At 61.5% G+C, this 56,857-nt stretch carries 56 protein-coding genes and 1 pseudogene (2 of these 57 only partly in view); 23 read left to right on the top strand and 34 right to left on the bottom strand.

Annotated features, from left to right (window positions below; genetic code table 11):
• Positions 1–381, bottom strand: partial view of an AAA family ATPase gene (locus P3T20_RS28975; protein WP_429288575.1) — the start only. The gene continues 3,621 nt to the left of window position 1, outside the view; 381 of the gene's 4,002 nt are visible here — the first part of the coding sequence; its start codon is at positions 379–381; the stop codon falls past the left edge of the window.
• Between the two features lie 298 nt (positions 382–679).
• Between P3T20_RS28975 and P3T20_RS28970 the strand changes: the two genes are divergently transcribed.
• The gene (locus P3T20_RS28970; protein WP_429288574.1) at positions 680–1,720 is read left to right on the top strand and encodes a LuxR C-terminal-related transcriptional regulator; all 1,041 of its coding nucleotides are present in this window, start codon (positions 680–682) and stop codon (positions 1,718–1,720) included.
• A gap of 401 nt (positions 1,721–2,121) precedes the next feature.
• On the opposite strand, the gene P3T20_RS28965 is transcribed toward P3T20_RS28970, so the two are convergent.
• Complete coding sequence (locus P3T20_RS28965) at positions 2,122–2,445, bottom strand: hypothetical protein (RefSeq protein ID WP_429288573.1); 324 nt, start codon at positions 2,443–2,445, stop codon at positions 2,122–2,124.
• A 217-nt stretch (positions 2,446–2,662) separates the two neighbouring features.
• Between P3T20_RS28965 and P3T20_RS28960 the strand changes: the two genes are divergently transcribed.
• Positions 2,663–4,003: a hypothetical protein gene (locus P3T20_RS28960; protein ID WP_429288572.1), complete on the top strand. Its 1,341-nt coding sequence runs from the start codon at positions 2,663–2,665 to the stop codon at positions 4,001–4,003.
• Positions 4,004–4,028: 25 nt separating this feature from the next.
• On the opposite strand, the gene P3T20_RS28955 is transcribed toward P3T20_RS28960, so the two are convergent.
• The 3 genes from P3T20_RS28955 to P3T20_RS28945 all read right to left on the bottom strand — a co-directional run bounded on the left by P3T20_RS28955 (position 4,029) and on the right by P3T20_RS28945 (position 6,433).
• On the bottom strand, positions 4,029–5,159 hold the full coding sequence (locus P3T20_RS28955) for a DSD1 family PLP-dependent enzyme (RefSeq protein WP_429288571.1): 1,131 nt from the start codon (positions 5,157–5,159) through the stop codon (positions 4,029–4,031).
• Positions 5,160–5,201: 42 nt separating this feature from the next.
• Positions 5,202–5,462 (bottom strand): hypothetical protein, encoded by a 261-nt coding sequence (locus tag P3T20_RS28950; RefSeq protein ID WP_429288570.1) that lies wholly within the window; start codon positions 5,460–5,462, stop codon positions 5,202–5,204.
• A 95-nt stretch (positions 5,463–5,557) separates the two neighbouring features.
• Positions 5,558–6,433: a LysR family transcriptional regulator gene (locus P3T20_RS28945; RefSeq protein WP_074268018.1), complete on the bottom strand. Its 876-nt coding sequence runs from the start codon at positions 6,431–6,433 to the stop codon at positions 5,558–5,560.
• A gap of 117 nt (positions 6,434–6,550) precedes the next feature.
• On the opposite strand from P3T20_RS28945, the gene P3T20_RS28940 reads away from it, so the two are divergent.
• The 5 genes from P3T20_RS28940 to P3T20_RS28920 all read left to right on the top strand — a co-directional run bounded on the left by P3T20_RS28940 (position 6,551) and on the right by P3T20_RS28920 (position 11,016).
• A complete protein-coding gene (locus tag P3T20_RS28940) occupies positions 6,551–6,985 on the top strand; it encodes a VOC family protein (RefSeq protein ID WP_074268017.1) in 435 nt (144 codons plus the stop codon).
• Between the two features lie 86 nt (positions 6,986–7,071).
• Positions 7,072–7,845 carry a 5-oxoprolinase subunit PxpB gene (gene pxpB / locus P3T20_RS28935; protein ID WP_429288569.1) on the top strand — a complete coding sequence of 258 codons (774 nt, stop codon included), beginning with the start codon at positions 7,072–7,074 and terminating at the stop codon, positions 7,843–7,845.
• The gene (locus P3T20_RS28930) at positions 7,842–8,816 is read left to right on the top strand and encodes a biotin-dependent carboxyltransferase family protein (RefSeq protein ID WP_429288568.1); all 975 of its coding nucleotides are present in this window, start codon (positions 7,842–7,844) and stop codon (positions 8,814–8,816) included. Before pxpB ends, P3T20_RS28930 begins: the two co-directional genes overlap by 4 nt.
• A 27-nt stretch (positions 8,817–8,843) precedes the next feature.
• Positions 8,844–10,166, top strand: a complete 1,323-nt coding sequence (locus P3T20_RS28925) for an MFS transporter (protein WP_429288567.1) — start codon at positions 8,844–8,846, stop codon at positions 10,164–10,166.
• Between the two features lie 25 nt (positions 10,167–10,191).
• On the top strand, positions 10,192–11,016 hold the full coding sequence (locus tag P3T20_RS28920; RefSeq protein ID WP_074268015.1) for a putative hydro-lyase: 825 nt from the start codon (positions 10,192–10,194) through the stop codon (positions 11,014–11,016).
• Here the strand turns inward: P3T20_RS28920 and P3T20_RS28915 are convergent.
• From P3T20_RS28915 to P3T20_RS28905, 3 genes are read right to left on the bottom strand one after another with little or no spacing between them, the layout of a single operon-like run.
• Complete coding sequence (locus P3T20_RS28915) at positions 11,013–12,506, bottom strand: NAD(P)-binding domain-containing protein (RefSeq protein ID WP_429288566.1); 1,494 nt, start codon at positions 12,504–12,506, stop codon at positions 11,013–11,015. The two genes, P3T20_RS28920 and P3T20_RS28915, sit on opposite strands and share 4 nt — an antisense overlap.
• A complete protein-coding gene (locus tag P3T20_RS28910) occupies positions 12,499–13,623 on the bottom strand; it encodes a CMD domain-containing protein (RefSeq protein ID WP_074268013.1) in 1,125 nt (374 codons plus the stop codon). The genes P3T20_RS28915 and P3T20_RS28910 overlap by 8 nt, the downstream gene beginning before the upstream one ends.
• 48 nt (positions 13,624–13,671) lie before the next feature.
• A complete protein-coding gene (locus P3T20_RS28905; protein ID WP_429288565.1) occupies positions 13,672–14,988 on the bottom strand; it encodes an MFS transporter in 1,317 nt (438 codons plus the stop codon).
• Positions 14,989–15,208: 220 nt separating this feature from the next.
• Between P3T20_RS28905 and P3T20_RS28900 the strand changes: the two genes are divergently transcribed.
• Positions 15,209–15,865, top strand: coding sequence for a GntR family transcriptional regulator (locus P3T20_RS28900; RefSeq protein WP_074268011.1), 657 nt, complete (start codon positions 15,209–15,211; stop codon positions 15,863–15,865).
• 70 nt (positions 15,866–15,935) lie between these two features.
• On the opposite strand, the gene P3T20_RS28895 is transcribed toward P3T20_RS28900, so the two are convergent.
• From P3T20_RS28895 to P3T20_RS28880, 4 genes are all read right to left on the bottom strand, one after another.
• A complete protein-coding gene (locus P3T20_RS28895; RefSeq protein ID WP_429288564.1) occupies positions 15,936–16,673 on the bottom strand; it encodes an amino acid ABC transporter ATP-binding protein in 738 nt (245 codons plus the stop codon).
• The gene (locus P3T20_RS28890; RefSeq protein ID WP_254369002.1) at positions 16,651–17,343 is read right to left on the bottom strand and encodes an amino acid ABC transporter permease; all 693 of its coding nucleotides are present in this window, start codon (positions 17,341–17,343) and stop codon (positions 16,651–16,653) included. The genes P3T20_RS28895 and P3T20_RS28890 overlap by 23 nt, the downstream gene beginning before the upstream one ends.
• Positions 17,343–18,011 (bottom strand): amino acid ABC transporter permease, encoded by a 669-nt coding sequence (locus P3T20_RS28885; protein WP_074268009.1) that lies wholly within the window; start codon positions 18,009–18,011, stop codon positions 17,343–17,345. The genes P3T20_RS28890 and P3T20_RS28885 overlap by 1 nt, the downstream gene beginning before the upstream one ends.
• Before the next feature lie 85 nt (positions 18,012–18,096).
• Complete coding sequence (locus tag P3T20_RS28880) at positions 18,097–18,924, bottom strand: transporter substrate-binding domain-containing protein (RefSeq protein WP_074268008.1); 828 nt, start codon at positions 18,922–18,924, stop codon at positions 18,097–18,099.
• A 151-nt stretch (positions 18,925–19,075) separates the two neighbouring features.
• On the opposite strand from P3T20_RS28880, the gene P3T20_RS28875 reads away from it, so the two are divergent.
• The 5 genes from P3T20_RS28875 to hydA are packed head-to-tail and all read left to right on the top strand — an operon-like array spanning position 19,076 to position 24,344.
• A complete protein-coding gene (locus tag P3T20_RS28875) occupies positions 19,076–19,381 on the top strand; it encodes a (2Fe-2S)-binding protein (protein ID WP_429288563.1) in 306 nt (101 codons plus the stop codon).
• On the top strand, positions 19,374–20,798 hold the full coding sequence (locus P3T20_RS28870) for an FAD-dependent oxidoreductase (protein ID WP_429288562.1): 1,425 nt from the start codon (positions 19,374–19,376) through the stop codon (positions 20,796–20,798). Before P3T20_RS28875 ends, P3T20_RS28870 begins: the two co-directional genes overlap by 8 nt.
• A complete protein-coding gene (locus tag P3T20_RS28865; RefSeq protein WP_429288561.1) occupies positions 20,795–21,967 on the top strand; it encodes an NAD(P)/FAD-dependent oxidoreductase in 1,173 nt (390 codons plus the stop codon). The genes P3T20_RS28870 and P3T20_RS28865 overlap by 4 nt, the downstream gene beginning before the upstream one ends.
• Positions 21,964–22,920, top strand: coding sequence for a dihydrodipicolinate synthase family protein (locus P3T20_RS28860; RefSeq protein ID WP_429288560.1), 957 nt, complete (start codon positions 21,964–21,966; stop codon positions 22,918–22,920). The genes P3T20_RS28865 and P3T20_RS28860 overlap by 4 nt, the downstream gene beginning before the upstream one ends.
• Positions 22,917–24,344, top strand: coding sequence for a dihydropyrimidinase (gene hydA, locus P3T20_RS28855; RefSeq protein ID WP_429288559.1), 1,428 nt, complete (start codon positions 22,917–22,919; stop codon positions 24,342–24,344). The genes P3T20_RS28860 and hydA overlap by 4 nt, the downstream gene beginning before the upstream one ends.
• 5 nt (positions 24,345–24,349) lie before the next feature.
• Here the strand turns inward: hydA and P3T20_RS28850 are convergent, their stop codons facing one another.
• On the bottom strand, positions 24,350–25,900 hold the full coding sequence (locus tag P3T20_RS28850; protein ID WP_074268003.1) for a methyl-accepting chemotaxis protein: 1,551 nt from the start codon (positions 25,898–25,900) through the stop codon (positions 24,350–24,352).
• Between the two features lie 210 nt (positions 25,901–26,110).
• On the bottom strand, positions 26,111–26,995 hold the full coding sequence (locus P3T20_RS28845; RefSeq protein WP_074268002.1) for a LysR family transcriptional regulator: 885 nt from the start codon (positions 26,993–26,995) through the stop codon (positions 26,111–26,113).
• Between the two features lie 125 nt (positions 26,996–27,120).
• Here P3T20_RS28845 and P3T20_RS28840 point away from each other — a divergent pair, with 125 nt between their 5' ends.
• The 9 genes and pseudogenes from P3T20_RS28840 to P3T20_RS28800 all read left to right on the top strand — a co-directional run bounded on the left by P3T20_RS28840 (position 27,121) and on the right by P3T20_RS28800 (position 37,641).
• Positions 27,121–27,969 (top strand): transporter substrate-binding domain-containing protein, encoded by an 849-nt coding sequence (locus P3T20_RS28840; protein ID WP_074268001.1) that lies wholly within the window; start codon positions 27,121–27,123, stop codon positions 27,967–27,969.
• A 13-nt stretch (positions 27,970–27,982) separates the two neighbouring features.
• Complete coding sequence (locus P3T20_RS28835) at positions 27,983–28,666, top strand: amino acid ABC transporter permease (RefSeq protein ID WP_074268000.1); 684 nt, start codon at positions 27,983–27,985, stop codon at positions 28,664–28,666.
• Positions 28,656–29,318, top strand: a complete 663-nt coding sequence (locus P3T20_RS28830) for an amino acid ABC transporter permease (protein ID WP_074267999.1) — start codon at positions 28,656–28,658, stop codon at positions 29,316–29,318. Before P3T20_RS28835 ends, P3T20_RS28830 begins: the two co-directional genes overlap by 11 nt.
• A gap of 53 nt (positions 29,319–29,371) precedes the next feature.
• Positions 29,372–30,337, top strand: coding sequence for an agmatinase (locus tag P3T20_RS28825; RefSeq protein WP_074269374.1), 966 nt, complete (start codon positions 29,372–29,374; stop codon positions 30,335–30,337).
• A gap of 31 nt (positions 30,338–30,368) precedes the next feature.
• Positions 30,369–30,776: a RidA family protein gene (locus tag P3T20_RS28820; protein ID WP_217272857.1), complete on the top strand. Its 408-nt coding sequence runs from the start codon at positions 30,369–30,371 to the stop codon at positions 30,774–30,776.
• Positions 30,777–31,031: 255 nt separating this feature from the next.
• Complete coding sequence (locus tag P3T20_RS28815) at positions 31,032–31,961, top strand: ABC transporter substrate-binding protein (RefSeq protein ID WP_083611679.1); 930 nt, start codon at positions 31,032–31,034, stop codon at positions 31,959–31,961.
• On the top strand, positions 31,961–33,577 hold the full coding sequence (locus P3T20_RS28810) for an amino acid ABC transporter permease/ATP-binding protein (RefSeq protein ID WP_074267997.1): 1,617 nt from the start codon (positions 31,961–31,963) through the stop codon (positions 33,575–33,577). The genes P3T20_RS28815 and P3T20_RS28810 overlap by 1 nt, the downstream gene beginning before the upstream one ends.
• A 130-nt stretch (positions 33,578–33,707) precedes the next feature.
• Positions 33,708–34,940: pseudogene (locus tag P3T20_RS28805) on the top strand (acetamidase/formamidase family protein); the annotation flags it as partial.
• A gap of 289 nt (positions 34,941–35,229) precedes the next feature.
• Positions 35,230–37,641, top strand: coding sequence for an acetamidase/formamidase family protein (locus P3T20_RS28800; protein WP_074269371.1), 2,412 nt, complete (start codon positions 35,230–35,232; stop codon positions 37,639–37,641).
• 27 nt (positions 37,642–37,668) lie between these two features.
• Here P3T20_RS28800 and P3T20_RS28795 read toward each other — a convergent pair whose 3' ends face one another.
• The 20 genes from P3T20_RS28795 to P3T20_RS28700 form a co-directional block, all read right to left on the bottom strand.
• Positions 37,669–39,195: an amidase gene (locus P3T20_RS28795; protein ID WP_074267996.1), complete on the bottom strand. Its 1,527-nt coding sequence runs from the start codon at positions 39,193–39,195 to the stop codon at positions 37,669–37,671.
• Positions 39,196–39,229: 34 nt separating this feature from the next.
• Positions 39,230–39,874 carry a GntR family transcriptional regulator gene (locus tag P3T20_RS28790; RefSeq protein ID WP_254369000.1) on the bottom strand — a complete coding sequence of 215 codons (645 nt, stop codon included), beginning with the start codon at positions 39,872–39,874 and terminating at the stop codon, positions 39,230–39,232.
• Between the two features lie 40 nt (positions 39,875–39,914).
• Complete coding sequence (locus tag P3T20_RS28785; RefSeq protein WP_074267994.1) at positions 39,915–41,195, bottom strand: amidase; 1,281 nt, start codon at positions 41,193–41,195, stop codon at positions 39,915–39,917.
• Positions 41,192–42,214: an ABC transporter substrate-binding protein gene (locus P3T20_RS28780; RefSeq protein ID WP_367946973.1), complete on the bottom strand. Its 1,023-nt coding sequence runs from the start codon at positions 42,212–42,214 to the stop codon at positions 41,192–41,194. The genes P3T20_RS28785 and P3T20_RS28780 overlap by 4 nt, the downstream gene beginning before the upstream one ends.
• Complete coding sequence (locus tag P3T20_RS28775) at positions 42,211–43,029, bottom strand: ABC transporter permease (RefSeq protein ID WP_074267993.1); 819 nt, start codon at positions 43,027–43,029, stop codon at positions 42,211–42,213. Before P3T20_RS28775 ends, P3T20_RS28780 begins: the two co-directional genes overlap by 4 nt.
• Complete coding sequence (locus P3T20_RS28770; protein ID WP_083611678.1) at positions 43,026–43,895, bottom strand: ABC transporter ATP-binding protein; 870 nt, start codon at positions 43,893–43,895, stop codon at positions 43,026–43,028. Before P3T20_RS28770 ends, P3T20_RS28775 begins: the two co-directional genes overlap by 4 nt.
• Before the next feature lie 113 nt (positions 43,896–44,008).
• On the bottom strand, positions 44,009–44,809 hold the full coding sequence (locus P3T20_RS28765; protein ID WP_074267992.1) for a carboxymuconolactone decarboxylase family protein: 801 nt from the start codon (positions 44,807–44,809) through the stop codon (positions 44,009–44,011).
• A gap of 66 nt (positions 44,810–44,875) precedes the next feature.
• Positions 44,876–45,262: a cupin domain-containing protein gene (locus P3T20_RS28760; protein WP_074267991.1), complete on the bottom strand. Its 387-nt coding sequence runs from the start codon at positions 45,260–45,262 to the stop codon at positions 44,876–44,878.
• A gap of 17 nt (positions 45,263–45,279) precedes the next feature.
• Positions 45,280–46,185, bottom strand: a complete 906-nt coding sequence (locus P3T20_RS28755; protein ID WP_429288558.1) for an NAD(P)-dependent oxidoreductase — start codon at positions 46,183–46,185, stop codon at positions 45,280–45,282.
• Positions 46,186–46,217: 32 nt separating this feature from the next.
• A complete protein-coding gene (locus P3T20_RS28750) occupies positions 46,218–47,567 on the bottom strand; it encodes an MFS transporter (RefSeq protein WP_429288557.1) in 1,350 nt (449 codons plus the stop codon).
• Between the two features lie 32 nt (positions 47,568–47,599).
• Positions 47,600–47,995, bottom strand: a complete 396-nt coding sequence (locus P3T20_RS28745) for a carboxymuconolactone decarboxylase family protein (RefSeq protein ID WP_074267988.1) — start codon at positions 47,993–47,995, stop codon at positions 47,600–47,602.
• Between the two features lie 147 nt (positions 47,996–48,142).
• On the bottom strand, positions 48,143–49,573 hold the full coding sequence (locus P3T20_RS28740; protein WP_429288556.1) for an aldehyde dehydrogenase family protein: 1,431 nt from the start codon (positions 49,571–49,573) through the stop codon (positions 48,143–48,145).
• Positions 49,574–49,601: 28 nt separating this feature from the next.
• The gene (locus P3T20_RS28735) at positions 49,602–50,489 is read right to left on the bottom strand and encodes an NAD(P)-dependent oxidoreductase (protein ID WP_074267987.1); all 888 of its coding nucleotides are present in this window, start codon (positions 50,487–50,489) and stop codon (positions 49,602–49,604) included.
• Between the two features lie 12 nt (positions 50,490–50,501).
• Positions 50,502–50,828 carry an NIPSNAP family protein gene (locus P3T20_RS28730; RefSeq protein WP_074267986.1) on the bottom strand — a complete coding sequence of 109 codons (327 nt, stop codon included), beginning with the start codon at positions 50,826–50,828 and terminating at the stop codon, positions 50,502–50,504.
• Between the two features lie 67 nt (positions 50,829–50,895).
• Positions 50,896–51,849 carry an NAD(P)-dependent oxidoreductase gene (locus P3T20_RS28725; RefSeq protein ID WP_429288678.1) on the bottom strand — a complete coding sequence of 318 codons (954 nt, stop codon included), beginning with the start codon at positions 51,847–51,849 and terminating at the stop codon, positions 50,896–50,898.
• A 33-nt stretch (positions 51,850–51,882) separates the two neighbouring features.
• Positions 51,883–53,259 carry an MmgE/PrpD family protein gene (locus P3T20_RS28720; protein WP_429288677.1) on the bottom strand — a complete coding sequence of 459 codons (1,377 nt, stop codon included), beginning with the start codon at positions 53,257–53,259 and terminating at the stop codon, positions 51,883–51,885.
• A gap of 10 nt (positions 53,260–53,269) precedes the next feature.
• On the bottom strand, positions 53,270–54,055 hold the full coding sequence (locus tag P3T20_RS28715) for an SDR family oxidoreductase (RefSeq protein WP_429288555.1): 786 nt from the start codon (positions 54,053–54,055) through the stop codon (positions 53,270–53,272).
• A gap of 12 nt (positions 54,056–54,067) precedes the next feature.
• Entirely contained in the window at positions 54,068–54,868 is an 801-nt protein-coding gene (locus P3T20_RS28710; protein WP_074267982.1) for an N-acyl homoserine lactonase family protein, read from the bottom strand.
• 74 nt (positions 54,869–54,942) lie between these two features.
• Complete coding sequence (locus P3T20_RS28705; protein ID WP_074267981.1) at positions 54,943–56,343, bottom strand: MFS transporter; 1,401 nt, start codon at positions 56,341–56,343, stop codon at positions 54,943–54,945.
• Positions 56,344–56,429: 86 nt separating this feature from the next.
• Positions 56,430–56,723: an SDR family NAD(P)-dependent oxidoreductase gene (locus tag P3T20_RS28700; RefSeq protein ID WP_074267980.1), complete on the bottom strand. Its 294-nt coding sequence runs from the start codon at positions 56,721–56,723 to the stop codon at positions 56,430–56,432.
• An 89-nt stretch (positions 56,724–56,812) separates the two neighbouring features.
• Between P3T20_RS28700 and P3T20_RS28695 the strand changes: the two genes are divergently transcribed.
• A protein-coding gene (locus tag P3T20_RS28695) for a hypothetical protein (protein WP_143787681.1) crosses the window boundary here: on the top strand, positions 56,813–56,857 show its 5' end (the start). It continues 204 nt past the right edge of the window; 45 of the gene's 249 nt are visible here — the first part of the coding sequence; the start codon lies at positions 56,813–56,815; its stop codon lies off the right edge, out of view.

Genomic DNA, 56,857 nt, shown 5'->3' with positions numbered 1-56,857 from the left:
CGCGATGATTTCCGGTAACGCACGTTGCAGCTGCAGGCCACACTGCACGGCGAGCCGCGCGGTCGCATCCGGTGTCGCGTCGTATTCCCATATCACGCGGATGGCGTCGCCGACGAAATCCAGAACATCACCCCCGTGCGCGATCGAGATGCCGGTCATTCTTCCAAAGTAACGGTCAAGGATCGCCGACAAGCGTTCCGCACCCGCGACCCCTTCGCGCGCAAATGTTTCGGTGAGCTCGGTAAAGCCCGCGATGTCCACCATCATCGCCACACCCCGGAATTCACGCGCACTCGGGGTCTCACACGTTCCCGCCGTCAACAGATGTCGCGGTACGTAGCGTGAAAGCCCCGTCGGAATGAATGCGCTGGTCTCGCCCACCTCTCCCCTCCCGCAGACAATAAAATACCTACATTTACTTTACATGCAATGGTGGCATTGCGCTGGAAATCTGTATTCGCCCAGCGTTCGCGTTCGCGCGCCGCGAATAGCATGTCTCAGCCTCGTTACGGCCGGTTAATGGACGAATGCGAATTCGTTAAGTGTGTTGTATAACGAACACCGACGCGTCAATGGGCGCAGCAGGTTCTGTTTCTGTCTTAGTTCATACGAATACAGGTACGAGGCCCGCCAGGCGCAGACGCGGGTAAGGTTAACCGTTCCAAAAAAATCGAGGCTTATGCATATCATTTTCGTTGCGCCTGCCGGTCTGTTTCGCGAGGGCGTTGCGCGTCTGCTCGCCGAACTCGCGCCACGCACTGAAGTGACATGTGTGGACTACCGGACGGGCGCTTTCGACGGCGGCTCGAGCGCCGATCTGCTGGTACTGGATGGCGAGCACAAAAGCGAAGCGCTCGAAGCGCTCGACGCGTTGCGTCGCAACATTCCGCTTTTGCCTGCCCTCGCGCTGCTGAACGAGATTGGTCAGAAGACGATCGACACTTTCATTGCGGCCGGCGTGACAGGGTGTGTGAGCAAATCGGAATCCGCCGGTGCGCTGCTGGGCGCTCTGCGGATCGTGCTGGCCGGCGCCACGTACCTGCCGCCCGCGTTGCTCGCGTTCGCAAACAAGATCGTTTCGCCTACCGCTGCGCAGGCCGCGTCACGCGCCACCACGGCATCCGCCGCCAACGGCGCTGTGCTTACGCCGCGCCAGATCGAAGTGCTGGCGCTCGCGGCGCGCGGGGAGTCGAACAAGTCGATCGCGCGGCAGCTCAACATTGCGGAAGGAACCGTGAAAGTGCACCTGTACACGGTGTACAAGGCGTTGAAGGTCGGCAGCCGCGGCCAGGCCAGCATCGCGGCCGCACGGCTGGAAAAGGTTGGCGATGCACAGCTTCATCATGCGCTCGACGCTCAGCTCACCATCAAGCGGTTGCTCTCGCACCTGTCTCCCAGCCACTTCAGACGTGGCGACGTGCTGTTCCACAAGAACGCGCCGAGCGATGCGCTCTACTATATTGTGCGTGGGACAATCGGTCTTCAGGAGATCGGGGTCGAAGTGGGGGCTGGCACCATACTGGGAGAAATTGGGCTGTTTTCCCCGGACCATCGCCGCACCTGCACGGCTGTCTGCAAGAGCGACTGCGAACTGCTGATGGTGTCGGCGACCGACGCCATGCGGATGTACTACCAGGATCCGGAGTTTGCCACCTACCTGGTCCGCCTCATTACGCGCCGGCTGGAGGCCGACAAATCGCGTCCCAAGCTCACCAGCTGAACCGGTAGCCCACCTGCCCGAACTCGGTGCGCCGAGAGTCCCTGCCGATGTTGTCGGCGTACTGCAAATCCGCGTATAGCTCCGCGCGTCGTAATTGGAAATCTTTAGACACCGACGGTGGCGCTGGCGCGATTCGTATTGGACAGCATTCCCAGGTAGTCCTGCTTACTTTCCATGGATCACGATGTCGCGTGGGCCGACTGTCAAGCCACGACGCGACGGGTGTGATTTTCCCCATGAACGTCGATTCGGTCGACGAAGCAAAAGCGGAGCCGGACACGCTGCCGCCCGTGACAGGCGGCTTCGCGCAGTACGAATTCATCCCGGTCGGCCCGCTCGCGCCTCTGGGTCGGCAGATCCAGGGCAAACAGGCGTCTACACCGCCTTTACCCGGCAAGCGCTCAAGCCGCAGTCTGCTCGACTGCGTGCCGGTTCGATCTGCTTTCCTCGGTACGCAGCGGCGAAAAATCAGTGGCCTGGAGTTGAAGCGTGTCCGACCCCGCGATCGACCGTTTCGCAGTGGCTCGGGTCAGAATGCGGTTCAGGAATTGATAGAAAAGCTGGAGTTGTCTCGCGTCCGAAGCCCGCGGCTCGAGGTCGAATACATTCTCGAGCACCCGGCGCGACAGGTAGAAACGTTGAAGTCCATGGGCAATGCGAACCTGGAAGACGACGCCGTCGCCATTGTGCGGCACCGCTGCCCAACTGAGTACCTGGCTACTCATGGAGCCCCCCGTGGATCATGACCTTCAGATTAGAAGCTAGTTGATCCATACTCGCACACAGAAACGCCGGTGGATATTTTTTCAAAATTGTGACGCTGGACGTTTTGGCATTTTTACCACGGCTATGTGCTTCGACATGGCAAGCTGTCGATAACCGGAGTAAATCAGGCTGTCATCGATTCGGGAGATAAATGTGTCTACAACCCAGGCGCTTCATGTGAACGCACCTAGAGCGCAGGTGAATACGTTTGCGCGTGTGCCTTCGACGTTGCGCACGCTACGGGCCGGCATCGTCGCGCTTTGCCTGCTAGTGGCAGCCACTGGCTTCTTCACGTGGCACGCATTTCATTCCATCGTCCAGACAATCGGCTACGAATCGGAACCGTCGATCGTCGCAGCCGAGAATATCCGCGGTACGTTAAGCGATGCGCATACCGATTTCCTCAGGGCGTTTGTCAGCGCAGAAGGCACAAACGGCAAAAGCATTAGCGATTATCGTGCGGCAATCGAGCTGGCCAATGACTATCTCGTCGCCGCGTCACAGAATATTGCCTACGGCGACGCGGAACGTCAGCCGATCCTGCGCGCCCTCGACAACCTCTCCCTGTATCAGACGCTCGAAGGTTCGGCACTGGCGGATGGCGGCAATATTTACGACATACGTGCCGCCGACGACGTTATCCGGGAGCACATCATTCCAGCCGTGGATGATCTGGCGGCAGCAAATTTCGCTCATCTGGACAACGCCTACTCCGACGGCCGGACGGCCGCGCGGATATGGCTGATAGCGTTCTGCGCGGTCTCCATTGCCCTCCTGCTTCTGCTCCTCCATACGCAGCGGTATCTGCTTGCCACCTTCCGGCGCGTCATCAACCCGTGGATTGCCGCCGGTACGGTAGCGCTGGTTCTATGCGCGATTGCATTTGGCGCATGCGGAACGAATTTTCTGTCGAACATCCGGATCGCCAAGGAAGATGCGTTTGACTCGGTGTTTGCCCTGTCGCAGGCGAAAGCGTTGGCCTACAACGCCCACTCGCAGGAAAGTATCTACCTGCTCACGCGCGACAAGGACGAAAAGGCCGAACCGGCAGGCAATTTCCAGCGTTCAGCGACAATGCTGCTGACGCCGGAGCGCGCCGATATGAGCCAGTTGTCGCCCCGTGCACCCCGCCCTAAAAGCGTCGGACTGCTCAACGAGGAGCTGGACAATATCACCTTTGACGGCGAGGAACAGGCTGCACGCGCCACCGTTGCCGCATGGCTCGACTATGCCCGGATCGATAGCCGGATTCGGGATCTCGAGTCGTCCGGGCTACACAGCAACGCGGTTGCACTCGATCTGGGCACAACCGCGATGGAGTCCGAAGGCGCATTTGAGCGATTCGTGGCGACGTTAAATAAAACCACGGACATCAATCAGGATCAGTTCGACGCTGCAGTCGCGCGCGCCGCGAACGAGGCGCGCCTGCTGTGGATCCTTCTGATTCCGTTGCTGCTTGCGCCGCTTCTTGGATCGGTGGCCGGCATCCAGCAACGTCTCGCCGAGTTCCGGGAATGAACGACGTCGAAGATGAACGATCGGATCACCAACCGTAAAACCTCGGCCACTCCTCAACGTTCCCGTCCTCGACGAGCGCCTGATACACAGGATGCTGCGCGCCAGTGGCGCAGGCATGATTGGGCAGAATGCGCAGTCGCGTGCCAATCGGAAAGCGGCGGGCGATCTCGTGATCCGGCTGCCCCGTTCGAGAGATTATTCCGTGCTCCTGATTTGCTCCACTCATCAGATAGTCACCCAATACTTCACCGCTTTCCGCGCAGACAAGGCCGTAGCCAAAATCCCGCTTCTGCCGTTGGGTCCCGCGATCACGGCTCATGGCCATCCAGCCCGCGTCGACGATCGCCCAGCCTTTCTCTTCCTGATGGCCGATCACAGTCGTCAAGACACTCAGCGCAATCTCGGATGTTTCGTTGACGCCGACGTTATGCATGACCAGATCGAACAGGACATATACGCCAGCGCGGACTTCAGTCACGCCTGCGAGATTTTCAGCGGACAGCGCCGTGGGTGTCGATCCAATGCTCACCACCTCGCACGACATTTCGGCAGCGCGAAGCCGCTCAGCCGCGCGAACCGCTCCAGCACGCTCCTGTTCCGCGATACGCACGAGCGCGTCGTGCGTGTCGTATTCGTAGCTCGATCCGGCGTGGGCCATGACGCCACCAAGGCGCATACCGCTCTCAACCAGAGCTTTGCCGACGTTGATAAGCAGATCGTCGTCCGGAGCGATGCCCGAGCGATGACCGTCGACATCCACCTCGATCCATACCTCAAACGCTTCACCTTGCTCACGGCCGAATGCTCCGATGGCTTCGGCACACGTAACGCTGTCGGCAACGATCTTCAGATCGCAGCCCTTCCGGCGCAGTGCCAGCGCGCGGCCGAGTTTGTCCGGTGCCATGCCGACTGCGTACACGATGTCCCGAATGCCCGCCGCAAAGAACTGCTCCGCTTCCTTGAGCGTCGACACGGTGATGCCTCGTGCACCCGCGGCGATCTGTGCTTCAACCACCTGCAAGCACTTGGTAGTTTTGACGTGCGGCCTGAAACGCACACCGAGCGAATCCAGCCGTTGTTGCATCCGTTGGATGTTGCGTTGCATGCGTGCGACGTCGATCACTGCTGCCGGGGTATTCAGGGACTGCAGGTTCATCCGGGACTCCTTACGAAAGGCGATTCGAAACTCGCTGCCGGGCTAGCGATAGTTAATCACGTTGATGATGTCATTGAGGAACCACGGCAGAATCAGTTGCGTGTCGGGATAGCTCACGCCGACGCTGAGCCTCGGTGGCCTCGAGGTGGAGTCACCCGGCATCACACGGTCGGGCGTATGCAAAATGTAGCTATCCGTGTCGGCCGGACCCGGCTGGGCGGTTTGACTATCGACGGGTTCCGGCGTCGAGGCACAGCCGGCGATGAATACGACGAGAACCGCTGCGAAGCAAAAGGGCTTCATGATGGTGTGAACTCCAGCAACGTTACTTTCACAGTATGGCCGATGACGACGCCCGCTTCATCCGCCCACACTCACGCTTAAATGCATCTCGGCGTCTAGCGCCGGCCACTCGTCACCTCGCACAGGCACTCGGCAAACTCAGCTGCCGCGGCCTGCTCATGACGGCCGCTACGCTCGACCAGCCCGATCTCACGAAAAAACACGTCGTCATCGCCAAGTGGCAATGCGGCCACCGTATCCGGCATATAGAGCCCGGCCGCCTGCGGCACAATCGCGACACCAACGCCTTGGGCTACCAACCCGACTATGCCTTGCAATTCGTCGAGTTCAACGACGTCATGCACCGTCACACGGATCCTTCGTAGAAAGCGATCCACCAGCCGGCCGCCGAACGAATTGCGATCGTAGCGAATAAAAGGCTCCGATTTGAGCACCGAGCGCCACGGGCGAGCGGCCAGCTCACGCGGCACGAGCAAGACGAACGGTTCCAGAGTCAGCGTGCGCCACTTCAATTCGGCCGGCAGCGCGAACGGCGGTTTGATGATCACCGCCACGTCCACCTCCCCCGAGTCCACGTGAGCCAGCAGATTCAACGACACGCCCGGAATGACACGAATGCGCCAACCCGGCGAATCCTGCCTGAAGCGTTGAATGGCGCTGACCAGAAACGAACCTTGCGCCGACGCGATCGCCCCGACGCGCAGCAAGCCTGACTGCTCCGCCACACCGCCGCGATCGGCCAGGCGCGCGTACACCGAGAGCAGCTCCTCGGCCACCTCGACCGTATGTTTGCCGGCCGCATTGAGCGTCGCCGAGCGGCCGGTCCGCTCGAACAACGGATAGCCCAGGTCCTCCTCCAGACGCTGGATCTGCGCGCTCACCGCCGATTGCGTCAGCCCGATATGAGAGCCGGCACTTGCGAAAGTGCCGTAACGCACGACAGCCAGAAAGGTTTTGAGCTCTCGCATCATGGTGGGATTGATCGATTTTATTGTTGCTGAGGACAAAAATATATCGCTATTCCACTATTTTTGTCATCCCTAGACTGGTTTGCGTGGCACCACATTGAACTACCTGAGGATCCCAACATGAGCGACACCACGACTGCCGTGCCCCCCTTTCACCTCGCCTTCCCGGTGCACAGCATTGCCGCTGCACGCGAGTTCTATGGCGACCTCCTCGGTTGCCCCGAAGGCCGCAGCTCGGAAGACTGGGTGGATTTCAACTTCTACGGCCACCAGATCGTGGCCCATCTCGCGCCGGACGAAGTCGGCCATCGCCAGACGAGCGCCGTGGACGACCACGCGGTCCCGGTGCGCCATTTCGGCGTTGTATTGCCCATGGAGCAATGGCACGCCGCAGCGAAAAAACTCACGGACGCGGGCATGCAATTCATCATCGAACCGTACATCCGCTTCAAGGGCGAAGTGGGCGAGCAAGCCACGATGTTCTTCCTTGATCCGTCGGGCAACGCGCTTGAGATGAAGGCCTTCGCGAACATCGAATCGCTGTTTGCCAAGTAAGCCAATATAACCAGGCAGCAGCCCTTCCCCCTTTTACAGGCTCAAGACCCGTTTGCGGCAACGCAAACGGCTGGAGGAGTATTAACGTGAGCGCCGCGATACCCGTCAATGATGAAGTAAAACGCAGCGCGTCCGATGCAGCCGCATGGACGCTCCACGCTTCCGGCGAGCGTCTGCTGATCATCGAACTGCATGCCGGGGACCGCGTCGCCGCAAACCGCAGCGCGCGCGATTTCGCCGCGCGCATCGCGGCGGAAAACCTGCCGTACGTGACCGGTATCGTCCCGGCCATGACGACTGTCGGCATTCACTATGCGCCGCATCGGGTGCCGCTAGACAACACCAGTCTGGCACCCTATGACGCACTCGTCGAAGCGCTGAACAGTCTGTTGAAAACAGTCGACGCCACGCAAGAGGCAGCACGACGCGTGGTCGAGATACCCGTTTGCTACGGTGGCGAACATGGGCCGGATCTCGCCGAAGTGGCTCACGCCTGTGCCCTTTCCGAGCACGAGGTCATCGAACTGCACAGCGGAGCGCTCGTGGACGTGATGATGCTCGGCTTCGCTCCAGGGCATCCCTACCTCGGCATGCTCGACACCAGACTGAGTCCCGCGCGGCGTGCAACGCCCCGCACCTCTGTCGCCCCAGGTTCGATCGGTCTCGCTAACCGGCAATCCGTGATCTATCCGCTGACGTTGCCCGGCGGCTGGAATCTGATCGGACGGACCCCGCTTGCACTGTTCGACCCGGCGCGAGAAGCGCCTTGCCTTGTCAATGCAGGAGACCAGGTTCGCTTCGTGCCGATCACGCCAGAGCAGTTCGAAACCATCAGTCACAACGCAGGAGCGGCGCGATGAGTATCGAAGTCATCAAGCCCGGTGCGTTGAGCACCTTTCAGGATCTCGGTCGGACTGCTTATCGGCACCTCGGCATCCCCGTCAACGGCGTGATGGACGAGCGCGCGCATCGTCTCGCCAATGCACTGGTCGGTAACCTGCCGTCTACCGCGACGCTCGAGATTACGTTGATGGGCCCGACGCTTCGGTTTCACGAAGACGCGGTGATCGCGCTCAGCGGCGCGGACCTCGGCGCTTTGTTGAATGGCGAGCCTCTTCCTGTCGATCATATGGTTGCGGTTGCGAAAGGAAGCGACCTTTCGTTCGGCAAGCGCAGCTTTGGGACGCGTGCATACCTTGCGGTGCGCGGTGGATTCGTCTTCGATCAGGTGATGGGTAGCGCCAGCACCTACACGCGCGGCGCTTATGGCGGCCACGCAGGACGTCCATTGAAAAAAGGCGATGTGCTTTCTTTGAGTCAACTGGCACCGTCCAGCAAGCTGGCAAAGCTGTCGCAAGCGGCGCGAAGCCTGTGCCAGGCGTTCGACGATCAGGTTGCGTTGCCGCCCGATTCGCCCATACGGGTGATTCGCGGTCGTGAGTGGTCCTGCTTTTCATCGCACGCCCAGCAAGCGCTCGAGGCTGCGCCGTATCGGATCTCGCCGCAGTCGGACCGGATGGGTTATCGACTCGAAGGCGAGAAGCTCGAGCTGACGGCGCCGCGCGAAGTGATATCGGAAGCGGTCGATTTTGGTTCGATCCAGGTTCCCGCCGACGGCCAGCCAATCATTCTGATGGCAGACCGCCAGACGACCGGCGGCTATCCGAAGATCGGCCATGTTTGTGCAGTCGATCTGCCGCGGCTCGCACAAAAGATGCCCGGCGAGACCATTCGCCTCACGCTCGTCGACCTGGGTACCGCCCAACGACTGATGTTGTCCCAGCAAAGAAGCTTCGCAGCACTAGAGCAGCTTTGTGTGGCGTCAAGCTGACTACCCCCCACTCTGGAACCGATGATCATGCCGAACGCCTCAACTGCACACTTCGAAACAGACGCGACGCCTTCCGCATCGGCGACGAGGAGTGCCGCTCGCAAGGCAGCGCTTGCCGCGGCCGCCGGAACGGCAATCGAGTATTACGAGTTCGGTGTTTATGGATACATGGCATCCATCATCGGCCCGCTGTTCTTTCCAGCAGGCAACGGCACGGCCGCCCTGCTCTCGGTGCTGGCGATCTTCGGCACGGCCTTTCTGATGCGCCCGGTAGGCGGTATCGTACTTGGACGCCTCGGCGACAAGGTAGGACGCCGTAGTGTCCTGATCGTGACAGTGATCGGCATGGGCGTCGCCACCGGAGCGGTGGGTGTGCTGCCCACTGCGTCTCTCGTGGGAGGACTCGCTCCCATCGCACTCCTGATGGTCCGTCTCGCGCAGGGCTTTTTCGCCGGCGCTGAGGTGACCGGTTCCGCAGCGTACGTGGCGGAATGCGCGCCGCGCGGCCGGCGCGGTTTCTATGGCGCGGCGACGCCGGTGGGTGTGGCGATTGGCGGCGCACTCGCCGCAGCCGTCTGCGGCTTGACGAGCGGCTTCATGAGCAGCGCGCAGCTGCACGACTGGGGCTGGCGCATTCCGTTTCTGATGGCGCTCCCGCTCGTACTGGTTTCGGCTTACGTGCGCAAACGCATCGAAGAATCGGCCGTGTTCAGGAAGACCCTCGAACAGAGCAAACCGGTCAAAGCCCCACTGAAAGAAGTCTTCACGCACCACCGTGCGGCGATGCTCAAGGTCTTCCTGATTTCGTTTGGACAGAATGCCGGGTACTGGGTGGGCTTTGTGTTCATGAACATCTACATGATCACCTACCTGAAGTACGACAAGACCAGTGTGTATTGGCTCATGTCCTTGGTCAGCCTCTCGATGGCCGTGCTGATGCCCGTATGGGGCGGCCTGTCCGACCGCATTGGACGCCGCAAAGTGCTGGCCATCGGCTTCGCTGCGTATATCGTGCTGGTCTTTCCGATGATGATGCTGATGAATCACCAGAACATCGGCCTCGCGTTCCTCGCGATGTTTATCGTGGCGCTGCCGATGCCGATCGTGCAATCGGTGGGCTACCCGACCTACGCGGAGCAGTTTCCAACCCGCGTCCGTTATACCGGCACCGCGTTCAGCTTTAACTTCGGCGCGATGCTCGGCGGCGGCGTGACGCCCTATATCGCCACCGCGCTGATCGGCTCGACCGGCAACCTGCTGAGCCCGGCGTTCCTGCTGGTCGCGGCCGCATTGATCGGTCTTTTGACGCTCACCAGGACGCGCGAAACTGCGTCGGAGTCGTTGCAGTAGCGCGGCCGGATCGGGAGTGAGCTTCATGGAACGTCTCAAGCGCAATTCACCTGAAATCTCGCCGACGCCTGCATGGGCGCTGACTCCGCAAGGCGCACGCGCTGGAATCCGTGCGGGTTTCAATGGCAACACGAGCGGCATGGCGCCGGGCTACGCGCAAGGCAATCTGGTCATCCTGCCGCAATCGTGGGCGGATGACTTCGCGGGCTACTGCCGGGCCAATCCCACGCCTTGCCCGCTGATCGGCATGACACGGGCCGGCACAAGCCTCGTCCCCATGCTCGGTGACGACGTCGACCTGCGCACCGACTTGCCGCGCTACCGGGTATGGCGCGATGGCGTCCTCGCAGAAGAGCTCGATGACATCTCCACCCTCTGGCAGGACGATTTCGTCGGCTTTGTGCTTGGCTGCTCGCTGTCATTCGAGCATGCGCTGGAAGTGGCCGGTTTGCGCGTACGCCATGTCGACGAGGGCAAGGTCGTCCCGATGTATCGCACCTCTATCCAGACGCAACCGGTTGGACGGTTTCACGGCCCGATGATCGTGTCGATGCGACCCTACACGCCGCAGGAAGCAGCGATTGCATATGAGGTATGCGGCGGGCTGCCCGGCGCGCATGGTGCCCCCGTCCACATGGGCGACCCCGCGGCGATAGGAATCCGCGACGTGGCCGTTCCGGACGAGGGAGAACCCACCGAGATCCTCGACGGCGAGCAGCCCGTGTTCTGGGGCTGTGGTGTGACGCCGCAGGCCGCGACCATCGAGGCGCGGCCCCCCATTTGCATTACGCACGCGCCGGGCTACATGCTAGTCTGCGATGTGCGCGTGGAAGACCTGGTTCTTCTTTAGGACGCCTTTGCTTGAGGCGCGACGTCCAACGAACGCTGTTCTTCATCCGCGTCGGTCCATTCGTCGCCGAACAGCTCCGGCTTGGCATAAGCCTGCAACGCCGCGTAATGCTCGTCGCAATCGTCACAGAACATGCGTGAGACGATGCCTTGTGCGAGCCGCTCGGCTCCGATGCTCACCGCCGGAATATCGCCCGACAGCTTGCCCTGACTGGCGAGCGCGGAGTAGTTGAAGAGGTGAATGCGGCCCACTGACGGACAGCTTCCCGCGACCTTTTCCTGACACTCGAACGCAGCACCAAGATAAGGCGAATTGGCCAGTTCGTGGTTCGGTCCTTCCTGCGAGGCGTCGAACGCATCCTTCCAGAGCCGGATGTTGCCGGCCACCGTCGCAAGCTCTGGGCGCACCTGCAGGTCTGTCGTGAAGCCCGTGGCGAAGATGATGAAGTCGAGCGTATAGCGGCCATGCGGTGTCTGCACCACCAACTCGTTGCCCTCTTCGACCACATCTTCAACCGGGCTGCCCAGGTGGAAATATGCCTGCTCATGGCGTGAGACCCGCAGCGTGCTGCTGCGCGGAGGCGGGGTCTGGGTCGCCATCGCATAGCTATTGAAGCGCCATTTCCAGGCGTCGGGTAGCGACGCGAAGCCGTGCGCGAGACCCGGGCTGGAGACACCGGTCAGCTTGTTGATCCGCGGCAGGTCCTTGCGCCGGATAAACATGTCCAGGCGCGCGGCGCCCGCCTCCAATGCGGTCGCTGCATTGTCCATTGCGGAAGCGCCCGCGCCTACCACGGCCACGCGCTTGTCGCGCAAGGCGGCGAAGTCGATTTCGTCAGCGGAGTGTGCCCAACGCTGCCTGCTCAATTTTTTCGCCATCGCCGGGACCTGTGGCTGCCCGCCGCCGTCGCGCCCCGTGGCAAGCACGACATGGCGCGCCAGCACCCGTTCTTCTCCAGTGGGCGTCGCCAATGTCACTTCGAGTACGCTATTCGCGGGCGTTGCAGGACGAATTGCCAGTACCGTCGTCTCGCTTTCGATTTCAAGGCCCAGTACGCGTCTGTACCAGACCAGATAATCCATCCACTGCACACGCGGAATCTTGTCGAGCGACTGCCAGGCATCTGTGCCGAACTGCGCTTCGTACCACGCTCGAAACGTCAGCGCCGGCAAGCCGAGACAGGGGCCAGTCAGATCTTTAGGCGAACGCAGCGTTTCCATGCGTGCGAAAGTAATCCACGGTCCTTCCGTGCCCAACGGCGCCTTGTCGACGATGCGCATGTTGTCGACGCCAAGCAGCTTCAGTGCTCCCGCCGCAGCAAGGCCACACATGCCGCCGCCGACGATCAGGACATCGGTCACGGCAGCACCGTCAATCGTTCTGCGCGGCGACCAGCCTGCTGGCGGCAGGCACAGCCACTGCAGATCTTGTGCTAGCCGCGCCTCCAGGTCATCGAGCGAGGCAAGGCGGGTCAAGGCGGATTCACGCATGACCCGCCCCTGCTTCGCTGCCGTCCCGCCGGTTGGGAAGAATGGGTGCGCCAAGCGTTTGCATCAGACGGTTTGCCCACGCAAAAATAGCCACAGCGTGCGAATAGTCGAGGATCTCGCCGTCGCTCATGCCTAGCGAGCGAAGCCGCGTCACGTCGTGTACACCAAACTCACCGGACTCGAGCGTCAGCCGGCGTGCGTAGCGCATCAGTTCGCGCTCCCGCTCGTTTGCGCCGCCGCTAACGGGATCGGCAAACACGCGTGTGACGAGATCCGACTCCTTCGTCAACTGATTCAGTCTTTGTGCATGCACGGATGCGCAATACGGGCAGCCGTTTAAGGTGGAAACAACTAGTGCCCCCAGTTCCCGGTCGGCGCGCGACAGTCCGCCCGGCGCATACATGATGGCGTTATACGTGCCGCTACGTTGCCGCAGTACCGCGGGATTGTGAACGAGCGTCAGGTAGTAAGGTGAAGTGCGGGCCGTCGGGCCGCTTTCGTCGAGGACCGCCAGTTGATCGGGCGTGGCCGTGGCGAGATCCACCGGCGTGAGCCACGATGCCCATTCGATCGGCTCGGCGGTAAAGCCGCTATGACGAACGAAATTCCTAGAGCCACTCTTCGCGGTTGCCGCCGCACGTTCGACGCCGGCAAGCGCACGCACCGTGAGAATCAGACGTGCCTGAAACGATACATAGCCGATCAGTTGCGAAAGCGTGACGATTTCGTACTCCGTCATACCCACTGCGTTCAAGGCGTCGAGCGCAGCTTGATCACACGATGCCGGTGCCGACGTTACGCGCGTGGTGTGTTCAAACACCGCTTTTTCCAACGCATCTTCTTTGGCGTCCGTATCGAGCGGCTCAATACACTCAAGCGCGTCAAGATAAAAACGCGCCAGCCCTGCTTCCTCGGTCAACGCTGCGACCTTGGCGGCACATAAGAAGCGCAGACGCAAATCGAAGTTGCCGGGTTCGTCGACAAACAGGGCATCAAACGTAGCCTGGATAAAGTCGACGATCTTCGGCCTATGTTGCCGGATGTCCCGCGCGATCTGCGGATTTGCCGGATCAGCGATCTGGTCGACGACATCGCCGTCTGGATGATGGTTACTCACACTACACTCCTTTTAAGCTTCGTTCTGATCTGACTTTTACGCTGGCCTTCACGACTCAAGCGTCCCAAGCTGAGCCGTCGCGGACTCGTCCCGCGATGGGCGTTTCATAAAAATTACCGATATCAGCCCCAGCGTCAGTCCAATCATCACGTAGAACACCGGCGCTAACGGCGAGCCAGTCAGCTTGATCAGGCCGGTCACGAAAAACTGCGCAAAGCCGCCGAAAATCAGCACTGCCACGTTGTTGACGATCGCGAGAGACGTGGCTCTCGTTCGCACCGGGTACAGTTCTGCAAGGGTCGTGCAATAGACGCCGAGAAAGGTGGCACTAAACACGCCCGCAATCACCTGAGTCAGCAGCAGGCGCTCGATTGAGGGAGCGGCCGTCACCCACGCGTACAGCGGATACAAGGTCACGAGATAGGCCCCTAACGACGCCAGCAGAAGCCGTTTCCTGTCGAAGCGGTCGGACGCCGCGCCAGCAATAGGCACCACAATCAGCATGACGATGGCCGCAATCATCTGCACCATGAAACTTTGTGCAAGCGGCAAGTGCAGCACCTGCTTCGCGTAGGTCACCGTATAACCGAACGTGACATAAAACGACACCGCACTGGCGACGACCATGCCCATGCCGATCAGGTACCTCGCGCCATGCTGTTTCAGACCAGCGCTCATGGCCGTCGAGCGCGTTTTGGCGCGGCTCAGCACCTGGGTGAAAACACTCGACTCCATCACACTGCGGCGCATGTACAGCGCAATCGGCACGATCACGAGGCCGACCGCGAAGGGAATGCGCCAGGCTCCGGCCGCCTGTTGTTCCGGTGTAAAAAGCTGCGTGATCAGCATGCCGAGTGCGGCACCCAGAACCTGTGCCATCAATTGCCCGGTGATCTGCCACGAACCGAAGAAGCCGGCCCGGCCTGGCGGCGCGAGTTCGATCAGAAACGCGGTCGAAGTGCCGAACTCACCGCCCACCGAAAATCCCTGCAAAAGGCGCGCAATCAGCACAATCAGAGGTGCGACGACACCTGCGCTCGCATACGTCGGCGCGAACGTGATCATCAGGACGGAGACGGCCATGATAAACATGCCGAGCGTCATGGCCGCCTTGCGGCCGCGGCGGTCGCCATAAAGCCCAAGCACGATGCCGCCGACCGGCCGCATGAAAAATCCCGCACCGAACAGCGCCGTTGTGAGCAGGATGGCATTGAGCTCGCTTCCCGGTATGGCTGAATTAACCGGGAAAAACAGCTTGCTGATTACCGGCGTCATCACCGCGAACACGGTGAAGTCGTACCACTCCATCGCGTTGCCCAACACCGCAGCGACCACACCGCGTCTACTGCTCGATCGTGATTCCATCGGTTCGATTCCTTGCTGTGATTTGCAGGGCAGGCGCTAGCATGCCGGCCTCAGCGGCTATTTTGCCTTGAAACAAAGCCTTTCAGCGAAAGTCTGTCGACAGCAGGAAGAAAGAAAAAATTGAACGGACAGAAAATCTCCATGCATTGCGCCCGGCGGGTAGACTTGCGTATATCCGCATACACTTCGTATACTTAACATATAACTTCAGTGAGAGCGCGTGAATACTAATTCCACCTCCAGTCCCGAGAAGCTCGGCGAACTGGCCTATCAGACGCTGCGCCGCATGATCCTTGACAAGGCGTTGCGCAGCGGTGGTCCGGTCGTCGAAGGTCGGCTCGCCGAAGAACTCAACATCTCCCGCACCCCGATGCGCGAGGCTCTGCTGCGGCTCGAAGGCGAAGGCCTGTTGGCGCGCGCCGGCGCGCGCTCCTATTCGGTGCGCTTCGTCAGCGCGCAGGAATACTTTCAGGCCATGAAAGTGCGCGAACTGCTCGAAGCGGAAGCCATCGGGCTCGCAATCGGCAAGATCGACAAGAAGCTGGTGCATCAACTGGTGAAGAAGATCAAGGCGCTCAGCAGCGGCCAGCAGGAACAGGCCCACTGGCAGCTCGACGATCAGGTGCATACGATGATGGCGCGCGCAAGCGGCAACGATGTGCTCGCCCATATGATCGACCTGGTGCGCACGAACAGCCGCCTGTTCGAACTGGTCACGCCGTTTAACCGTATCGAGGAAGATCGCGCCGAGCATCTGGCGATTCTTGAAGCGTATCTGGCGGACGACGCGGAAGCGGCGCGTACCGCCGTGCGTACGCATCTGCAGAACCTGCGCCGTTTCGTGCTCGACCGGCTTGCAGAAGGCACGTATAGCTGAGAGGCTCAACAGCGCATGAGCGCTGCACGCGCGGGATTGTGTGCAACTTCCGTACTGCTTGCGTGCCGCTTCAGTGCCGCAAAATCTTCCCGACAAATTCCCGCGTGCGCGCTTCCTGCGGCGCATCGAATAGCTGCTGGGGCGTGCCGGTCTCAATCACGTGACCGCCGGCCATAAACACAACCTTCGACGACACTTCCCGCACGAAGCTCATTTCGTGCGACACGATGAACATCGTGATGCCATCAGAAGCGAGTTCACGGATCGTGTCGAGCACTTCATTGACGAGCTCGGGATCGAGCGCAGCGGTCACCTCATCGAGCAACAGCACCTTGGGCTTCAACGCGAGCGCGCGCGCAATCGCCACGCGCTGCTGCTGACCGCCCGACAATTCGTCCGGATAGGCATGCAAGCGGTGCGCGAGCCCCACACGCGTCAGCAGATTGATCGCATTCTGCTCGACCTCGGCGCGCGGCCAGCGTTTGATCTTGGTCGGCGTGATCATCACGTTGTCGATCACGGTCATGTTCTGGAACAGGTTGTACTGCTGGAACACAATCGCGATGTCCAGACGCAGCGCACGAACAGCGGTCCTGTCCGCATAATTCACCTCGCTGCCGTTCAGATGCACGCTGCCGTGCTCGGGCTGCAGCAGCCCCATCAGGACACGCAGCAAGGTGCTCTTGCCCGACCCTGACGGTCCGATCAGGCTGACAATCTCGCCCTTCTCGACGGACAGGTTGATACGCTCCAGTACCGTGTGCGGACCATAGGAGGCTTTCAGGTCAACGATTTCGAGTTGAGGCAAGATTCTTCTCCAGGCGCTTACCTAAGCGCGACAGGGGATACGACATCAGGAAGTACAGCGCCAGGATGCTCCCGTACACGAGCGTGGCGGAAAAACCCTTGTTGCTGAGCACCTTCCCCGCCGATGTGAGTTCCATCACGCCGATCTGCGAGGCAAGCGCCGTGTCCTTGATGAACATGACGAAGAAGCCGAAGGTGGGCGGCAAGATCACACGCCACGCCTGCGGCACGATCACGTAGCGCAGCGTTTGCAGATAGCTGAAGTTAAATGTGCTGGCGGCCTCCCACTGATTGACGTGAACCGACTCCAGGCCGCTGCGCACGATCTCGCCGAGATACGCCGCGGCAATCAGGCAGACGCTGATCAGCGCAACCGTGAAAGTCGACAGGTTCGCGTTGAGCGCCTGGCTGGCAAAAAACACCAGCATCAGCGTGACGAGAAACGGTACGCGCCGCAGCAGCAGGCAGTATGCGAACATCAGCGCGCGCACTGGCGCCATCGCCCGCGAGCGCGTCACGCGCAGGACTGCCACCGCAAAACCCGCAACGAATCCAGCCAGACAACCGATTACCGACAACACGAAGGTCGCGACCAGCCCTTCGAGCAGCAACAACAGGTTGTAGTACGAAAACAGGCCAGCGAGTTGCATCATCATCGAAGAGCCGGCCATCAAAACACCCTGATCTTCGCGCGGCACACATGGCGGCCGAACATCGCAAGCGCGAAAGTTGCCAGCAGCGTGATCGCGATATACATGACGGCCGCCACGCTAAACGCTTCGACCGACAGGTACGTTTGCGAGCTGATGTTATAGGTGCGCCCCGTCAGTTCCTCGACGCCGAAGATCGAGGCCATCGAGGTACCTAAGGTCATGACAATGAACTGATTCGACAGAGGTGCAAACATCACTTTCACTACGTGTGGAAAAATCACATACCGCACGATCTGCGGCGTCGAAAAGCCCAGTACTTCCGCAGCCTCGATTTCCGTCCACCGTACCGATGCGAAACCGGCGCGCTGGATTTCACACAGGTAAGCGCCTGCATTAAACGTAGCGCCGATCAGAACCGCGGAGTACGGCGACAGCGTAATGCCGATGTCGGGCAACGCGAAAAACAGGAAAAAAATCTGCACGAGCTGCGGGGTATTGGTCGCAAAGCTCACATAGGCGGTGACAACACGGCGCAAAACGGCCGGCCCGTACCGCAGGACCGACGCGCAGACAAGTCCGATCAGCATGCCAAAAGCGAACGCCAGTACTGCGATCTGCAGGCTGAGCCACGCGCCGCCCAGCAGATACGGCCATTGCTCGAGGATGGGCCCGAACTGAAGCGTCATCTAATCAGCACTCCTTGAAACGAAGTTGTGCAGCGCCCGTTGCAGTAAAACCGCAACGCGCGCTGTCAGTGACGCGAAGCAAAGCTTATTGCGCTGCAACCGCAGGCGGCGCAGCGGTCGGATCGTACAGCATCGGGCTGCCAAACCACTTCTTCCAGCTTTCCGCCACAAAACCGTTCTTCTGCAAGACGCCGATTTCCTTGTTCAGACGCTCGGTCAACGCGGTATTCCCCTTCTTGATGCCGATACAGTCGTAGTCCACTTCAATCGGTGCGTCGACGACACGCCATTTCGTCGGGTAGCTTTTCGTGAAGCTCAGCATGAAATCGAGCACGTCGATCAGCGCGTCGGAGCGGCCCTGCGCAATCGAGCGCACCGCGTCGGGATAGTTGTCCAGCAACAGCAGTTGTGCCTTCGGCAGCTTGTCCTGAATCAGCTTGACCGGTGTCGTGCCGCGCACCTGCACGAGCCGAACCGACGGATCGTTCAATTGCGTCCAGTCCTTGTACGGCTTGTCTTGTGTGGTCAGTACACCGAGCACTTCAGTATTGACCGGGTCCGTGAAGTCGATCACTTTCAGCCGGTCGGCGTTGCGCGTCATACCGCCCATCACCGCGTCGATCTTGTCGGACATCAGAAACGGCACGCGGTCGGCCGAGCCAACCGGCACGATTTCCAGTTTGACGCCCAGCGAATCCGCAATCTTCTTCGCGATGCTCACATCGAAACCGTCGATATTGTTCTTGGCATCATAGACGCCAAGCGGCGGCAGGTTCGGGTTGATACCGAACACAATCGTCTTCGAGGCAAGAATTTCGTCCAGCGTGCGGGCGCTTGCATCGAGTGAGCCAAGCAGCGCGCAGGCCGCGAGGCCAGCGGCAAGCATGCGGCTCAGGGTGATCGAGGGTTTCATGCTGTAACTCCGTGAGAGGGGCGGCTAGGTGTGGGAAGGCTCGGTCGAGGCGTTCGCAGCGCCACTTGTTTTTGGCGACTTTGCGTATACGTATCGTATACGTTAGTATCAAAGCATCGCCTAAATTACTTGTCAAGCGAGGTTGGTGCCGATGTCTGCAGCGGATGCCATGCGTATTCACGACTCGAACCGTGTTGCAACCGTCGAGCTGTTTCTCGACGGGCAGCGCTTCACGGCACGCGCGGGCGAAAGCGTCGCGGTCGCCCTCTTTGCGTCTGACATAAAGGCCTTGCGCTCGAGCCCGCGTCTGCGCGAGGCACGTGGCATGTTCTGCCTGATGGGGTCGTGCCAGGAATGTCTGGTGATGGTCGACGGTCGCCGCACACTCGCGTGCCGAACACCGGTGACCGATGGCCTGCATGTCGAAACCGTCCCGGAGACCGGCGCCGATGGCTGAGTTCGACGTGGTGGTGCTTGGAGGCGGACCGGCGGGCGTGCATGCGGCGCTGGCAGCGGCATCGGCTGGGCTGAACGTCGCGCTGTTCGACGAGAACGCCAGCGCGGGAGGACAGGTCTACCGCGCCCCCATAGAAGGCATGCGCGCCGCGAGCAGCGCCGATCAGCAGGCAGGCGACGTATTGCGGCGTGAGCTGACCGCCAGTACCGTGACTACCTTCTTCGCCCACTCGGTGTGGGCCGTGACCGGCGATTACCGCATCGACGCCACCGGCCCCAACGGCCCTGTGCATTGCATGGCGCGCGCGCTGATCGTGGCATCGGGAACGACTGAACGGGTCGTACCGTTCGAAGGATGGACCACGCCCGGTGTAATCGGCTTGGCCGCTGCGACGATTCTGCTGAAATCGCAAGGAGTACTGCCTGGTCGCTCGACGCTCGTCGCCGGATGCGGGCCGCTGCTCGCGGCCGTGGCAGCGAAGACCATCGAAGGCGGCGGCAAGGTCGAGGCAATTGCCGATCTCGCCGGCACCGCCGACTGGGCACGCACACTGCCGGCGATGCTCGCGCGCCCCGGTCTGCTGCGACAAGGTGTCGACTGGTGGCGCACCATCAACCGTGCCCGGACGCCGCGGTATGGACGTCACACCATCATTCGTGTCGAACCGGCTGACGAACGCTTGCGTGCCACGCTCGCCCCCTGCGACGCGGCTGGACGTCCAATCAACGGACAGCGAACGACCGTGCTGGCCGATTGCATCGCCGTCGGTCACGGTCTCACGCCAGCCACGGAAATCACCCGTCTGTTGCGCGCGAAGCATCGCTACTCGCGCGCGGCGGGAGGATGGATCGCCGTCGCCGATCAGGATGGACGCACCTCGCGCCCACTGCTTTATGTCGCTGGGGACGGCGCCGGCATCGCCGGTGCGGCGGCGGCCGCCACGCACGGCGCATTGGCCGGACTGGCCTGCGCGCTCGATCTCGGCGCGGCTAATCCCGTGCGCCTGACGCGCGGCATCGGGCCTGCACGCAGCGCCCATCGGCACGCCGCGCGCTTTGGCCATGCGATGGCCAATCTGATGGCGCTGCGCCCGGGACACGTGGAAAGCATTACGCCAGAGACGATTGTGTGCCGTTGCGAAGACGTGACACGTGCAGAGATCGAGGCCGCCTGCGACGCCGGCGCTCGCGACATCAATCAGCTCAAGGCGTGGACACGCTGCGGAATGGGCCCATGCCAGGGCCGCACGTGCGGCGACGTAGCCGGCGAACTGCTGATGCGGCGTATGGGCACCGCTTCGCGCGAAACCGTCGGCTGCTTCTCGGCCCGCACGCCGTTACGGCCGGTGACGGTGGAAGCGTTGACTGGCAATTTCACGTATGACGAAATCCCCATTCCGAAGGCGGCTCCGCTATGAGCACGCCGGGCCAGACCGTACACGGACCATTCGACGTTGCCATCGTAGGTGGCGGCGTGATGGGTTGCACCACTGCGTTATTCCTCGCACGCGGCGGCATGCGGGTCGCGCTGATCGAGCGTGATGCCCTGTGCCGCGCCGCCTCGGGCGTGAACGCGGGCACGCTCACGCTTCATATGACGCGCGCCGCGCTGGTTCCGTACGCCAGGCGCGGCTGGCAAATGTGGATGGAATCCGAACAATGGCTTGGTTCCAGCGTCCTTGCGACCGCGGTGCCGGGGCTCTCGCTCGCGTTCACCGAAACCGAGCGCGAACTGCTGCGCGCTCGCGCCGCAGCCCGGCGCGAATATGGCGCGCAGATTGACCTGCTCGAGCGCGACGCCGCGCTAGCGGTCGAACCGGGTCTCAATCCCGCGATGCTTGAAGCAGCGTTCTGCCAGACGGACGGCTTCGCCAGTGCTTATTTAACCGGGCGCGCCTTTCACGCGGCGCTGCGGACAGCGGGCGTGCAGATCTTCGAGCAGACCGCTGTCACGCGCATCGATCACGCCAATGGGCACTACCGCGTACATGGCCCCGAACACCAGGGCGCCCCGGTTCGCATCGACGCCACGCGCCTCGTCATGGCAGGCGGTGTCTGGCTCGAACCGCTGCTCGCGATGCTCGATATCCGCATTCCCGTAAAAGCGCTGGTAAACCAGCTCATCATCACCGAACGGATGCCTCCCGTCATGCGCACGGTGCTAAGCATTGCGAACGGCTTGCTGTCGATGAAGCAGTTCGCTAACGGCACCGTACTGATCGGCGGCGGCTGGCAAGGTGTCGGCGATCGCGCGCGCGGCCCGGTCGAAACGATTCCGCAAAACCTCACCGGCAACCTGCGTCTTGCACAGCACGTGATTCCCGCGCTGGCAAAAGCGCGCGTCGCGCGCATCTGGCTGGGGCTCGAGGCCGAGACAGCCGACGCCATGCCGATGATCGGCGCGCTGCCTGGACTCGCTGACGCATGGGTCATCGGCTGCGTGCATTCCGGTTATACGAGCGGGCCCTACATGGGCAAGCTGCTCGCTCAAACGATGCTCGGCGCGACGCCCGAGCTGCCGTTGTTCGATCCCGCCCGGCTCATCGCCGCCGCGCCCGAACTCCCTCAACGAGAACAGACCCAATGATTCCCTCGCACGACGCTCCCTTCAACGGCATCTACGCCTCCACACTGTGCCCGCTCGATGCGCACGGCCGCCATCTCGACGAGGCTGCGCTCGCGTCCCATCTCGAGGAGGTGACGGCGATCGATGGGATAGTCGGACTCCTGATCAACGGCCACGCGGGCGAGAACTTCGCTCTGTCGCGCGATGAAAAGCGGCGCGTGGTGGAAATCGCGCATAGTGTCTGCGGCGACCGATCGATCATCGTCGCAGGGATCAATTCGGAGGATAGCTACGAAGCGCAGGCGCATACCGACGATGCCCAGCGGGCAGGCGCCGACGCCTTGCTGCTGTTTCCGCCGTACTCGTGGGCGCTCTCCACCGATCTGGAGACCGTCGTCACGCATCACCGGCTGGCCAACGCGAACGCCGGTCTGCCGATGATGCTCTATCAGGCCGGCGTCAGCACCGGTGGAATGGCCTATACGCCTGAAATGCTAACGGCGCTGGCCAGCTTGCCCGAGGTGGTGGCCATCAAGGAAGGCAGCTGGGAAACCGCCGCGTATGAGGCCAATCGCAGGCTTTTGAAATCGGTGGCGCCGCATATTGCCGTCATGGCGTCGGGCGACGAGCACCTGTTCCCATGCTTTGCCATCGGCACCGAGGGTAGCCTCGTCAGCCTGGCAGCGGTCGTGCCGGAGCTGATCGTCGCGCTGTACCGCGCGGTGCTAAACGGCAGCCTCAGCGAAGCGCAACAGCTCCATGCGCGCGTCTATCCCCTGGCAAAGCTCATCTACGGCACCGCGCCCGGCTCGCACGCGAACGCACGCCTGAAGGCCTGTTTGCACCTGCTTGGCAAATTCCCGCATGCATCGATGCGACCGCCCATCTCGCGCCTGTCCGCTGCAGAAATCGGCCGTCTCGAGGACGCCCTCTCCTTTGCCCTTGCCACTGACCATGAACGGAGCGATTCATGACTCACGACCCGACACGCACGCTGATTCGCGGAGGACGCCTGATTACCGCCATTGACGACTACGTCGCCGATATCGTGATCGAAGGCGGACGCATCGTCTGTATCGGCCAGCAGCTCGAAGCCGGACCCGACACTCACGTAATCGACGCGAGCGGCCTGCTGGTATTTCCAGGCGGCGTCGACGCCCACACGCATATGGAGAATACCTTCGGGCCCTCGGTCACCTGCGACAATTTCGCGTCCGGTACCCGCTCGGCGGCGTTCGGCGGCACCACGACGATCATCGACTTTGCGCTGCAAAACGCCGGCACCAGCCCGCTTGACGCAATTGCGCGCGCGCAATCGAAAGCGGCCTCGGTTGCCAGCATCGACTATGCCTTTCACGTGATCGTCACGCAGGTCGACGACAAGGTCCTCGGCGACATGCAATACGCGATCCGTCACGAAGGCGTGTCGAGCTTCAAGATGTTCATGGCGTACCCCGGCACGGTGATGTCGGACGATGCGGCGATTTTCCAGGCCATGCGCATGGTGGGTCAGCATGGCGGCATGATTGCGTTGCACGCCGAGAACGGCACCGTGATCGATCTGCTGATTCGCGAAGCGATTGCCCAGGGTCATACATCGCCGCGCTATCACGCGCTCACACGTCCGGCCATCATGGAAGGCGAGGCGACGCATCGCGGCATCAAGCTCGCAGAGCTCGCCGAGGCGCCGGTGTACTTCGTGCATCTATCCGCCAAGGAAGCGCTAAAACATGTGATCGAAGCGCGCGACCTCGGCATTCCTGTGTTTGCGGAAACCTGCCCGCATTACCTGTTCTTCGACGAGTCGGCCTACGCCGACGAAAGCTTCGACACCGCACGCTATGTGATGAGCCCGCCGCTGCGTTCTAAAGACGCGCAGAACGCGCTATGGACGGCGCTGAAAACGGACGACCTGCAACTCATCTCCACCGATCATTGCCCCTACTGCATGAAAGAAGGCCATCGCGGCAACGTGAACCAGAAGCCGCTCGGGCAGGACGATTTTTCGAAGATTCCGAACGGCGTGCCCGGTGTGGAAACTCGCATGACCGTTGTTTACGACGGGGGGGTACGCACGGGCCGAATTTCGCTGAACCGCTTTGTCGAACTGACGTCGACCGCGCCTGCGAAACTGTTTGGGCTGTTCCCGAAGAAAGGCACGCTGGCGATAGGCAGCGATGCCGATATCGTGCTGTTCGATCCAGGTGAAGTACATACGATCAGCGCGCATACACAGCACAGCGATTGCGATTTCACGCTATTCGAAGGCCACTCTGTGACGGGACGCGTGAAGAAGGTATTGCTCCGCGGCGAGTTGCTGATCGACGACGGCGAGTGGGTGGGCCAAACCGGACACGGGCAATTCGTCCCGCGCGGCGAGTTGGGCGCGCACTGGTAACAGCGTCAGGCCTTCCTGGAAGGCTTCAACCCGTCACCGCGGTTCACGCTGCACTGCACGGCCCAACGGCCGCCGAGCGCGGGCGCGATGTAACCGATCTTCTCCACTGGTTGCTTCGTTACAGGATGCCGCCCGTTGAATTCGATCCAGCCGCCGCCCTGCTCGACCGCGCGCCAACTGGCCTCGCGGATCGCGCTCTGGTCGTCGCCGGGCAACGCATCTTTTCGCAGCTTGCCGGCCTTGCCCGGGTCGGAGCCGAAGGCACGGAAATAGTCGTCGCGATCCGCCACCACGATATAGAGGTCGCGGTCGCGAAAGCCGCCCTGCGGGTCGTGAAAACGACGCACGGCAACTTCGGGCCCCTCGCTGTCCACCAGTTGCGCCGCACGCTGCGCCATGGCGCGTGCCTCGTCGGCACAGCCCTGGCGTAGCCGGATATATTTGACGCCGTCGCTGAGCCGGTCGGCACGGGCCTGCAACTGACTTGCCGTTTCCACCGACCCGCCGACCATCTGGCCATTGCGCTGGGTGATGTCGTCCAGCACCTCGACTGCCTGGGCGATCTCCTGCAAGCCGATGGTCTGCTCGCTGCTCGAGCGTGCGACGTCGCGCAGCAACGCGGCTACCTGGCTGACCGCATCGACTGCACGCGTCAGCAGATTGCGGCTGCCTTCAATGGCTTGCACGCCGTCCGTCACCTCGTCGCGAGAATGCTGGATCAGTTTTTTGACTTCCGCGGCGGCCTGCGCGCTACGCTGCGCCAGGGCCCGCACTTCGGAGGCGACCACGGCGAAACCGCGGCCGGAATCGCCAGCGCGGGCCGCTTCCACTGCGGCGTTGAGCGCAAGGATATTGGTCTGGAAAGCGATGCCGTCGATCACGCTGAGCATCTCGCCCATCTCGTGCGAGCGCTGCTCGATGCGCTCGATGCTTTCGACTGAAGCGCGCACCGCCTCCTGCCCCGCAACCGCATCGGCATGTGCACGGGCGGAGCGCTCATCGGCTTGCTGTGTCTGATTGGTGTTATAGCGCACGGCTTCCAGCAAGGTCTCGAGCGAGGCACGGGTTTGCTGAAGGCTCGCAGCCTGCGATTCGGTGCGCTGCGACAGCGAGGTGGCGTGTTCGGTCGCCTCGGCGCCGCCCATCGCGATCAGTTCCGCTTCGCTGCGAATGCGAGCCACGATCTGCGAAAACTGGTGGGCCAGCAGACGCCCCTGTTCGCCGAGCGCCGCCAGTTCGTCGCGTCCGGGCAAGGATACGTCCCGCACCAGATCGCCTTCGCACAGCGCCTCGAGTTGGGCCCGCAAGATTGAGATGGCGCGGAACAGGCCTGCCCCGAACCAGCCGAAAATCACCAGGAACTGCGCAAGGCCAAACGCGGCGCCATAGTAGCCGTACCAGCGGGCCGCGGCGACCGCGCCAATCGCGCTAAGCGCGACAATCGCCCATTGCACGCGCAGATTCCAGCGGCGCAATGCGGAGCCAAGCGGGAGAGGCGAGGATGATGAATGCGACGGGCCCGCGGCAACGCGTGGCGTCTGTTGACTGGCTGACATGGATCTCCCCCAAACCGCAGTGGCATTGCCTCCGATCGCCGGCCAGATGCATGGGATGCAACCTGGAAGCACGTCGCGGTGGGCATATACGTTCTTCTGGCGATTCTGCCATAGCGGGTGTCGCGCGGTTATCGCAAGTGGCCTCATCTCGCATCTATTCTGTTTATCGGACGAGCGGGAGGCAAACGGGACGCGCGCGCGGCAGCGTCGTCAGCGGTGCGCCGCAAGCAGCAGGTCCAGGAATGACTCAGCGCTGCGAGTCAGGGGTCTTGATTCCTCGACGATCGCGCAAAACGGTATGTCGTAGGACGGCGATTGCGGCAGCACCGCGAACTCATAACGCGGCGACAGTTGCGCCGCATAGTGTTCGGGCAGAAGACCGACGTAGCGCCCCGTCGCCACCAACGTTGCGACTGCTTCGAGTCCGCTGGCTTCCGGACCTTGCCGGAAGGCGTGAGTCGCGAGCGCGTCTTCGACGAACGGATGCGGGCGATACACGAGCGGCCACTCGCCCTTCTCGCCGGGTGCATCGCTAACCGCGCCCTGCGCCGGCCGGTAGTAGACGCGATGCGTTTCGGTGAACAACGGATAGTGACGGAAGGCCCGCGCACGTTTATAGACACCTCGAATCGCGATCTGCACGCGTCGCTCGGCGAGCGCCGTGCCAAGATCGCCGAACGTCATCACCTTCAGCGTCGGCGTGACCAGCGGTGCGATGCGGTTCAACTCGCCGAGCGCATCCGCGACCTTGCAGTCCTTGTGCGTCATCACGTGCTCGGACATGCCAAGCACCAGCGGCCCGGACAACAGGCCACGTACCGCATCGACTTCCGGCTTGATCCGCTCGAGTGCTTCGAGCGCCTGCAGCGAGACGCGCAACGCCACCTGGCCGCCTTCGGTCAGTTGGAAACCTCCGGGTCCCCGTTCGCAGAGCTTCAGCCCGAGGCGCGCTTCGACCTCGTTGATATGCCGGCTGATCGATGCTTTAGACATCAGCAACGTGCGTTCGGCGGCAGCGAAACCACTTGCTTGCGCGGCTGCGCAGAAGACCCGCAGCGAACGAAGGTCGCGCTCATCGAGAGGCATCTTTTTCATCGCGGCAACGTCGTCGAAAGGTCTTGGTTTTCGGAACCATATCAGCACAAAAATAGTTATTCAAAACTATTTTGACTGCCTACATTGGCTGCTCAGCAATCGCTTAACCCCTTGCCGGAAAATCCATGACCACGCTCAATCGACGCAAATTCATTACGCTGGCAGGCGGTGTTTCGCTTGCGTTGGCGGCGCCTTCCTTCGCGTTCGCCGAAGGCGGTTCGTTAGCCGACATCCGCAAGCGCGGCAAGCTGACGGTCGGCACCGAAGCCGCTTACGAGCCGTTTGAATTCGTCGAGAACGGCCAGGTGGTGGGCTACGGCCACGACATCCTGGGATACATGGCCGGCAAGCTCGGCGTGCCGCTCAACCAGGTCAATCTGCCGTTTCAGGGCCTGCTGCCGGGCTTGATGGCACACAAGTTCGACTTCGTCGCGACGAGCGTCGGCATCAACCCGGAGCGGGCGAAACGCTTTGCGTTTTCCGAACCCGTGGGCGTCGTCGATACCGTGCTGGTGGCGCGCGCCAGCGACGCTGGCATCACCAGGCCCGAAGATGTTGCGGGCCACGTGGTGGGCACGCAGATGGGATCGTCGTCGCAGCCTGTCGCGCAAGCCTTCGATACGCAACTGAAAGCCAAGGGCGCCGGCTACTCGGATCTCAAGCTGTTTCAGGCCTATCCCGACGTCATGGTCGCGCTATCCAACAAGACCGTGGACGTGAGCATCATGCCGTCGAACATCGTCGCGGTGCTGATGAAGCGCGAGCCGGGGCAGTATCGCGTGATAGGTAAAATCGGAGATCCGAAAGTGCTGGCGTGGGTCGCCCATCCAGACGACAAGGAAATCCGCGCGTTCATCAACAGCTCGCTCGACGAGCTAACCAGGAACGGCCAGCTCGCCGGCCTGCAAAAAAAATGGTTCGGCTACACGATGAATCTGCCGACCAGCGGTTACCTGCCTGAAGGCGCGGTCTGACGCGGGACGCTCAATGCCGTCCTTTGTCAGCGCACAGATCACCGCGCTTGAGCCCTTCCTTCACGACGTGCTGGGTGGCGCGCTGATCACGATCGCGGCGAGTGCACTCGCATTTGCGATCGGCATTGTGTTCGGTTCGATCCTGCTGGTTGCGCGTCTGCTCGGCGGCCGTGCGCTGGCGTGGCTGGTAGTCGGCTACGTCAGCGCGATTCGCGGCACGCCCGCGCTGATCCAGATGATGGTGGCGTACTACGTGCTGCCCGCGGTGCTGAATCTGCCGCTGTCGCCGCTAGAAGCCGGCGTTCTTGCGCTTGCCATGAATACCGGCGCATACGTGTCGGAAATCCTGCGCGGCGCGTTCAATTCCCTCAGTGGCGGCCAGTTGCCCGCCGCGCGCGCGCTCGGCATGCGCTCCACGCAGGCCTGGCGCTACATCGTGTTTCCCCAGTTGTTCTATCGCTCCATCCCGCCGCTCACCAACGAATTCACCATGCTGCTGAAGGCGTCGTCACTGATGTCGATCATCGCGGTCCATGATCTCGCGACCGTGGCGCGCGACGCCACGCTGCAGACGAACTTGCCGCTGCAGGTCTTTTCCGCCACAGCAGTCGTCTATTTTGGAATCCTGTTCGTGGCGTCGTCGGCATCGCGCGGGCTCGAGCGCCGGGTGGCGAAGGTATTGCCCAATGTCCATTGACCCGTCCATCGTCGAGCAATCGGTCGGCCCGCTGCTGAAGGGCCTGAAAGTCACCGCGCAGGTCTGCGGGCTCGGCATTCCGCTGGGCATTGCGGCGGGCACGTTGGCCGCGTATCTGTATGGATCCCCAGCACGTCTCGCGCGTTCGGCCGCGTTGACCTATGTCGAGATTGTGCGCAATGTGCCGTTTCTGATTCTTGTCTACCTCAGCTTTTTTGGCCTGCCGAAGCTCGGCATCTCGATGCCGGCGTTTGCGATCGGCGTGGCGGCGACGGCGTTTTATACCGGTGGCTATTTCTGCGAGATCCTGCGCGCCGCATTCGGCAGCCTGCCGCGCGGACAGTTGCAGGCGGCGCGCTCGCTCGGCCTGTCGGAATGGGACGTGCAGTGCCACGTAGTCCTGCCGCAGATCTTCGGCTATCTTGCCCCGGCGACGACCAGCCTCACCATCATGATGTTCAAGGACTCTTCGATTTTCTCGGTGATGAGCCTCTCCGAGCTCACGTACCAGAGCAACCTGCTCACCGCCGATACCTTCGCCTACGTCGAGGTGCTCGGCACGACCGCGCTGATCTACTGGGTGTGCAGTGTGCTGCTGGACCTTGCCGGCCAGTGGTCGGAGCGCTACGCAACCCGTTACCGGCGGGCCTGAGAGGCAATGCTTTACGCCCCTTTTTTAATTCAGTTTGATAAGGAATACAGATGATGGAAAAGCCACTCACCGTCGCACCGAAAACCGGCCATAAAACCCTGCTCTACGCTGACCTCGCGCTGGACCTCGACCACCTGGAAGCAGACATTGCCGTGCTCGGCATGCCCTACGGCGCTGCGTATTCGGCCGCCGATTTCACCAACGACCAGACCAACGCGCCAACAGCGATCCGCCAGGCGACTGATCGCGTCGTGCGTTCGCCCGGTCATTACGACTTCGATATCGACGGCCCGCTGCTCCAGGAGCGCGATGACATTCGCTTCGTCGATTGCGGCGACGTGATCGCGGACCTCGCCGCCCCCGGCAGTCACTATCAGCGCGTCGAAGCGGCCGTCCGCAAGATTCTCGCCGCAGGCGCGCTACCCATTGTGATGGGCGGCGACCACGGCATCACGACACCGGTGCTGCGCGCGTTCGATTCGCTGGGGCCCATCACGCTAGTTCACGTCGACGCTCATCTCGACTGGCGCGACGAGGTCAACGGCGTGCGCGAAGGGTTGTCGAGCCCTATCCGGCGAGCCTCGGAAATGACCCACGTGGCGAAGATCGTGCAGATCGGTCTGCGCGCACAGGGTAGCGGACGCCCGGAAGAACTTCGCGCGGCAAAGGCGTACGGGTCCGAACTGATAACCGCGTACGAACTGCACGACATCGGCATGGATGCGGTGCTCGCACGCATTCCCGATGGCGGCAACTACTACCTGACGATTGACGCCGACGGCCTCGATCCCTCCGTGATGCCGGCTGTAGCCGGTCCCGCACCCGGCGGCGTAACTTTCTTGCAGGCCCGCAAGCTGATTCATGGCCTCGTGCGCAAGGGTCGCGTGGTCGGCATGGACATCGTCGAAATCCAGCCGGCCAAAGACATCAACCAGATCTCGTGCATGACGGCCGGGCGGTTGATCCTGAATCTGATCGGCAGCGCGATCCGCGCGGGCTACTTCGATCGCCTCAGCTGACAGTGGTAATCAATTGGAGACGCACAGCATGATGGAACATACCCGTATTCGTCCGTTCAATACCCGGGACACTTATCCGGAGCAATCTCTCGACAACGACCTCGCACAAGCTGTCGTCGCCGGCAACATGATTTTCCTGCGTGGCCAGATTGGCCAGAATCTCGACACGCATGAATCGGTGGGCATCGGCGACGCGGCCGCGCAGGCCGAGCAGGCGATGGCCAACGTCAAGATGCTGCTCGAAGAAGCCGGCAGCAAGCTGGCAGACATTTGCAAGGTAACGATCTATCTCACCGACGTAAGGTATCGCGAGGCGGTCTACCGCGTGATCGGCCGCTGGCTCAAGGGCGTGCATGCGGTATCGACCGGCTTGACGGTGGTGGCGCTTGCGCGGCCGGAATGGGTCGTCGAAGTGGATGTCATCGCCGTGAAATCGTAAGAAGCCCAGTGCTAAAGAACCGCCGCCGCGCCGTCCGGCGGCGCGCACTCGTCCCCTGCCCGACCGGATTGCACCCATCCCCGCCCCAGAGAACCCGAAAACGAAACCCAGGCAGCCTCGCTTCACCCCCGTGCAAGCATTTGTGCGTCCCCGGACAAGTCCGCGAAATTTCCTCCACCTACGCTTGCACTAGTGCGATGCAACAAGGCGTGCATGGGGTACGCCTTTGACATCTGCCGCTCAGGGAGTCTCGGGATGCATACCAATCTTGTCGATCATAGGCATGGCTTGCGACGTGCCGGCGGCACGGGTCGCCGCTGGCATGAACTGCTCCTCGGCGCCATCTGCCTGCTGGCGCTGCTGATAACGGGCCACGCCAGGGCAGCCAGCGCGGCCGTGCCTGGCGAATGCAAGGCGCTGCAGGCGAAATATCCGCAATTCAAGGGCAAAACCTTCGTCAATGCGATCAACCCGCACACGCCCGGCTATGAAGCACTAGACCCGAACGATCCGAGTAAATACGTCGGCTTCGATATCGACCTGGGCGAAACCATCGGCAATTGTCTCGGCTTCACGATGACATACAAGCCGGTTACGTTCGCCGCGCTGTTGACGACCCTGCAAAGCGGTCAGGCCGATATCGTGATTTCAGATATTTACGCAACGGAGGAGCGTGCCAAGGCTGCGGACTTCATTACCTACTCGAAGGTGTTTGACGGTGTGCTCGTCGCCAAGGGCAATCCGAAGAAGATTACCGGTATCAATCCGTCGCTGTGCGGCACGGCCGCCGCGGAAAACACCGGCTACGTCGAAGTACCGCTGATCCAGAACCTCGCGCCGGCTTGCAAGGCAGCCAGCAAGCAGGAAGCTGCGGTGCAACTGTACGACAACAACGCGAACTGCATTCAGGCGATCCTTTCGGGCCGCGCCGATACGTACGTCAACGACGTGAACACGGTAGATCAGGCGGTGAAGGCGTACCCGGATCAACTGGAAAAGGCGACCGCGGTGACACTGCCGTATTCGGTTGGTATCGGTGTACCGAAGGACAAACCGGAGTTCCGCGCAGCCGTGATGGCGGCACTGGTCGCGATCCAGAAGGCCGGCATCCAGACCGACCTGTTGAAGAAGTGGTCGCTCGGCGCTGAAAATCTCGAAACACCCAAGCTGATCGTCTCGAACTGATGGACCTGTTCCTGCACTATCTCGCGCTGCCGTATCTGCTCAAGGGCATCGGCTTCACGATCGCAGTCACACTCCTTGGGCTCGCCGGAGGGCTCGTCGTGGGGCTGGTGCTCGCCAGCATGCAACTGAGCAGAGTCGGGCCGCTCGCTCTTTTCGCGCGCGGTTATACGGTGATCTTTCGCGGCACACCGCTGATCTTGCAACTGGTGTTCGCGTACGATGCACTGCCGCATATCGGGCTGAAGCTAAGCGCGATCGGCGCAGCAGGACTCGCGCTGGCGGCCAACGAAGGGCCGTTCATCGCCGAGATCCTGCGGGCCGGTGTGCTGGGCGTCGAACGGGGACAACTGCTCGCCGGACAGGCGCTCGGCATGACGCCCACCGTGCTGCTGCATCGCGTCATCGCACCGCAGGCAATCCGCATGATCGTGCCGGCGCTTGGCAATGAGTCGGTGAGCGCGTTGAAGAACTCATCGCTTGCATCGGTGATCGCCGTCGACGAGCTGACACTGCGCAGCACCCAACTCGCCTCGTCGACGTTCGACTTTTTCTCGATCTTCTTCGCCTCCGGATTGATGTACCTGTTGCTGACCGGTGCGATTGCCGCGATCCAGTTGATCGCCGAGGCCGCGCTCGACCTTGACCGCCCAGCGTCTGAACGCTTCGCACGCTTGCTGCCGTGGCGCCGCATGAGTGTCGCGGTGAGCACGTCTCGCGCGAGTATGCCGTCAGCGCCCGATGCATCGCTCGAACAGCCGCCGCTCGCCACGCTCCGCAAGCCCGACCCACAGCCGGACCGCTCGAAACGCTACGCAGAACTGACCAGACAACGCGCGGCGGTTCAGGTCAGCGACCTCTGCAAACGCTACGGCGACCAGACCGTGCTGGAAGGATTCGACCTGACGGTGCGCGCCGGCGAGGTCGTCGCGCTGCTCGGGCCGAGCGGGTCCGGCAAAAGCACGCTGCTGCGCTGTATCAACCATCTCGAACAATGGAACAGTGGTGAAATCCGCATTGATGGGCAACGGCTCGGCTTTCGTGTCGATGGCCGCCCGATGACCCCGCATGAGATCGCCAACGAGCGGGCAAGCGCCGGCGTCGGCATGGTGTTCCAGCATTTCAACCTGTTCAGTCACCTGACGGCCTGCGAGAACATTGCGGGACCGCTGCGCTGGGTACACGGCATGGCGCCCGCCGACGCCGAGCGCCGTGCGCGCGAACTGCTCGAAAGCGTCGGTCTCTCGCAGCGCGCCGATGCGTTGCCCCGTCATCTTTCCGGCGGTCAGCAGCAGCGCGTCGCGATTGCCCGCGCGCTCGCACCGCGACCGCGCGTGCTGCTGCTCGACGAACCGACCTCGGCGCTCGACCCCGAGCTCGTCGGCGAGGTGCTTGAAGTGATCCAGCGGCTCGCCATCGAAGGCGGTCTGACGATGATTATCTCGACGCACCAGTTGCGTTTCGCCGACGAGGTGGCCGATCGCGTCGTGTTCATGAGCGGCGGCGCGGTGGTTGAAGAAGGTCCCGCGCACGAAATCCTCACGCATCCGCGCCATCCGCTGACCATGCGTTTTCTGAACGTAATGGGCGCCGACAGCCGGCTTGCAGTCCCATCGTGATCGTCGCCGTCAATGCGCTCTTCCAGACCGCGCTCAATGCATGCGTCTTCGCATCGGCTGCGATCATCCACACGATTGCCCACCGCCCGGCTTCGCGCGCGGTGCTCCCAGCGAGGTTCAACCCAATATGAAGCACCACACCCTCCCTGTGTCGCCAGAGACCGTTCATTGGGGCTATTTCAGCAAAGCCGTCGCACCCGCATTGACCGTGCGCTCCGGTGACCGCGTCACGATCGAGACACTCACGCACCATGCCAACGACGACCACGAGCGGATGATCGATGGCGACCCCGGCGCCGAGAGCGTCTTTCACTGGACCCGCGAGCACAAGGCGGTCTCGCGACGCGGTGCCGGCGCAACCGAAGGCCCTTTCACGCTAGGCGCCGGCGAAGGCGTCGGCGTGCATCTGCTGACCGGGCCCATCGCTGTCGAAGGCGCTGAACCCGGCGATGTTCTCGAAGTGCGGATCCTCGACGTGCGGCCACGACCGAGCTGTCATGCATGCTATCGGGGCCGCTGTTTCGGTTCCAATGTCGCGGCTTCGTGGGGCTTTCAATATCACGATCTGATCGAGGAGCCGAAGCCGCGCGAGGTGGTCACGATCTTTGAGCTCGATACCTCCGGCGAGCCGTTTGCACGCGCCGTCTATAACTACGTGTGGACGCCGCAGACCGATCCGGACGGCATCGTGCACGCGAGCATCGATTATCCCGGCGTGCAGGTCGATCATGCGTTAGTCAAAAAGCGCGAGAACATCATGCCGAATGTGAAGGTGCCGGCCCGGCTACACTTCGGCACGATGGGACTCGCACCAGCCGAATCCGACTACGTCAGTTCGATTCCACCCAGCTACAGCGGCGGCAATATCGACGACTGGCGGGTCGGCAAGGGAGCGCGGATGTACTACCCGGTCGCCGTCGAGGGTGCATTCTTCTCGGTCGGCGATCCGCATGCGGCACAAGGCGACAGCGAACTCGGTGGCACGGCCATCGAAACATCGCTGACGGGCGACTTCGAGCTCGTACTGCACAAGAAGAGCGACCTGGACGGCACGAGTCTGGAGGGTCTCACCCACCCGATGCTCGAAACGGACGATCAATGGTCCGTGTACGGGTTCACGTTTCCCAACTACCTGGCCGAACTCGGCGCGAACGCACAGCTCGAGGTGGCCCAGCACGCCAGCCTCGACAGGGCGATGCGCGACGCGTTCCGCAAGCTGCGCCGCTTTCTGATGACGGTGCACCGGCTCAGCGAGGACGAGGCCATCGCGCTGATGTCGGTTGCCGCCGACTTCGGCGTCACTCAGGTCGTGGACGGCAACTGGGGCGTACACGGCTCGATCCGCAAGAACGTGTTCGTGTGAGACACGCTCCAGCGTTCGAGGTGCCGATCGACGCAACAGGTCGCGTCAGGGAAATCAGATGCGCCAGCGCGGTGCATATGCGCGAGGCTGGCGCACACGCGCGCACGACGAAGGTGGACCCTGGCTCGCTGCGCGTCGTGCAGACGCGCCGCAGCACCGTGACGCTCAATGGCGCGAAGGTTGCTTTCAGGTGCACGACATGACGCGCCCAACCCGTCTGATCCAGGCGCAAGGGTACCGGGCGCCGCGCGACGCAGGTGCGTCGTCAGCCACCGCCCTGGAGTCCACGTTGGATCTGCAGCGTTTCACCACCGAGTCCTATCCGGAAGTCGAACGGCCTCGCGCCTGGCGCGAGGCGCTCGACCGCATGGGCCTGCAAACCGGTGCGCTCGCCACCGGCCGGGCGTTGCACGGGACGATCAAAACGCAGACATCGATTGGCGGCTTCGATCTGAGTCTGCTCGCCTCGGTGGCACAGACCCTGGAACTGAATACGTCCGCGGCTGATAGCCTGCTGATCGTGCTGAATGTCGACGGCGACGCCATGCTCATTGCCGATGGCAGGCGCGAACCCGTCGCGCCGAACGACCTGGTTTACCTGCCTTCGCGCGAACACGCATCGCTCGCTTTCGAAGCCGATTTCCGCGCCTTTGTCGTACGGGTGCCGCGCGCGACGATCAGTGCGCGATTGCTCGCGCCGTCGTCGATGCGCGCCGGGCGAATCGCGGCCGACGCCGGTATCGGTCATGTGTTCTCGGCGTTTCTCATGTCGATTGTGGAAAACCTCGATACCTTGTCGGTGAGCGAGTTACGCCCGCTCGAACTGGCGCTCGCCGAGTTCCTGATCGCCAGTCTCGCAGTGCATCAACGCGAGGAAAACATCGGTGGCCTAACTTCGACCCAGGCTGCGATTTTCTCGCGCGTATGCCGCAGCATCGATGCACGCCTCGCCGATCCGGACCTGAGCCTGGCGCCGATCGCGAAAGAGGAGCGTGTCTCGCCACGCTATCTGCAGAAGCTGTTCGAAACGGTCGGCCAAAGCTTCTCGACGTATCTGCGCTCGCGCCGCCTCGAACGCTGCCGTGCCGAACTGATCGACCCACTGTACGAAAAGATGTCGATCTCCGACATCTGTTTCCGCTGGGGCTTTAACGACCCCGCCCATTTTAGCCGCGCGTTCCGCGAGCAATATCACACCACGCCGCGCGCCTTCCGCCACGAAGCCAGCCTTGAACTTGCGCGGCATCTGGTCCAGCGCATTTCACGCGGCCTGCCGTTCAACGCCGAGGCGTTGCTGATTCACGCGCAAGCCGGTGCACAGGCCGCAAGAACGAAGGCAGCACATGCCGATCATGCAGCGGCCAACGATACGGATACGCTCGTTGCAAATCCGCCGGTAAAGACGCATACCGGCCAAGGGAAAGGAATCGGCCGCGCGCCGGGCAAGCCACGGCATCATCTGCTGCGCGCGACCGCTAACACCGTTCACTGGGGCTACTTCTCCCACGACCTGAAGCCTGTGCTCGAAGTGGAGAGTGGCGATACCGTGACAATCGAGACGCTGACGCAGCACGCCTCCGACGATTGGGCGCGCATGGTAGCGGGCGACCCCGGTGCCGAAAGCGTGTTTCACTGGACTGCCGAGCGCAAGAACGTGAACCGGCGCGGCGCCGGACCGATCGATGCGTCGATCTATGGACGCGGTGCGGGAGAAGGCTTCGGCGTGCATATTTGCACAGGCCCGATCGCCATACGCGGGGCAGAGCCCGGCGATGTACTCGAAGTCAGGATTCTCGCCGTGCATCCAAGGCGTTGTGCCAATCCGCAGTTCAGCGGGCGTGCCTTCGGTAGCAATGCCGCCGCGTGGTGGGGATTCCACTACCGCGAGTTGCTCACTGAACCGAAACCGCGCGAGGTCGTCACGATCTACGAACTCGATGCCGAGCTACCTGAGCACGGTGCATCGTATGCGCGCGCGGTCTACAACTACCGCTGGACGCCGCAACGCGATCCGTTCGGTGTCGTGCATCCGACCATCGACTATCCAGGCGTTCCCGTCGACCATTCGACGGTCGAGGAAAACTACGGCATCCTGAAGGGCGTCAAGATACCCGTGCGCCCGCATTTTGGGCTGATCGCAGTCGCGCCGCAGCAGAACGGCTTGATCGATTCGATTCCGCCGTCGGCCTTCGGCGGCAACCTCGATAATTGGCGCATCGCGCAAGGCGCGAGTGTGTATCTGCCAGTCGGGGTGGCTGGTGCCCTGCTCTCGGTGGGAGACCCCCACGCATCGCAGGGCGATTCGGAACTGTGTGGCACCGCGATCGAATGCTCGCTGACCGGCGACTTTCAGCTCGTGCTGCACAAGAAGGCCACCCTGGCCGGCCAACCGTATCTGGACCTGACCTATCCGCTCGTCGAAACCGCGGACGAATGGGTGCTGCACGGCTTTAGCCACGCGAATTATCTGGCCGAGTTTGGCACTCACGCACAAAGCAAGGTGTACGAAAAATCGACACTCGACCTCGCGATGCGCGACGCGTTTATCAAAACGCGTCGCTTTCTGATGACCACCAAGGGGCTCAGCGAAGACGAAGCCATCTCGCTGATCTCGGTTGCGGTCGACTTCGGTGTGACGCAAGTGGTCGACGGCAACTGGGGCGTGCATGCCATCATTCGCAAGGCGTTGTTCGCGTCATAGCGAAGTCGATGACAAGCGAGTGCAGATTCAATGCCTCGCCTGGCCGGCTGTCGACCCACCCTGCGCGAGCCCTTCATCAGGCGCGTCCGTAACAATCGATTTCAGCGCCACCCGGCTCGCCGCCAGTTTGACGAAGTCGGGCATCGGCCGCCGCAACGCATCGTCGAAGCTGAATGCGCTTTCCAGCGACTGAGCAATATCCAGCACGCGACGATCGCCGCGGAACGGTCCCACCAGTTGCAGCCCAAACGGCATGCCGGCATGGTCCGTTCCGGCCGGCAACGAGAGCGCGGGATGCGTCAGCAAACTCACCACGTAGGTCAGTCCCAGCCAGCGGTAGTAATTTTCGAGCGGGCGTCCATCCATCTCCGTGAGCGCGACCTGTTGCCAGGGGAACGGCGAGACGGGACAGGTCGGCGAAACGATCAGATCGTACGTGTCGAACGCGGCCTGGAAGCGCCGAAATATGCGGGTCTGCTCTGCATGCGCCCAGACGGCATCACCGAGCGACATGGCGAGCCCCATCTCGTAGTTGGTACGCGTATTCGCTCCCAGCAGATTGGGGTCACGCTCGTAGATCTCCTTGAAGCCCGCGATGAAATTCTGCGCGCGAATCACATCGAAACAGCGGTTGACCTCGCCCAGCTCAAAACTCACCGGTTCGCAGACACCGACGTAGCCCGACAGCGCCGCCATCTTCGCGCGAAACGTCTGCCGCGTAGCTTGAGATACCTCGCAGACTCCAAAGTCTTCGGTGTACCCGATCCGCAACGCGTTCAGATCGACGTCGCGTGCCCGCAGAATGGTCCGGAAATCGCACTCGACGCCGAGCGGTTCGCCACCGTGCAGGCCCACCGTCGCCGCCATCTGCAGACGCATATCGGCCACGGTGCGCCCCATCGGGCCCGACACGGTCAGTGGCGACCAGCCGAGCAGGCGGGTGTCGCCAGGCACCAGTCCCGGAGACGGGCGAAATCCCGCGACACCACAATACGCAGCGGGAATACGCAGCGAGCCGCCGGTATCGGACCCCGTGCACAAGGGCAGCATGTCCGTCGCCAACGCGACAGCAGAGCCACCGGACGAGCCGCCGGCGTTCAGCGCGGGATCGAAGGGGTTACCGGTGGCGCCCCATACCGCGTTGCGTGTATTGGCGCCCGCGCCCATTTCCGGCGTGTTGGTCTTCGCGGTCAGAATTGCGCCCGCTGCGCGCAAACGCGCGACCATCGCGTTGTCGTGAGCGGGCACGTTGCTGCGAAATATCGGCGAGCCGTAAGTCGTCAGCAGACCGCCAGTTTCTTCCAGGTCCTTTACACCTAGCGGCAGCCCATGCAGCAAACCCAGTTTTTCACCACGCATGACCGCCTGCTCGGCAGTGCGTGCTTCGCTGCGCGCCTGTGCGAAACGCGTCGCCGCGACCGCATTGACGCTGGGATTGACGGCTTGCATCTGCGCGATACAGGCGTCCAGCAGTTCGACGGGCGAAAGCTGGCGGCTGGCGATCAGACGCCTGGCGTCTACCGCCGACAACGTGTTCAATGCAACGGAATCCATATGCGGGCTTTCCCGGCTGATGATTGAGGGACGATCAGCCCGATTTTCTCTGAAGCCGGCTCTCCGTGTCGAGCCACTGGTTCACGTACTCGACCACGGCATCACGGGTATTTTCCAGGTGGCTACGGGTTTGCGCATATACGGCGTCGACATCGCCCGCCTCGTAGGCCGCGAGAAGTCCTGCATGCTCGCGATTGTTCGATGCCATGATGTCTTCATTCACATGCATCGAAAGACTCACATAAGGACGCGCCGCGAGCGAAAGCGATTCGCACATGTCGAAGAGGCGCGTGTCCGCCTGGCTCTTCACCAGATGCGAGTGGAAGTCTTCGTTCAGCAGCGACCACTGTTCCGGCGATGTGGTCGCCTCCATCGCGTCGTGCGTGCCTTGCGCCGCTTCCAGATCGGTTGCCGTAATCTGCACGCAGGCGCGCTGCGCCAGCATTGGTTCGAGCATCATGCGCAGTTCATAGATGCCGGTCACATCCGCGAGCGTTAGCCCTCGGGTGACGACGCCCTTGTTCGCGTCAATCGAAACAAGACCTTCTGCGCGTAAGTCGCGAAACGCCTCACGAACCGGCGTCGTGCTGACGCCAAGACGCTTCGCCACCTCCTCCTGACGCAGATGCGTGTTAGCCGGATACAGCCCTTGCAGGATTTCCGCTCTAAGCGTACTCAATACATATTGTTGAGCTGTCCGATAGAATCTGGTCAATGCCCTACCCCAAAACAGTTTCGATCCACGCCGCGGCTTGCAGGGTCGGCAGATCGTCACCCTGTCTGCCCAGCACCTGAAAACCTAGCGGCATGCCGTCCGAAGTTTGCCCCGCAGGCACCGTCACCGCTGGAACACCGAGAAAACTCCACGGCGCGCAGAACGTCGCGTCGCCCGTATCGGCCAGGCCTTCGGGCGCTCCACCCGTTGCTGGTACCGTCACCAGCGCGTCGCAGCCGTCGATGAAACCAGCAAATTCGCTGCGTAGCTTCGCCTGAAGCGCCAACGCGGTTTCGTACTTTTCTGGTGACACCGCTGCGCCTGCGCTCGTCAGCGCAAGCATATGCGTACTGATCAGGTCCGGATGGTCCGCTGCTAACGGTCCGATCGCGCGAGCTGCTTCAACCTGGAGAATGGTCTGCAAGGCATCGAGCATCGACGGCATTGCGTCGAACGGATCGAGTTCGATCAATGTCGCGCCCGCAGCCTGCAGGCGCGCGAGCGTGGCATCGAAACTGGCCTTCTGTTCCGGTGTCACGCGGTCCCAGAACGGCGTACGGACAACACCAAGCTTACGCGGCGGTTGCGCCGTAAAGTAGGTATGCCAGGCATCGAGACTTTCGAGCACCTCGGGTTTCGCGTCGACGAACAGCGCGTGACAAAGTGCAGCGCCTTCTACAGTCCGGGCAAAAAATCCCACGTGGTCCAAAGACGGCGCCAACGGATGCACGCCCGCCTTCGATACATTGCCGTGACTCGGCTTATAGCCGACCACACCGCAAAACGCTGCAGGCCGGATCACCGAGCCGACAGTCTGCGTGCCGACCGCAAGCGGTACGATGCCTGCACCGACCGCGGCAGCCGAACCACTCGACGAACCGCCTGGCGTATGAAGCCGGTTCCACGGATTGACCGTCGGACCCGGCTCGCGCCAGGCAAATTCGGTGGTGACGGTCTTGCCGAACACAATGCCGCCGAAGTGGCGAATCCGTTCGACGATCCACGCGTCCTCGGCAGGCTGAAAACCTTGATAGATAGGCGAGCCGTAGGTCGTCGGCATGTCGTGCGTCGCCATCAGATCCTTCACGCCGATCGGCAAACCAGCCAGCGGTTTAGCCACTGCGTTCACGGTCTCGTAGCTATCGGGCCGGTAGACGAAGGCCTTCAGCCATGGTTCGCACTCTTGAGCACGTAGCTGCGCGGCTTCGAGCCGCGCGCGACAAAGCTGCGGATCACCGCGACTGGCAATCAGTTCGGCGATAAATGCGCCACTCTGCTCACTCATTTCGCACTGGCCTTGGCAAAGGAATCGTCTACCGCGCTGTCGTACGTGACACTGCCCGGTTTGATATTGCCGATGTATTCCTGCAGGTCCAGCGCATTGCGGAACGCCTGCTGCGAGATGTCGGGGTTCGCCGCATAGATTTTCTGGCTGATCAGACGGTCCACTGCAGTCTCCACGATCTTCTTGTCGAGCGTCGGAAATTCCGCCACGGCGACAGCCTTGGCCGTATCGGGCGATTGCTGGATCAACGCTTCCGCCTGCGCGACCGATTTCACAAAGGCCGCCACCATCGCCGGCTTCGACTTGATCGTGGCCGCAAGTGTGTCCATCGTCGAGAAAGCGTAACCGCCAGGGTAAGCCTTGGGAAACGCATAAAGAATCTTGTAGCCCGACGCGATTCCCTGATCCACTTGCGGCTCATAGATTGCAGCGGCCTCGGCGCGTCCTGCCGAGACGGGCGCCAGTTCAGTGCCGATCTGCACCGTATTCAGATTGACGCCAGCAACTTTCTCTTCCTTGATCAGGCGCTGCAGCAGATACGTGCTGGTCGACGGCGGTAATGCCGTCGACACCGTTTTGCCCGCGAGGTCCGCTGGATTCTTCAACGCCGAGTCGGGCGGCGTCAGGATCCACACCGGCACGCCCGCCACGACATTCGCCACGTTGACGAGCGTTGCGCCTTTGAGGTTAGCCAGCACCGCGGTCATCGGATCCTGTAGCGAGAAGTCGGCGTGCCCGCCGATCACCGCGGCAACGCCTTGCGCGCCGCTGCCGGCCGTGACCTTCTGCACGTCGAGACCGTTCTGCGCGAACAGGCCCTTGTCTATCGCGACATAGAGCGGCAGATACTGAATCGATTGAAATGCCTGGTAGACCACAACTTTTTCCGGCGCGGCTACTGCGGGCTGACTCGCCGCCATCGCAAACACCGCACCGGTCGCGGCGCCAAGCATGAACCGGTTAAGCGTCAGAACGCTGAACGACGACGGTTTTCGCTGCGAGACAAGAGACTGCTTCATCGCTTCGTTTTCCATGAAATGATGCGGTTTTCCGCGAGTTGAACGATCCAGGAGAGCAGCGTCGCCATCAACGTCAGGATGATGATGCCGAGCCAGACTGTATTGAGGTCGAAGAGCGAGCCTGCCACGAACACGGCATGACCAAGACCTGCTTGCGACGCGATGTATTCGCCTACGACAGCGCCGATCAACGCGAAGCCGATATTCACGCGCAGCGTCGAGAAGATCCACGGTAGCGCGCCCGGCACGATCAGTTTGCGAAAGATCATCCCGGGCTTCGCCTTGAAAGAGCGAAACAGGTTCAACAGATCCTGGTCGACCTCGCGCGCGGCGGCGCAGGAGGAAATCATCGCTACGGCGAAAGTGGAGATACCGGCCAGCCAGACTTTCGAGGTCATGTCCGAACCGAACCAGATGACAATCAGCGGGCCGAGCGCAATCTTGGGAATACTGTTGAGAATCACTGCAAAGCCTTCCGTGACACCCGCTACGCGCGGCACGAACCAGAGCAGCAAGCCGAGCCCGATCCCCAGACCGCTGCCGATCACGAGTCCCAGCACGGTCTCATACAGCGTCGTCAACGTGTCCGTAATGAGACTGCCCTGCGCGAGCCCCACTGCCGCGGCTTTATAGATGCCGAGTGGCGAGCCGAACAACTGGCCGTTGATCCACCCGCGCCCAGCGGCCACCTGCCACAGCACAACGAGCGCCACCATGATCAGCGTCACAACGCCACTGGTCGCTCCCAGGCCTTTCAGACGCCGCACACGCATACGCCGTCCTGCTGTTTGTGCTGACATAACTGCATCACTCATGTCGACGCTCCTGCATGATGAATCGTATTGCTGCGCAGACCGCCCCAGATGCGCTTATGCAAGGTGCGAAACTCCGGCGCCTCGCGAGCCGATACCGCCGTGCGCGGCCCCTGCGTAGACAGTTTGACGTCGACGGAGTCTTCGATGCGCGCAGGCCGGCCGCCGAGCAGAATCACCCGGTCGCTCATCGCAATCGCCTCTTCGATGTCGTGCGTGACGAGCACCACGCTGGTTCCGCTGCTTTGACGCAGCGCCATGACGTCGTCCTCGAGTGCCAGGCGCGTTTCATAGTCGAGGGCCGAGAACGGTTCGTCGAGCAGCACGAGGGTGGGGTCGACCAGCAGTGTGCGGGTCAGCGCAACCCGCTGCCGCATGCCGCCCGATAACGCCTGTGGGTAGGCGTCGACCACCGAGGTCAGCCCATAGCGCGCGAGCATCTCACGGGCGCGGGCGATGTCGTGAGGCGTCACCTTTCTGTAAAGCTCGATGCCCAGCAGCGCGTTTTGCAGGACCGTGCGCCACGGCATCAGCAGATCTTTTTGCAGCATATAGGCGATGCGGCCCGCACCGCCGTCCGCGCGGCGGCCGACTTCGATACGCCCGCTCTGCGGACTAAGCAGTCCCGAAACCAGATTGAACAGCGTGCTCTTGCCCGCGCCGCTGCGACCGACGATCGAGACGATCTCCCCCGCTCCGACGCTGAAATTCAGCCCGGAGAAGAGCGCGGTTCGCACGCCGTCGTCGGTTTCGAATCCATGGTTAAGACCTGCAACCGTAAGGCGGGGATCCGGCCGGACATTGGGAGAAGAAACCGCCTTTACGGACTCGGACGATGTCGTCGAATCCGGCGTGTTCGGTGTGTTCATTGGCAAGCCCGAAATCCGTTGTGCACAATGCACAATGAGCGAAAAAAATTCGGATCACAACTCGCCATAAAAAAATCTAGAGATTTACACCGATGCCTACCGAAGGCGCTTTGTCAGGATGGCGGTGCAGTTTCTTTAGTTTTTTGTAATGCCGCCTCAAGCAACGGCGCACCGAGTTCCGCACCGTGAATGCCCGTCGTGCTGACAATCTCCAGCAGTTCCATGATTTCCTCGGCCGTTGCTCCGTAGCGCAGCGCGTTACGCATGTGAAGCTTCAGTCCCGGGACGTACAGATGCGTGGAAGAAGCGTCAAACGCGCAGTAGATCAGTTCCTTGACCTTCGGACTCAGCACGCCGGTTTTCCATGGCACCGATGAAAACTCGACGTAAGCTTCAAACAGATCGGGATCGAGTTCAAGCAGCCCCTCCCAGGTGGGATGCCAGTAGCCGCGGTTCTTTTCAAAAGCCGCCTTCAATGCGAGCCTTCGATCGTCGAGCGGTGCGGGGCCCGTGCGCAGGCCCTCTTCCTCCAGCACTTCAAGCAGTACCGGCACGCCTACATTGCTTGTATGGATGCCGATCGTGCACACCAGTTCGAGCACCTCCATCAATTCATCGCGCGTCGCGCCGAACGACAAGGCGCGCTGCAGATGATGCGCGACGCCCGGCGCGTACAGTTGCGTCGCACAGGCATCGGCGGCGAGCGCGATGAATGCCCGGACCTTGTCGCCAAGATGGTTTTTCCGCTGCGGCACGCAAGAAAACTGCAGATAAGCCGCCACGAAACCCGCGTCGAGACGCAACATGCTCTCCCACTCGGGAGACCACGCACCATGCATGCGGATGAATTCGTCCTTGATATGCTGGACGTCGTGCTCTTGAGATGACGGCTTGCCTGACTCGTTTGAACTCATCGCGTTGTTCCTGTCGAAAGCGGAGAGGGCCGTGTGCGCGCCATTCTGTTGGTGCCGCGATCAGCGTCACACGCCGGCCGGATAGTCCTTCTCTGCGACTTCTTCCTGCCACGTCGCCTTGCCGAGCGATGTCGCGATATGCACCATATAGCTGCTGTCGCTCGCGCCATGCCAATGCCGCTCGTTCGGTCCAATGAAGACGATGTCGCCCTGGCGAATCGGTTGGGGAGCTTCTCCATCCTTGCATATCCAGCCCTTGCCAGCCGTGACCGTCAATACCTGACCGTACTCGTGCGTATGCCAGTAAGTTCTGCCTCGCGGGGCAAACAGCACCGTGTTGATCGTAACGCCATCAGTCGCCGGCATCACCGGATCGGCCCACACCTCGCCCGAAAACGTCTCGCCCCGAAGCTCCGATTTCGCGCCGTCCGTCCTGCCGTGAAATACCTTCATGCCTGCTTCTCCTTTTCTCAGTTGTCCTTGCCAGCGTCATGCAACCGCACGCCGCCCGACACATCGCCGATCGCATCGACGACCCGATTGCTGATCACATCGCCATAGCCCAGTGCCGTACCAAGGCCGAAGCTCGCCAGCGGCCCTGCGGCATTCAGCGACGTTACGCCCAGTTCGCGCGCCCGGTCCACATAGAGCACCACGTCTTTGGTCATCAGCTTGCCGGTGAGACCGCCTTCCAGATAATCGCCGTCGACGATCTTCGGAAAGCGGTTCAACGTCGCAAAGTTCACGCCGCTACTGCTGTTCAGCACATCGAGCAGCAGATGCAAATCGAGGCCGGCCTTTTTCCCGGCCACCATCACTTCAGCGCTCGCAGCAAGGCTCACCGCATTCAGAAAGTTATTCAGCAGCTTGGTCGTGTGGCCTGTTCCGCTCGCGCCCATGTATGCGACCTTTGCGCTGATCGGCTTGAATGCCCATTTCAGCTTGTCGACCGCGCCAGCGTCGCCGCCCACCATCAATGTCAGCGTGCCCTTTTCAGCGGCCGCTGCTCCGCCCGAGATGCCGGCGTCGACATAGTGAACGCCACGTTCTGCGAAACGTTTTGCCAGGCGGATGGTGGAACTGGCCGCGGCCGTGCTCAGATCGACCACGACCTGCCCCGAGCGGCAATGCGCGAGCACACCATCCTCCCCTTCGACCACCGCCTCCACGATTTTGCTGTCCGGCAGGGACATCATCACGACATCCGCGAATGCCACGACATCGCGCAGCGTACCGGCAGGCTCTGCGCCAGTTGCCGCAGTACGGTCCTTCACGGTATCGAAGCCGAGTACAGCGATACCTGCATCGACGAGCCGTCTCGTCATCCGGCCGCCCATGTTGCCAAGGCCGATAAAGCCGATCCGATTCTGATTCATGAAACGCGTCCCTCTTAAAGAAAACGGTTGCTTTAGAAATCGACGTCCTTCGTTTCCGGGCCCATTAGTGCGCCGACCATCCCAATCAGGCCACCGAGGCACAGCAACGCGACCGCTGTCATACGCAGCGGCATGAGTGCACTGAGCCAGTTCATATAGAACGCGTAGAACGACGGAATGATCACGGAAAGACTAAAGCCGACGCCGAATCCGGTTGCGCGCACATCGGTCACGAAGCGCTCGTTGATGTACGTGACGATTACGCCCCATGGTGACGTCACGAGTACGGCAAGCACACAGACGAGAAAAATAATCGCTGCCAGCGACAAACCGTCGACATTGGCCAGCACATACAGCAGCGCCGCGCCAACCGTCGCGATCAACGGTCCGACGATGACAAAGAAACGGCGCCGGCCGATCCGTTGCGCGATCAGCCCCGAACCGATATAGCTGAAAAACAGCACGAAATAGGTGATCATCAGCGTCGATGCCATCTGGAAGCCCGACAGGTGCAGCGTTTTCACGAGCAAGCCCGTGGGCAGAAAGATCGTCACAATGTTCTGTGTGAGCCAGAAGCCGGTCATCATCACGAGCACCTGCAACAGGTTGCGTCCGCTCTTGCCGCGAATCAGGTCGGTAAGCGGCAGTTTTTCGGCCTGCGCAGCTTTGTCAGCGGTTTCGCTTTGCCAGATTTCCGACTCCGCGACCTTGCGCACGTAGTAGGTCGCGAGCACACCAGCGAGCGCCGCGCCCAGCACGAAAGGCACACGCCAGCCCCACTGCGCATACGGCGAATTCATGCCGTTGAGCGGAAAGAGCGCGAACATCAGCATCGCCACGAGGTTGATCGTCACATAGGCTGCAGGAAAGCCCGCAATGATGAAGCCGCCGACGAAGCCGCGCTGCTCTTTCTTCGAGTATTCGATTGCGAGCGGCATGGCGCCGGTGTAACCGCCACCCAGGAAAATGCCGTCGACAAAGCGCAGCAACACCAGCAACCAGTACGATGCGAGGCCGATGCTCTGATACCCGGGCAGCAGCGCAATTAGCAACGTGACCACGCCGAAACCTGTCACCGACCAGATCGACGCCTTACGTCTGCCGATCCGGTCCGCGATCATGCCGAACAGCAATGCGCCGACCGGCCTGCCGAGTAAAGTTGTGATGAAAACCAGAGACGCCAGAATCGTCTCTGTCCCGGTCGAAAGATGCGGCGGTTGAAAGAACCCGAGCACCGGCGAAAGTACGACGACCGGTAGGTAAATATCGAACATGTCGATAAACTCGGAAAAGAACGCGCCCTTGATCGCATTGCGCCTTTTCGTTTCGATCGACTGCTCGCCTTCCGACTGGACTACGTCATTGGCAGTTATGGTTTTCATCGTTGTCTCCTGGGTGTTGGTCTGCCACGTAATCAGGCCGTCGAGTTCTCCGCCTCGTAGGCCTTGATCGCTTCACTCGCGACGCGGAATGCCGCCAGCGCAAGCGGTGCTCCGCAATAAACAGCTGCCTGCATCAACACCGCGCGAATCTCGTCGCGCGTCACGCCGTTGCGCAATGCGCCCCTCACGTGCACCCCCAGCTCGTGGTGCTGGCTCATCGCCGTCAGCATGCCGAGGTTCAACATGCTGCGCGTCTTGAACGACAACGTCGTATCGCCCCAGATGTCGCCCCAGCAGCATTCGGTGACGAACTTCTGCATCGGGCGATTGAAGTCGTCCGCGTTGGCCCACGACTTCTCCACGTGCCCTGCACCGAGTACCTCCTTGCGGTTCTCAAAGCCTTTGTCGAAGCGTTCGTTGTTGTCCATGGTGAAATCCTCTCTGGTTCATTGCGGTTTCAGATTCAAACCGTCCTATTGCCGGACACGCTGATTGTCCGACAATGCAAAAGTGCAAATTTTTTTGCCCCATCCGGTCTAGCCGAACCGGGCAGTCCAACAATAAAGCGGCTTTCGTCAGGCCGGGCCATATCCGACCATCGACTTCGTCTCCAGATACTCGCGCAAGCCGGCTTCGCCCCACTCACGGCCATTGCCTGAGCGCTTGTAGCCGCCAAACGGCGCGCCGAAATCAGCCGCGGGATAGTTCAGGTGCACACCGCCTGCGCGCAAGGCACGGCCTACTTTGCGTGCCCGCTCGAGGTTGCCCGACTGCACGTAGGCGGCAAGGCCATAGTCGGTATCGTTGGCAATGTGGATTGCCTCCTCTTCCGAGTCGTACGCGATGATCGAGAGCACCGGGCCGAAGATTTCTTCGCGCGCAATCGTCATATGTGGCTTCACGTCGGCGAAAACCGTGGGACGCACGTAATAGCCATGCTCAATGCCCGCAGGCAGACCGGTGCCGCCCGTCACGAGCCGTGCTCCTTCGTCGATGCCCTTCTGGATCAGCGTCTGCACGCGATTGAACTGGTTACGGTTGACGAGCGGTCCGAGTTGCGTAGCCGGGTCGTTGGTTGGACCCATACGGTAAGCCTCCGCAGCACGCTTTGCGATTTGCGCGGCGTCGTTCATCAGATGACGCGGCACGAGCATACGGGTAGGAATCGAGCACGACTGACCGGAGTTCGTAAAGCACGCTGCCAGGCCACGCGTCACGGCCTCGTCGAGGTTGACGTCGTCGAGCAGGATGTTCGCGGACTTGCCGCCAAGCTCCTGAGCGACGCGCTTAACCGTAGGCGCTGCCGCCTGCGCCACCAGCACACCCGCGCGCGTCGAACCGGTGAACGAGACCATGTCGATGCCCGGATGCGAGGCGATCGCCGTGCCAACGCCAGGCCCGTCTCCATTGACCAGATTGAACACACCGGCAGGCACTTGCGCTTCGTCGAGCACCTCGGCGAACAGCAATGCGCTCAATGGCGAATACTCGCTGGGTTTGAGCACCATCGTGCAACCGGCCGCGAGCGCCGGGGCGATCTTCACTACGATCTGATTGATTGGCCAGTTCCATGGCGTAATCAACCCACATACGCCGATGGGCTCCAGCACGACGCGCGTGCTGCCACGTTGCTCTTCGAAGTCAAAGCGCTCGAGCACGTCGATCAGCGCATTGAGATGCGCCGGGCCGCGCGCGGCCTGGCCGCTGCGAGCAAAGGTAATCGGCGCCCCCATTTCACGGCGGATCAGTTCAGCGAATTCGTCGTAGCGGCGCTCGTAGACTTTCAACACGCGTTTGAGCAGGTCGACGCGTTCGCGGACATCCGTGGCGGACCACGCCGGAAACGCCCGGCGTGCGGCGGTCACGGCCTGATCTACATCTTGTGCGTTGCCGAGCGCAATCTGCCCAATCGTTGTTTCCGTGGCCGGATCGACCACATCGAAGCGGATCTCGGACAAGGGCTCGACCCATTGTCCGTCGATAAAGAACTGCGCTGTGTGTGACATGATGGACTCCGAATCTGTCGGTTTCAGTTCAGGATGCATCGCGAGGCAATAGCCGGTAGAGTTCCGTGTGATCCGTGGACGGTGTCGAACGCTGCGCTGCCTCATCCCAGACTTCCGCGCACGTCGCACCGAGCGTCATCGGATAACCGACGGATTGCCCAAGGGCCCGTGCAATCTTCAGGTCCTTGTTCATCAGCTGAAGCGCGAAGCCTGAAGCGAACGTGCCACTCAACATGAACTGCTTGACCTTGTTCTCGGACGTGTTGCTGCGGCCCGACGACGCATTCAGCACGTCCGTCATCACCTCGGGTTCGATGCCGAAACGCTGCGCGATGTGCAACACTTCGACAGTCGCCGCGAGGCCCGCGGCTGAGACGTAGTTGTTTAACGCTTTGGCGGCATGGCCCGAACCCGCAGCGCCAATGTGAAGCACGCTCGTTCCCATCGCGTCGAGCAGCGCCTTGCAGCGAGCGAGAACTTGCGCATCGCCACCGACCAGGATCGCCAGCGTGCCCTCCTTCGCCCGCTTGACGCCGCCCGAGACCGGCGCATCGAGATAGGCTAGACCGCGCTCTTCGAGCGTCGCACCGAGCTTGCGCGAACGCTCGGGTTCCGACGAACTCATGTCGATGACGACCGCGCCTTTCACAAGCCGGTTCGCCCAACCGTTAGCACCGTCTCCAAGCAACACGCTTTCCACGATCGCCGAATTGGGCAGCATCGTGATCAGCACGTCTAGCTCCGCGGCGTTTTGGGCTTGCAGGCGCTGGCCGCCGGTTTGTGCGGTCAACGTATCGACACGAGCGGCGTCCGCGTCGTCGAGATATAGCTCGAACCCGCTACCCGCGAGACACTGCACCATCGGCGTACCCATCATGCCGAGTCCGATGAAGCCGATGCGTTTCGGTTGGGTCATGACATGCGTCTCCTACTTCAACGCCGAGAAGACCGTCGGCGTCAGAAAGTGATTTTCAACGCGCTCGACAATCGGCTTCTCCGCCTCAGTAGCAGAGCGCTTGGCGATCCACTCCGCGTCCGCCTGGAATGCGTTCCACTTCTGCTCGCGCTCCGCGAGACTCTCCCACTTCACCATGTAGGTGAGCGTGTGATTGCTCGGACCGATCAGCGTGGTCCAGAAGCCGATTTGCTCAATGCCGTATTTCTCGAAGAATCCGAGCGTGATGCTGGTAAAGCGATCGAGCAACGCCGGCAAACGCGTGGGGGCGCAGTGATAAATACGCATTTCAACGATCATGTAGTTCTCCAGTTAAGGTTGTGTGGTCTTCTATTGTGCTGTATTTCCGCAGCGGCGATCAGGTGCCTCAGTCCGTAAGCCCTTCGTTAGACGACCAACGTTCGACGTATTTGACGAGTTCGGTCATATCGCGCTTCGTGCCGTCCTGCATTGCAGCGTAGTTCCATACCTGGCGCGCAACATTGCCCACCCACATCGGCACGCCGAGGGCCTGGCATTCTTCGACGGCAAGACCGATGTCCTTGCAAACGCTGCCGATTGGAAAGCCGAAATCGAAGGTGCGCGGTAGCACCTGCTTCGGAAACTTGTCCAGCGTCGCGCCGTTTTTGCCGCTACCCGCGTTGATCACAGACATCATGACTTCGGGATCGAGGCCGCCGCGCATCCCTGCGACGAACGCCTCGGAGGTGATGGCGAAGGCCGTCGACGACAGCATGTTATTCAGCAACTTCAGCAACTGGCCCTGTCCAGCTTCTTCACCCACGATGAACACCTTGCCCAGTACTTCGAACAATCCACGCACTTCGTCGACCGCCGCCGGGTTGCCTGCGGCCATGATCGCAAGCGTGCCCTTCTTCGCGCCTGCTGCTCCGCCGCTGACGGGTGCATCGACAGTTGCGATGCCTTTTTCCAGCAGTCCGTCAGCGACTTCCTTCTCGGTGCGGGACCCGACGGTCGACAGGTCAACCAGAATCTTCACGCCGCTGCCTTCAATCAGGCCGCCATCGCCTAACGCGACCTGCTTGAACACGGCTGGAGTGGGCAGGCTTGTAAACACGATGCGTGCGTTGTCGGCTACTTCGCGAACAGATTTCGCTGCCCGCGCGCCAAGCGCTGCGAGTTCCGCGACCGCCTGTTCGTCACGGTCGTAGACAATCAACGGGTGACCGGCTTCGATCAGACGCCGCGCCATCGGACGGCCCATCACACCCACACCGACAAAGCCGATTTGATTCTGTTGCTCACTGCTCGACATGATTTCCCTCATCCATGAAAGATCGTTTGTTTCGCGTTGCTGCAGCGCTGTTTCAGCTTCGTTTCTGCTTCGCAGCCGTCAAGCCGCTTGCGTTGGGCGCGCCATGCGCATCAACGTTGCGGCTTCCGGCTCACGGTCGAAGCGCCATAACATCTCCGTCAGCGGTTGCGGCTGAACGCCGGAGCCGCCATATGCGGCCAGCTCGCGCAGCTTCGCCGCCAGTTCCTCATCCGTCAGCGGCGCTGCGAGGCTGCCGCGCCCGGCATCGACTCGCCGCGATACGGACTCTCCCGAACGCAACACAATGCTGACCTGCGCCGACTCGACATCCCACGACGCGTCATCGATGAAATGCAAACGGTCCGCGAAGGCCTTGAGCGAACGATCGGCGACCGCCTCGTCACTGAACTCGGCGAGACCCGCTTTGCCGCGCGCCAGGGTCACTGCAACGGCATGTTGCGCGCTGACCTGCGATTCACGCCCCGAGCGCACGCCGGGCCGGTCGGTCCGTTCACGCAGCAGCGGATGTCCGGTCAGCTCGACGCGCTCGATATCGTCAAGCGTCCAGCTCGCGTCGCGACGCAACTCAAGACACGCGTCGATGACCGGGTTGAGCACGACACCACACGGATAGGGCTTATATGTGTTCGACGACAACGCCCAGTCACGTCCAAGGCCATCCGTGATCGCATCCAGATCCGGTCTGGCAGCGCTCACGCGCAAATATCCGCGTGCTCCTTCGAGCGGAGCGTCGGGACCCGAAAAACCCTCTGCAGCCAGCAGTGCAGACAACAGTCCATTGCGCGCCGCGTTCCCGACGCTAATGCTTTTCGACATCGTGCCAAGTGTTTCAACCAGACCGCCCGCCTGCGCCGATGCATTGCCAAGCGCCCAGACGATCTGTTGTTCGTTCAGCCCGCGGGCTTTAGCAACTGCCGCGGCGGCACCGAAGACGCCGCACGTCGAAGTGATATGCCAGCCGCGCTGATAGTGTTCGGGCGACAACGCGTTGCCGATCCGGCATTCCACCTCTACGCCAAGCACGAACGCAAGAAGCAGCGCTTCTCCACTGATCGTTGCGGACTCCTCCTGCGCTTCTGCCAGCGCAAACAGCGCGGCCGCGACCGGCGCGGTTGGATGGATGATCGTCGGCATATGCGTGTCATCGAAATCGAAGACATTGGCGCTCATTGCGTTGAGCGCCGCCGCGTTCAACATGTCCGTCTGATCGGCCCGTCCGATCACGCTGGCGCTCCGATCCGCGCGAAAGCGGCCGTAGACTGCGGCCGCCTTGTTGATCACTTGATCGTGACAACCGGCAAGCGCAACCGCGACATAGTTCACCAACGCGCGTTTCGCCTCGTGTCGTACAGCAGCCGGTATCCCGGACCATCCGGTGGTGGTGACGAATCGCGCCAACGTCTGCGTGATCGCGTTTGCCGGGATCGTTTGCATCGCGAAGGAATCAACCTGCAAGCCAGCCTCCTTCGATCGGCATCAACGCACCGGTGATCTGGCTTGCCGACGGGGAGCACAAGAAGACGATCAGATCGCCGACATGTGCCGCATCGATCAACTCGCCCGTGGGTTGCTTGCCCTTTAAAAACTCATGCACCGCATCGTCACGACTTAGCCCGCGCACATCCATCAACTCGTTGATGCGACCGTCGATGTTCGGCGTCAGCACCGAGCCAGGGCAGATTGCGTTGCACGTAACGCCCTGATTGAGCGTCTCGATCGCTACCGAGCGCGTGAGTCCGAGCAACGCCGTCTTCGTCGTCACATAGTCGACGCGATTTGCAGTCGCGCGTGTACCGTACACGGAGGTCATATTGAAGATGCGCCCCCAGTTACGCTCGCGCATGCCGGGCAACGTTAACTGGATGGCGCGAAACGCTGCCGTAAGATTAACGGCCAGTGCGTTGTTCCAATGCTCGATAGGGAACGACTCAATGCTCGCGAAATGGCGCACCACCGCGTTGTTGATCAACACATCGATCGTTCCAAGCCGCGCACGAGCCGACTCGACAAGCGCATCGACGCCGTCGATTGCCGAAAGATCGCCGCGCAAGTAATGCACCCCAACATCGAACGACGTAGCGAGTTCGCGAGTCGTATGCTCCATACCTTGTGCGTCTTCCAGACCATGCAGGACGATATTGCAGCCCGCCGCTGCAAGCGCCCTCGCCATGGCCAGACCCAGTCCATCCGACGAACCGGTCACGAGCACATTTTTGCCTTTTAGCGCCATGTAATCTGTTCCTCAGCGCGGCGCAGCATCGAGACGCACAATCCAGCCTTCCGTCTCGCGATCATGTGCCGGGTAACGCGCAAGCACATCCGGATCGTGACCAGGAATCACATGATTCGGCGACGCGGCGAGACGATGGGCGGTTTCATAGCCTTCCAGCATGTCGCCGACGTTATACACAATCGGGAACGGCCGATGCTCCTGCATGTTCGCGTAGAAGTGCGATGCATCCGACGCCAGCACGACCCATCCGCGCTCAGTATGGACGCGCACGATCTGTAGACCGTTCGTATGGCCGCCGACCCAATGCACGGTGATGCCCGGTGCCACCTCCGATGCGCCGTCATGAAACCGCACGCGTCCATCGAACAGACGGCCGACCATCGACTTCACATCTTCCGGTTCGAACGGGTGGCTGAGCGCGTGATGGCACATGCAACGGCCCGTGCAATAGGCCATCTCGCGGTCCTGTACGTGATATCGCGCATGCGGAAACAGCGCGTGGTTGCCCGCATGATCGTAGTGCATGTGGGTGATGATCACGTCCTCGACGGACGCAGCGGCGATGCCGATTTTCTGCAAACCGCGCTCAACCGAGTTGGTAATCGTGCGGCCGCGTTTGTCGGCCATGGGTTGATCGAAGCCGGTGTCGACGATAAATGTACGCGTATTGCCGACCACGGCCCACACGAAGTAATCGAGCGGCATCGGGACATCATGCGAATCGCCGCCGATAAAGTTGTCGCCTGAGCGGCGCTCGAAATGTGCGTACTTGACTGCAAAAATCCGGTAATTCTCGATCTGCGATGACATGTCTCGGGTGTCCTCGTGATGGATGATTTGCAACTTGGCGTTTCAACCCGCCCTTGACTCTGCGGCGTCCGGTTTCATCTGATTGCTCCGGCTGCGCCGCTCTCGATTGCGTCAGGCGATGCAATGCCCGCTTCCTCTTCGATGGCTTCGAGCGAGCGCCGTTTTGTTTCCGCACCGATCAGGCCAACGATCAACGCCTGAGCAAGCAGCGTTCCGACAATCAGCGTCAGCACGCCGGCGATGCCGAACCTCATGAACGATGCTGCGACTGCGTAAGGAATCGCGATGCTAACGGCCCGCCCAACCGTATTCGACAGCCCCGCCCCGCGCAGCCGCAAGCGGGTCGGAAACAGTTCGGGGACATACGTCGCCACACTGAAAGAGGACAGCACGTAAATGCAGCACGTAATCGCAAAGCCCAGCGCGGCAATCGCAACGGCGGACTGCGCGAATGGATAGGCGACGCCAAACGCCGCGCAGATCAGCGAAAACAGCACGATTCCCCATTTTCGCCCCGTCCGCTCGGCAAGCAGAAACGCGATCAGCGAACCGACCGGCCCTCCCGCGAACATGACGGCCGTCAGCCCCAGCGAATTGGACACGCTATGCCCCTGCTTGACGAGGAACGTCGGTATCCAGCTGACGAATGCGTAATTGACCGTGAAAAGCGCCACCAGCACCGTAATGCCGGTAATGGTGCGGCCCAGCAGTTGCCGGGAAAACAGTTCGCGGAGCTGGCCGTGATCTTCCTGATCGATGCGGCGTGGAGCCGCTTCGTTTGCATGGGAGGTGGCGGCATCCACGCCACAGGCAGCTTCAATACGCGTCACGATGCCTGAGGCTTCCTCGGCGCGGCCACGCGCTTCGAGCCAACGCGGCGACTCCGGCATCGACTTGCGCAGGAACCACACCACCAGTGCCCCGCAGCCGGCGATCGCGAACATCCAGCGCCAGCCGTAGTGGGGAACGATGAGCCAGCCGAGAAACGTCGAAAGAAACAGCGATGTGTTGATGATGAGGTTGAGGATGGTGCCGAAACGGCCGCGCCAGACGGCCGGAATGAACTCGCTGAGCGTGCCGTAGCCCACCACGATTTCCGCCCCCATCCCAATCCCCATGATGAGGCGGAAGGCAATGAGCCATGGCATCGACGGCGCAAACGCAGCCGCAATCGAAGCAAAGCCATAGATGCCGAGGTTGAACTGATAGCAGAAGCGACGCCCGAAGCGGTCGCCAAGGACACCTGAGAGCCATGCTCCGGTCATCATGCCGATGAACGTAACGGATACGAAGGCGGCGTTGAGACCGAGCGTGGATTCGCCGCTATGGATCATCGCGGCAAGCACGCTGCCTGCGATGTAAATGTCGAACGAATCGAAGTACATGCCGGCTGCGATCAGACCGAGCAGCCGCCAGTGGAAGCCGGACAGCGGCAGGCCGTCCAGACGTGCTCCTACGCTTGCATAGCCCGGCATGATGGCGTCTCCGTCTCTATCAGTCTTTGCCCACGAGCCGCCCGGCACCCCGGATAAGACGGCAAACGTAAAGCTGATAAGTCAGTCTATACGCCTGTCATACAATCCGTCAAGAAGACGAATGTTCGTGTTGGCTGACAATGCGAAAATACTTCATGAATGCGGCTCCTCTCAAGCGTGCCCGCCTTCGCGGCGGCCACGCTGTCGTAGTCGGCAATGTCGACTTTCTCCGTATGCACCGCGCCCTTGCCAACGGCGTTCAGGTCGGCGCTCGCCTGCTCCGGGGTCGCCTCGTTGATGTCCCACACAACCAGCTTCGCCCCGGAAGCGAGAAGCCGGCGGCCGACCGTCAGCCCAATGCCCTGCGCGCCGCCTGTCACGATAGCGACACGGCCCGGCGGACGGTTGCCTGCGTACGAAGTGATCTTCGAACAATGACACCGTCGTATCGAGCACCAGAGCGAAAACGGTGAGCAGCAGAAAGGGAGCCATCGACAATCCAGGGATCGTCATG

The sequence above is a fragment of the Paraburkholderia sp. GAS206C genome, from assembly GCF_050435645.1.
GTDB classification, from domain to species: domain Bacteria; phylum Pseudomonadota; class Gammaproteobacteria; order Burkholderiales; family Burkholderiaceae; genus Paraburkholderia; species Paraburkholderia phenazinium_B.
Note: the sequence above shows the minus strand (reverse complement) of the source record. Positions and strands in the feature narration are given on the sequence as shown.

Excerpts from the sequence above, each read along its gene's own strand:
- P3T20_RS28940 (WP_074268017.1), top strand. The coding sequence starts at position 6,551 with ATGAGCGACACCACGACTGCCGTGCCCCCCTTTCACCTCGCCTTCCCG.
- P3T20_RS28810 (WP_074267997.1), top strand. The coding sequence starts at position 31,961 with ATGGACCTGTTCCTGCACTATCTCGCGCTGCCGTATCTGCTCAAGGGC.
- P3T20_RS28965 (WP_429288573.1), bottom strand. The coding sequence starts at position 2,445 with ATGAGTAGCCAGGTACTCAGTTGGGCAGCGGTGCCGCACAATGGCGAC.
- P3T20_RS28750 (WP_429288557.1), bottom strand. The coding sequence starts at position 47,567 with ATGAAAACCATAACTGCCAATGACGTAGTCCAGTCGGAAGGCGAGCAG.
- P3T20_RS28945 (WP_074268018.1), bottom strand. The coding sequence starts at position 6,433 with ATGATGCGAGAGCTCAAAACCTTTCTGGCTGTCGTGCGTTACGGCACT.
- P3T20_RS28850 (WP_074268003.1), bottom strand. The coding sequence starts at position 25,900 with ATGTCAGCCAGTCAACAGACGCCACGCGTTGCCGCGGGCCCGTCGCAT.
- P3T20_RS28715 (WP_429288555.1), bottom strand. The coding sequence starts at position 54,055 with ATGGCGCTAAAAGGCAAAAATGTGCTCGTGACCGGTTCGTCGGATGGA.
- P3T20_RS28735 (WP_074267987.1), bottom strand. The coding sequence starts at position 50,489 with ATGACCCAACCGAAACGCATCGGCTTCATCGGACTCGGCATGATGGGT.
- P3T20_RS28845 (WP_074268002.1), bottom strand. The coding sequence starts at position 26,995 with ATGAAAAAGATGCCTCTCGATGAGCGCGACCTTCGTTCGCTGCGGGTC.
- P3T20_RS28885 (WP_074268009.1), bottom strand. The coding sequence starts at position 18,011 with ATGACGCTTCAGTTCGGGCCCATCCTCGAGCAATGGCCGTATCTGCTG.
- P3T20_RS28755 (WP_429288558.1), bottom strand. The coding sequence starts at position 46,185 with ATGAATCAGAATCGGATCGGCTTTATCGGCCTTGGCAACATGGGCGGC.
- P3T20_RS28820 (WP_217272857.1), top strand. The coding sequence starts at position 30,369 with ATGGAACATACCCGTATTCGTCCGTTCAATACCCGGGACACTTATCCG.
- P3T20_RS28840 (WP_074268001.1), top strand. The coding sequence starts at position 27,121 with ATGACCACGCTCAATCGACGCAAATTCATTACGCTGGCAGGCGGTGTT.
- P3T20_RS28860 (WP_429288560.1), top strand. The coding sequence starts at position 21,964 with ATGATTCCCTCGCACGACGCTCCCTTCAACGGCATCTACGCCTCCACA.
- P3T20_RS28740 (WP_429288556.1), bottom strand. The coding sequence starts at position 49,573 with ATGTCACACACAGCGCAGTTCTTTATCGACGGACAATGGGTCGAGCCC.
- P3T20_RS28955 (WP_429288571.1), bottom strand. The coding sequence starts at position 5,159 with ATGAACCTGCAGTCCCTGAATACCCCGGCAGCAGTGATCGACGTCGCA.
- P3T20_RS28720 (WP_429288677.1), bottom strand. The coding sequence starts at position 53,259 with ATGCAAACGATCCCGGCAAACGCGATCACGCAGACGTTGGCGCGATTC.
- P3T20_RS28825 (WP_074269374.1), top strand. The coding sequence starts at position 29,372 with ATGGAAAAGCCACTCACCGTCGCACCGAAAACCGGCCATAAAACCCTG.
- P3T20_RS28730 (WP_074267986.1), bottom strand. The coding sequence starts at position 50,828 with ATGATCGTTGAAATGCGTATTTATCACTGCGCCCCCACGCGTTTGCCG.
- hydA (WP_429288559.1), top strand. The coding sequence starts at position 22,917 with ATGACTCACGACCCGACACGCACGCTGATTCGCGGAGGACGCCTGATT.
- P3T20_RS28970 (WP_429288574.1), top strand. The coding sequence starts at position 680 with ATGCATATCATTTTCGTTGCGCCTGCCGGTCTGTTTCGCGAGGGCGTT.
- P3T20_RS28875 (WP_429288563.1), top strand. The coding sequence starts at position 19,076 with ATGTCTGCAGCGGATGCCATGCGTATTCACGACTCGAACCGTGTTGCA.
- P3T20_RS28915 (WP_429288566.1), bottom strand. The coding sequence starts at position 12,506 with ATGCGTGAATCCGCCTTGACCCGCCTTGCCTCGCTCGATGACCTGGAG.
- P3T20_RS28930 (WP_429288568.1), top strand. The coding sequence starts at position 7,842 with ATGAGTATCGAAGTCATCAAGCCCGGTGCGTTGAGCACCTTTCAGGAT.
- P3T20_RS28835 (WP_074268000.1), top strand. The coding sequence starts at position 27,983 with ATGCCGTCCTTTGTCAGCGCACAGATCACCGCGCTTGAGCCCTTCCTT.
- P3T20_RS28870 (WP_429288562.1), top strand. The coding sequence starts at position 19,374 with ATGGCTGAGTTCGACGTGGTGGTGCTTGGAGGCGGACCGGCGGGCGTG.
- P3T20_RS28890 (WP_254369002.1), bottom strand. The coding sequence starts at position 17,343 with ATGGCCGGCTCTTCGATGATGATGCAACTCGCTGGCCTGTTTTCGTAC.
- P3T20_RS28815 (WP_083611679.1), top strand. The coding sequence starts at position 31,032 with ATGCATACCAATCTTGTCGATCATAGGCATGGCTTGCGACGTGCCGGC.
- P3T20_RS28880 (WP_074268008.1), bottom strand. The coding sequence starts at position 18,924 with ATGAAACCCTCGATCACCCTGAGCCGCATGCTTGCCGCTGGCCTCGCG.
- P3T20_RS28710 (WP_074267982.1), bottom strand. The coding sequence starts at position 54,868 with ATGTCATCGCAGATCGAGAATTACCGGATTTTTGCAGTCAAGTACGCA.
- P3T20_RS28795 (WP_074267996.1), bottom strand. The coding sequence starts at position 39,195 with ATGGATTCCGTTGCATTGAACACGTTGTCGGCGGTAGACGCCAGGCGT.
- P3T20_RS28705 (WP_074267981.1), bottom strand. The coding sequence starts at position 56,343 with ATGCCGGGCTATGCAAGCGTAGGAGCACGTCTGGACGGCCTGCCGCTG.
- P3T20_RS28950 (WP_429288570.1), bottom strand. The coding sequence starts at position 5,462 with ATGAAGCCCTTTTGCTTCGCAGCGGTTCTCGTCGTATTCATCGCCGGC.
- P3T20_RS28920 (WP_074268015.1), top strand. The coding sequence starts at position 10,192 with ATGGAACGTCTCAAGCGCAATTCACCTGAAATCTCGCCGACGCCTGCA.
- P3T20_RS28925 (WP_429288567.1), top strand. The coding sequence starts at position 8,844 with ATGCCGAACGCCTCAACTGCACACTTCGAAACAGACGCGACGCCTTCC.
- P3T20_RS28775 (WP_074267993.1), bottom strand. The coding sequence starts at position 43,029 with ATGAGTGATGCAGTTATGTCAGCACAAACAGCAGGACGGCGTATGCGT.
- P3T20_RS28760 (WP_074267991.1), bottom strand. The coding sequence starts at position 45,262 with ATGAAGGTATTTCACGGCAGGACGGACGGCGCGAAATCGGAGCTTCGG.
- P3T20_RS28865 (WP_429288561.1), top strand. The coding sequence starts at position 20,795 with ATGAGCACGCCGGGCCAGACCGTACACGGACCATTCGACGTTGCCATC.
- P3T20_RS28830 (WP_074267999.1), top strand. The coding sequence starts at position 28,656 with ATGTCCATTGACCCGTCCATCGTCGAGCAATCGGTCGGCCCGCTGCTG.
- P3T20_RS28785 (WP_074267994.1), bottom strand. The coding sequence starts at position 41,195 with ATGAGTGAGCAGAGTGGCGCATTTATCGCCGAACTGATTGCCAGTCGC.
- P3T20_RS28745 (WP_074267988.1), bottom strand. The coding sequence starts at position 47,995 with ATGGACAACAACGAACGCTTCGACAAAGGCTTTGAGAACCGCAAGGAG.
- P3T20_RS28765 (WP_074267992.1), bottom strand. The coding sequence starts at position 44,809 with ATGAGTTCAAACGAGTCAGGCAAGCCGTCATCTCAAGAGCACGACGTC.
- P3T20_RS28780 (WP_367946973.1), bottom strand. The coding sequence starts at position 42,214 with ATGAAGCAGTCTCTTGTCTCGCAGCGAAAACCGTCGTCGTTCAGCGTT.
- P3T20_RS28770 (WP_083611678.1), bottom strand. The coding sequence starts at position 43,895 with ATGAACACACCGAACACGCCGGATTCGACGACATCGTCCGAGTCCGTA.
- P3T20_RS28905 (WP_429288565.1), bottom strand. The coding sequence starts at position 14,988 with ATGGAATCACGATCGAGCAGTAGACGCGGTGTGGTCGCTGCGGTGTTG.